Consider the following 56,624-nt stretch of genomic DNA (forward strand, 5'->3'; position numbering starts at 1 on the left):
GAAAAGGGTGAAGGTTTTAGCTGGGGTTTGGTCTTTGTTTGAGATTGCGTCAGACATTTTTTATTCCCTTTATCCATATGTGCTGAAATTCTGAGAAGAATTTTCCCTTTACGCGATTCCTAACCTTGGATCCGCGCTTTTATTCTTAGTAGGAGCGATTCGCTCTGTCAATGTTTGTGTTCGGGCTCTATGTGAACGGGAAAAGGGGACGGATTTAATTTTGAACGGGAAAAGGGGACGGATTTAATTTTGGAAAAGGGGGCGTATTTAATTTTAAGGAATTTAAGGGGAAAGTGGAAAGCGGGGACGGGGAAAACGGGGACGGGGAAAACGGGGACGAGGGAAAAAGGGGACGGGGAAAAAGGGGACGGATTTAATTTTTTTAGGAAAAGAGGGCAGATCCTTTTCGACTTGCTACGCTGGTATCTCCACGGAAGGAGGTTTCATGCCAAGAATGGGCCGTGTTGTCTTGCCAAACTACCCGCATCACATTGTTCAGCGAGGGCACAATCGTCAGGTTGTTTTTGCAGAAACTGGCGATTTTCAGCGTTACTTGTATGATTTACGTGAGCTGAAAGCCGTATTCGGGGTCAAGGTCTATGCGTACTGTCTTATGGATAATCATGTGCATCTGTTGCTCGCTCCCGGTGAGTCGGTTGCTGGTCTCGGGCATTTAATGAAGGCTTTGGCCGCACGAATGACTCGCTATCGGAATAAGCTTGAAGGTCGTTCCGGAACGTTGTGGGAGGGGCGTTATAAATCAAGTCTCGTTCAATCAGATAACTATTTACTCGCATGCAGTCGCTATATTGAGCTAAATCCAGTTCGAGCAAGAATGGTTTCTCGGCCAGAGGATTATATCTGGTCAAGTTATCTATTACGTTCTAGTGAGCAGGCCTACGATAATTGGCTTGATACGGATCCTTGCTTTGAGGCCCTGGGTCACACCCTGGAGGATCGAAGGGCTAAATATCGGGATTTTGTAAATCAGGAAATTTCATCTGAAGAATTGACATTTATTCGAGAGTCATTACAGCGCGGGCAGTTGACTGGAAATACTCGCTTTGTTGATGAGATTGAGGCGGTTAAGGGCTTGCGGATAGAGCGACGTGGGCAGGGAAGGCCAGCGAAGCGTATATGAAAATAAATCTGTCCCCTTAAAATTCGAATCCGTGCCAGTGCGGTTTCGGCAGCGGTCACCTGGGCGCGAATCTGCGCCAGTTGTTGTCGCACGTCTTCCAGGGTGTGGACCATGGCCAGTCTTCCTCATTGATTCAGTTCGCGGGTTGGAGTGTGCAGCAGTCCCTTATTTGCTCTTTCCGATTTCTTTAAATTTTTCTATGTATTGTTCGAGAATTCCTGCGTGATGTAGCATCCGGAATGAATTTCTATGGGCTGCATCTTTTTCATGAAACTCATTGATGCTGCACCATGAGCAAAGTTTCGAATCGGAATGTGTTTTTGGCTCTTTACATGAGTCGCATCGTTCGCTGTGCAAAACTATTTCTTTGTTGTTGAATATGTATGTATTATTTTGGCTATCTAAAAAGAATGGTGTTGTTGAGCTTTTGCCAATGCGTTTTTCATAATACTTGCATCCTATCAATTCTGATATTTCTTTAATCTTGTCCTTCAGCGGTTGAGGCGCTTTAGCACCGACCACCAAGGACGTAACGAATGTAGCTGGGAAGTAAAGTAGTAACAACGTTTCATTGATTTTTTCAATGTTTGCTTCGTCAATGATTAGTCGTCGTTCTTGCTCATAATTCCAGCAGGTTTGTTTGGTGAAGTAAGCGGTACTTCCAATTGCTTGCTGGAGCCATCCTACATGTCTAGGTTTGGATATCACATATGCGCGATCCAGCAGGCCTTGCATGCCCTCGTGTGGGGTATTCCGATAATCAATATCACCAAAGCTTGGGTCTGATTTTTTTGATGTTAGCCATTCATCAAGAGCAGGTTCATTTATTTCAGCGACAAACCCTTGGGAGTTTGACGCGTAATGTGCCCACATTGGGGTGATCAATGGTGACTTGGAAAAGCACGTTACCGGTTGTTGAGTAACCATCGAAATCATTTCATTGTAATAGGCAAGGATTTCAGGGCCTTGATTGTAGTCAATGGTTAAAAAAAATTCGAAGGGGTCATTATAATCTTTCAGGTAAGAAAGTTTTAGGCTGCAACTTCCATTCTGTAATAAGAATTTGTCTGCTATTTCCGGGCCCATGTATTTATAAAGATTTTTATTGTCTTCCATGATTGCGCTAACCTCGGCTAAGCCATGTGATCTGTTCGGGGTAGCGGCAGAATGCCATCTTGAATTGTTTTATGGAAGGGGGCTTGAAGGTCGCCGATTGAGTGGCAACGTTTGTTGGGGTGGGGAAGGGAGATAATTCGGTTGTTGCCTGGATTGGCGAGAGTCGCAATGGCGAGAATATTTTTGTTGGAACGTCCTGACCATTAGGCGCGATTCACGCATTCTGGTACAACCCGTCCAGTGAGCTTAAAGCTTTGGAGAAAGAATGGGGAAAACCAATCGCCAATCTATGCCTTTCAATGCCCGCTGAGCGCTTTCATCGAACTGTCAAATCTTTCCTACAGACAATGGTAGGGCCTTTTAAGCTTTTTAACCTAAATACTCCAGCAAAATTGGCGTATGTCGATTCCTTTCTTCATGATGAAGAACTCGATGGAGGCTCGCTGAACCCGACAATAGCACTGCCTATGTCCCCGTTGGGTAGCCGTAACATTTGTATGGTGATTTTGGTGAGAAAGCCACTTCGTTCTATAAGCCATTTCATAAGGGGGACTCTGTTTTCATTTATTTGGTCATTTTTCGTGTGATGTCCAGCCAGCAGATCCTGAATGACGCCAGCTGCCAAGTCGGTAATGCTAAGCAAGTCATCAAGGTGAGATTTCCCCTTAAAGGATTTTGCGAATCCAAGTATTTCGAACGAGTGCTTTATATATAATCCCAGCGTGCGATTTAGAATGTTTTTCGTGTCGTTGAAAAAGACCTCGTTGTCATTGACGGTGTCGTTATCGCAATACCATAGTAATCGCTGGTCATTATGGGTTGTCAATGACGCGAAAAATGATATGGCGTGGCAAATGCGGAGAGCCTTTTCCGCAGGATCAAACTTCCAATCACCTAAACCAGCTTCGACAAACTCCTGTTTTAATTGTGTGAGGACTGACTTTTTGTTTTCGCCGAAAAGGCTCTCTATGTTTTTGTCGACTGCGACAGTAATTAGTGCACCATGGAGTAAGCTATCGACAATTTTTAAGAACTCGGGTAGCGCCCGTTTGCGCGGGCCGTAGTTAAGGTCTTTGTATTCGAATTCACTGTAGGGGTCTAGGATGTTATGCGCGCGTCGTAGGTCAGCCACAGCTTCAATAAAAGGAGAGATTTTGTCATAGGAGATTATCAAGAATGAATATGTCAAAAAGCTCGCACCTTTATGCTCCCCACCGAAGTCTGAAAATACGGCTATTTTTTTGTCACGAGAGAAGTCTGGTAACTCAGTGATTTGACTGGCTACCTGTGCAAACAGGTGCGCAATTAGAGGGTGCTTTTCACCAATATATGAAACGTTAAAAGGTGGATGTTTCATGGTTATATGCTCGAATAATGTCGACATTCGTTATGGTCTTCCACCTTGATTATCCGGTCAGATCGGCCCTGAACGTTGGATGCGTACAACGTTTATGACATGTCGAGAAGCCCAGGTGCGCAGAGTTGGAAACATCATTTTCCAATGTTACCTGTAGAAAAAAGGCGAGAGTTTGTATATTACTTCATCGCGAACTATTTCTATGAGTTCGCTTAATAGTCCGCTAACTACAAATCTAGATGCGGGGCCATCTTCTTCGAATAATAAGTAAACGTCTAGTACTTCAACTTTTGCTCCTGGTGGAATACCATTTTCTGGAAGGGCGCCATATCCAAACTCTCTGCCGTGTTGAATATATAAGCCAGCACTCAAGCTGGCTGGCTGTTGAAGGTTGTAGCTCTGACTAACGCCGCCACCTGCACCCCCGACTATGTTGGGGGATCTATGTTTATCTGCATTCCACAAAGCGTGAAGTACAGATATTCGGTGGGCGGGCAAGGTCCCATTATAAGGCTGTAAGCTTTCTATCAGGTCTTGCGCAGACTGTGGAAATTGTTTTATGGCTATTAGATCGGGCGTATCGATTTTTCTTTTGTATTCCTCTTCGGTCTTGAACACTGGAAAATACAATCTGTCTGGCTTTGCTTTTTGATCAGTTGACAGATAAATTTTCCCAAGGCTCCATATGAGGTTATCTAAAATGGAGCGCAAGTTATGTATGCAGTCGCCAGCGATGACGCCAAGGGCCTTTGGTGGCTCTTGATAAACGTTGTAGGAAAATCTAATGCACTTTACGCCATTGTCTTCATAATTTTCTACGCGTACTCCAAAGGGGGTGGTTGCAAGAAAGGCGTCTGCTTCGTGTATGAACTCATTTAAGTGTTTTATAGCCCGATTAAGCTTGGCTGTTGAGTTTTCTAAGTAGTCCATATCTATGCCGTTCGCTCTATTGATTTTAAGACGCCTTGCCTCGCCGCCTTTTGGCACCTTCCTTTAGGTAAGATTTTACGCCTCCGAGGTTGAGTGGATAGGGAAAATTCTAGGCCGCCATAGGCCGTAGCGCACCTTTTGAAGATAGCAAATTGGCCAATTTTGCCTGCTTGGAGCCGTCCTCGGGTACGAAAAGGGGGGGGGGGGCGAATCCCTATACATTTTCCATGACGCGCATCAAAGCTCAGCCGCCTTAACTAAGCGGCGGAGCTTTTCATGTTTGAGTTTGAGAGTAAATGTCGTGTCGGATTGGAGCGACAGTCACTGCCCCCCAGATTTGCTAGCGGCGTCTGAAAATGTGTGGACGGTGGTACGAAAGTGGTACGTGGAAAATACAGGTTCTCTGAAAGCCTTAATCTATAAGGCTTTCAGGATTAGATAGTCCAATCCATCATCGGCGCAACGCTGAAACGTCGAGAGGGCTCGGAGCGGCAGGGGGTAACGTCGTTCAAAGGCATGAAAGGTCTGCCGCTGTGGACGCAGCCGGCACGGGGCGCGGGCTTGAGTGGCGTGAGGCTGGATGCGGTGGAGAGAATATGGGGTGGTTCAGATGATGACGGCTGCGTCGGATAACTACTGAGACCAGGCTCAGGACTGCCTAAGTCCGTTCAACGCCGCTTGGCATCACTGTAGACATCACCGCGCTCACGTTTACCCACGGCAATAACGGTCACCACAAGAACCTCATCCACAACCTTGTAAACCAGGCGATATCCTGCCGTGCGCAGCTTGATTTTGTACGCATTGGCAAAGCCGCTCAGGCGATCACCAGGTACATGGGGATTGCCAAGGTGCTCTTGCAGCTTTTTCTTGAACAGCTCGCGGACTGTTGCTCCGAGCTTCTGCCATTCCTTCCAGGCTTTTTCAGAGAACTCCAGCTCATAGGTCATCAAGGGAGACCTTTAAGGTGGGGGCGTTCTCCCGCTCACGGCAAATAGCCGCCAGCTCCATGTCTTCCAGGCGGTCCATCATTGCTTCGTATTCTTTGGCCGGAACGCAGTAGAACGCAGGTTCGTTGCGGTTAAGGATCGCCACAGAAAAGCCACCACCCGCCGCCACTGTACCCATCGGGTTTTTCTTCAGTTCGGAAATGCTCGCGACCACTTGTGACAACACGATGTGGGTCATGGAAAGACTCCTTAAAGGTGCTTTGAGGAGTGCTCAAAATAACTTTTTTCTCGGCAGTGAGCTTGCTTTGGTGATCTGGCACCTCAAGTGCATCGAGCTGCGTCAATGCAGGTTGAGATCACGTTGGACTCCGCCGTTGAGAGCCAGGATCAAATCCTGCTCACTCATTGGCGGGCTGTAAGAAGTCACTGATCAGGCTGATGAAAGATGTGCCCCCTGGCTTAGGCCGAAGGGGCGGGAAAGATCACACCAACTGAAACCGCTGACCTACACCTGAGCCATACCCCCATCCACGCAAAGATCGATACCCGCAACAAAACTGCTTTCATCGGACGCAAGGAACAACGCCGCCGAGGCAATTTCATCCGGGCGGCCCAGGCGGCCCAATGGCACCGCTTGGGCAAATGAGGCCTTCACTTGATCGACTTCCTCTTTCGTCGTCGCCTGGCTGTCCATGATCGGGGTATCGACCGGGCCGGGGCTGAGGGTGTTGACGCGGATACCGCGATCCTTGAGTTCGAGGGTCCAGGTCCGGGAGAACGAGCGGATGGCCGCCTTGGTGGCGCTGTAGGTGCTGTAGCCGGGAATGCCTTTGGTCGACGCGATAGAGGCGGTCAGGATGATCGAGCCGCCGTTGCGCATCAGCGGCAGGGCTTTCTGTACGCTGAACAACAGGCCCTTGACGTTGATGTCGAAGGTCTTGTCATAGTGCTCGGCGCTGATCTCGTCGATGGACTTGTTGTCGACGATGCCCGAGTTGGCGAAGAGCACGTCGATGCTGCCTTTCTCGCGCTGTACGACTGCGTAAAGCCGGTCCAGGTCTTGCTGGTTGGAGACGTCACCCTGAACGGCGGTGACATTCCGGCCGATAAGCGCGACGGCCTTGTCCAGTTCTGCCTGGCGTCGGCCAGTGATGAACACGTAAGCACCTTCGCTCACGAATCGCTGCGCGGTGGCCAGGCCAATGCCGCTGCTGCCGCCGGTGATGACTGCGATCTTGCCTTGTAATCTGCTCATGTCTATTACTCTCGGGAGGATGCGAACACGACTGGCGCTGCGTTGAGTCGCCAGCCTCGTGGTGGGCATCAGTTTCTCCTTCGAGGTAAATACCGAGAACGCCGGTTGTGTGAATAACACCTATGCCTGAGTTGAATGAGGTGACAGGGTACTTTTTGTGAGTCGCGACACCGGATTGGTCGCAGGATTGAAGCACCCGCACCAGTTCAATCCGTTCGCCCGTATCCAGCCCCAGGGAGGCTCGTACCGGGGTAGCAATAGTTAAACCTAACCCTGCGACCTCAACCCTTTCACCAGCCACGCCCCAACCAGCAGAACCAGCGCATTGATCGCAAAGGCAATCCTCACCGACAGCGCCCAGTCGCTGATTGCGTGCAGCACAATCCCCATCACCGCTACGCCTGCGAGTGCACCGATCTGGCGGTTGGCATTGAGCGAGGCGGCCGCGACGTTGGAGTAGGTGGCGCCGGCCACATGCATGACGCTGCTGATAGCTGCGGGCAGCGCCAGTCCCATGCCGGCATTGCACAAGGCAATGGCCGGCACGATCCAGAGGTAGGCCACGCCGCCGCCCACGCAGGCGGTGACAAGGCTGCCAAGTACGGCAATGCTCAGCCCGGTGAGCATCACCCTGCGTTCGCCGAAGCGCTGGGCGAAGCGGCCGGACGCATAGTTGCTGATCGGCACCGTGGCCATCACCGGCAGCATCCAGGCACCGGTCTGCAGCGCCGTGGTGTGGTGAAACTGTTGGAGCAGCAGGGCGACCAGGAAGATCTCGCCAAACAGGGCGAAGTTGATCAGAAAGCCCAGGCCGTTGAGGGCCCAGAAATTGGAGTTGTGGCGCAGCGGCGCGGGGATCACCGGCGAGGCCGAGCGCTTTTCCCGCACGATCACCGCGAGCGCGCCGAAGGCCGCTATGGCCATGGCGATCTGGTTGGCCGGGGCTGTCCAGCCCAGCGACGGTCCTTCGATCAGGACGAAGCTGAGCCCGGCCAGGGTCAGCATGATCAGCAGGTGCGTGGGAAGGTTGAAGACGATGGGTCTGCGTGGGGAAGGATGTATCGCCCACAGCGTCAGCAGGATACCCAGCAGGCCGATCGGCAGGTTGAGGTAGAAGATGCTTCTCCAGCCCAGGTCATTGACCAGCAATCCGCCGATAAAGGGGCCGGAGCCGGCGGCGGCCCCGACGATGGCGCCCCAGATGCCGACCATGCGTATGCGTGTGTTGCGGTCGGGAAAGGCCTCGGTCAGCAGGCTCAGGGAACTGGGCATGAACAGCGCGGCGCCGATGCCCTGCAGGAAACGGGCGCCGATCAGCATCGGTGCCGAGGTTGCCAGGCCACATAGCAAGGACGCCAGGATGAACCAGGCGAGACCGAGCATATAGGCGCGCTTGGCCCCCAGCACATTCGCCAGGGCTCCGCCGAGCAACAGGAACGAGGCGAACATCAGGGTGTAGGCGTCGATGACCCACACCAGCGATGACAGGGTCACGTCGAATTCCCGTTGCAGATCCGAGAGCGCCACGTTCACCACGGTCACATCGAGCATCGCCATGACAAAACCCAGTGCCACCGCCAAGAGCACCAGGGCAGTGGGGGCGCGGCTCGTGGGGACCACGACGCTTTGGCAAGGCACACTCATGCAGCAAACTCCTCAATCTTGGCGGGGGGAGTCCGGTCGGACTTCGTTAGTACGATAGTCGATGCTTGGTATCTAGAATGCCAACGCATAAAACTGATTTCATGCAGTTGAAAGTCGAATGGATTGCGCTTGAAAGACTTGGGAGGGGGGCGTGGTGCCGATCTCTATCCAGGCCGCCAGGGCGGGTAGGGGTTACCGCCGGATCATGCAGACCCCGCTTCTTTCTGGTGTCGAACAGTCAGGACCGTGACGGTATCGAGATCAATTCGATAGCGCGCTACATAGCCGCTGTCTCCAAAATCAATCAACACTTGCAGCGTCTCCTGTCGGAACGCTTAACGTTTCTCTTCGCGCTCAACGTACTGTGCGATAGCCTCACGCATGATCCAGTGCGAAGTGCGGTGGCGAGCATCGGCCAGATGCTGCACATGTCTTTTCAGCTCATCATGACCTCGATTTCGACCTGAATCTTTGCGAGGCAATCACCCCCGATCCGCACTACATTACTTTCAGACAGACCAACATTTGCAAAGCCCGACAGGAGCCCCTCATGACGATGATTGACTCGGATCTCTTGAAGCCCTACCTGGCGGCCCGGGACAGCGCTCGCGCGGCCTGGCGGCTGACGGTGGCGTCCTTGAGCAAGACGCCGAAGGAGGCGCTGGAGGAGGGGTTCAGGGCGGTCAGGATCGCCGAGCGGGCGTATTACCGCTGCTGCGAGGATCTGTGCAATGTGGTGCGCAGCGAGATGGAGCGGGCGGAGGATGAGGTGGCCGTGCGGGGGCGTTTTGTCGACGGTAGCCTCTAGGAGGCAGGCCACGGGGGCGTGGCCTGTTGATTCCGGCGATGGGTCTTAAATCGTCAGCCGCCGGGGTCGTTCCAGCAGGGCATCCACCATCGCCCTGGCCATTTCCACCGAGTGCGTCACGGTCCAGATCTGATCGCTGGCGATGCCATTGGCGCCTGTGCTGATGTCGTCGGCAACGTATTCGGCCGTTTTCAGAAGTTGTGAAACGCTGGTCAGTGCGTCCTGGAGATTGATGTCTTCGCGTACGGAGAAGAGCGACTTTTTCTGAGAGAGAAGTACTTCGGACTTTTCAATAATGAGTGCAGGCGAAGTGCAGGGTGGATCAGGAACAATTTTCTTGTGCATGTTCATGGGGGCAACTCCAATGGTTCGTTGGACCGCCACCTCCTGCTGTCAAACAAGTTTGGGTGGCAGCTGTACGCAGGTTGACAGACCGGGAACCAAAGAAACCGGCGCATCCGAAGATGCCCTGCGCACAGCCGCCGCAACACGTAATCACAGGCGTAAAAAAAACGCCAGCAAATGGAGTTTGGGCGCTTATGCGCAGTGGTTCATTTCGGTCTGTCAAAACCGGTCGCCGATTTGGCGGCGACCCTGAAAAACTATCGGGATAGACAGGCTGCGGCAAGGCTGCGAATCCTGCAAAACCGTAGGCCTTATCGACGTTTCGAGTGGGCTATCTCCTACTCGTTGTGCCGAGTGTGAGCGACCCGACGCGTTCGGGATCTTCGGCGTCTGAAAATAAAAATTTACAAAGTTGAAATGAACTTTTTCTGTTTTAAATGATGTCCTGCGTATTTATCTGCTTTGTAATCTTTGTGCGTAGTCCATTGCCTACATGGTGCGTAGGAGTATCGGATAACTGGCTGTGGAAAACTCAAGATTACTCAATGAAATATGAACCCGATCCGGAAAGTCCCTGTTTCACCGCCCATGAACAAAGCTCACATCTGCGTTAGGTTGACAGCGCTCCCCATGAGGGAGTCTGTTCAATCAATGGAGTGAGAAAATGAACAAGCCTTTACCCAATCCAGTGCTCCGGCACGGTCGTGTCATTTCCCCCGCCAGTCGCGGTTCGGTCGCCGTCGAAGTCGGTCTGCTCGGCAACTGGCAGGTCAATGAAATGGAAGGCGGCAAGAACTTTCCGGCGCTGACCGCCGGGCCTTTCCCCGCGCCCTTCGAGACGGATGATCCCAGCGTCGTGCCCCCGGCTGACGGCCATATCCTCAGCGGTGGCAAGACCGATGACCGCGATTGCCTCAACTTCACCAACGAAGAGATGAGCCAGAAGCTCAATCGCCCCTTCACCTGGCCGCTGCTGAATGTCGATCCGGGCCAGGTCTTCCAGGTGAAATGGGAATACACCGCGCCCCATGTCACCCGTGGCTATCGCTGGTTGATCACCAGGGATGGCTGGGACCCGAAGCAGCGCATCAGTCGTGCGCAGCTGGAGGCCAAGCCGTTCTTCGAGGACTTCTACCCGCAGGTGCCGTACTACCAGCATACCGACGAGCTCAAGGCCCGGGTCGATCATTCGGTGAAGCTGCCCTCCGGCAAGAAAGGCCATCACGTCATCGTCCTGCTGTGGATCGTCGCCAATACCGGCAATGCCTTCTACCAGGCTTTCGATGTGGACTTCAAATAACGCCGTGAACCGGCGGACAACCCTGTGCAATTTCTGAAGGATCAGAATGTGACCACTATCAATTTTTCACTGCAAAAATCCCAGGCCAATGATTCGGCATCGCTGATGCCGAGCCTGGATGGCAAGAAAATCCTCATGGGTTTCTGGCACAACTGGGCCGCGGGCCCAGGCGATGGCTATCAGGGCGGCAAGTTCGCCAATATTCCCCTGGTGGATATCCCCAAGGAATACAACGTCGTGGCCGTGGCCTTCATGAAGGGCAACGGCATCCCGACCTTCAAGCCCTACAATTTCTCCGACGAGGAGTTTCGCCGCCAGGTCGGTGTGCTGAACAGCCAGGGCCGGGCGGTGCTGATTTCCCTCGGCGGCGCCGATGCGCATATCGAGTTGCGCAAGGGCAGCGAGCAGCCGCTGGCCAATGAAATCATCCGCCTGGTGGAGACCTATGGTTTCGACGGGTTGGATATCGACCTGGAACAGAGCGCCATCGACTACGCCGACAACAAGGTCGTGCTGCCCGCTGCCCTGAAGCTGGTCAAGGATCACTACAAGGGCGAGGGCAAGCATTTCATCATCAGCATGGCGCCGGAGTTTCCCTATCTGAGCAGCAACGGCAAGTACGTCGACTACATCAAGGCCCTCGAAGGCTATTACGACTTTATCGCGCCGCAGTACTACAACCAGGGCGGCGACGGCGTCTGGGTGCCTGAAGCCAATGGCGGGCAGGGCGCCTGGATCGCGCAGAACAACGACGCGATGAAGGAGGACTTCCTCTACTACCTGACCGACAGCCTGGTGACGGGGACTCGCGGTTTCACCCGGATCGCCGCGGACAAGTTCGTCATCGGCCTGCCGGCCAACGTCGATGCGGCGGCGACGGGCTATGTGATCGACCCGACGGCGGTGAGCAATGCCTTCAAGCGACTTGATGCGGCAGGGCATTCGATCAAGGGGCTGATGACCTGGTCGATCAACTGGGACCAGGGCCTGAGCAAGAGTCAGGTGCCTTACAACTGGGAGTTCCGTAATCGTTATGCACCACTGATCCACGGCGCACGAGCGACGACGGCGGACAAGCGCCAGGCGTGAGACGCCAGCAAGACAAAACCCGGCATTTTCGCCGGGTTTTGTCTTGCTGGTCGGCGCCGTGCCCGGCGCTTGTCGGGGGGATCAATATCGCCAACGGCCCGCTTCAGTCCTTCCTTGCAATCTTGGCCTTGGCCTGTCCGCGCGGGTACAACGATTTCCCCAGTTTCTGGCGTTCATCCAGGGGCAGGGTGCCGGCGAAGTCGGCCACTGTGTTGTCCACCAGTATCCTCAAGGCATCGTCCGCCTCCCGGGCCCGGCCCAGGTCGGCCATCAGCGCGCTGCGATCCAGCGTCGGTGCCTCCAGTTGCTTGACTACATCCATGCGTGCTTCACGCCCGGCGATGATCAGCGGCTGGCTGTCCGCCTGGTTGCGTCGGAGCAACTGGTGCAACTGTTTGCGGCGTGCCTCGGGCAGTTGCAGCATCGCCTGGCGCAAGCCATGGGGGTTCACCACGGTCTCGGCGGGCTTGGCGTTGACCAGCCAGTGGTACAGGCCGCCCCCGACACCACCGATCAGGAACACATTGAACAGCAACGACACAACCAGAAGCGGTTTCAGGTACTTGGGCGGCGGGGTCATTGCTCGTTTTCCTCGGCATTGACGGTAAAGACGACATCGGCATCGCCATGATCGAAGACGCTGGGCAGTACTTCGGCTGACAGCATCGGCAGCGGCAGGCTCAGGGACGCCACCAGGATGCCGGCCGCGACACCGGCCACACCCACCCCGACAAAACCCGCGGGGGAGAGCCAGCCGGCATAGCGGCTCCAGAACGATGGCGGTCGCGCGGGATTGGCGGACAAGCGGATCTGGCGGATCAGCGCCGGCTCCGCTGCCGCCAGTTGATGGCTGTCGAGCAGGCCGTCGAGCCAGCGGGCCTGTTGCACCGCATCGAGGGCGGCGCTGTCGCCGCGATCGAGCAGTGCCTGGGCGCCGGCCTGTTCGCTGGCCGGCCAGCGTCGCAGGTCGGCGCCATAGGCCTCGGCCAATTGACCAAATCGTTCGGGCGTCATCGTTTTTCCCTCCCTAGGCTGGCTTCGCCGGATGTCTCGGCAAGGTAGCTGCGCAGGTTGCGCCTGGCCCGCGACAGCAGGCTCTCCAGTGCCTCGACGCTGATATTCATCAGCGCCGCGGCTTCGATGTTCGACAGCTCCTGGTAATACTGCAGCACGATGGCCTCGCGCTGCCGATCGGGCAACGTCGCCAACGCCGCTGCCATCTGTTCGCTGCGGGCGGTCGCTTCCAGTTGTTCATCGGGCGACGGCGTGCTGTCGACCACCTCGATCATTTCCTCGTCATCGGCCAGCGGGCGCTCCTTGCGCCGGCGCAGGCGATCATGACAGAGGTTGAGGGCGACCCGGTGCAGCCAGGTGTCGAAACGTGCCTCGCCGCTGCGCCAGTTCGCCGCTTGTCTCCAGATACGCAGGAAACTTTCCTGCGCGACATCCTTGGCCTCGTCGGCATCACCGAGGATCCGACCGGCGAGCGCCAGCAGACGGGGCAGCTTGCGCGACACCATCTCGTTGACGGCCGCCGGTTCGTTGTTGCCGATGCGGGCCAGCAACTCAACGTCCGGATCAGTTTCTTTCAATATGGCAAATCCCGGTCCGGTGGCTGAGTATCAGGTTGAGCGGACCTCCAGGCAGCGAGCCGTGCCGCCTGGGGCCGTGTACTTAGCGAATCCAGTGGCCTTCGACCCAGAACCAGCGTGGCCCGTGGGCTTCCCAGTGACCCGGTTCCCAGCGTGCATTGCGCATCACCGGCTGCCAGTGACCCGGTTCCCAGACGTAACCACGACCTTCCCAGCGCCAGTGCCCGCGGTCCCAGGCATAACCGGGGCGTTCGACGGGAATGGCTTCGACGCGCACGGGTGGTGGGGCTTCGCGGATGATGACTTCGGTCTGGGCAAAGGTCGGCGTGCTGGTCAGGGCTGTGAATGCCAGCGGGATAAGCAGGGCGTAGCGTAATTTGGCCAGAGGTCGTGCAGGTCTCATGACAACTCCTTCATGCGGCGGACGAAAGTGAACGCTGCTGATGGGTTGAACGCGGGACGTCCGGAAATCCGTCGCGGGAAAAGCAGTTTTTTTCGCGAATGGTTTGCGGCGTTGTTCGGGGGAAGTATTGCCCAGGGTTGGCGGGGCGTTCATGAAATTATTGAAAGGTAGCGACGGATTCCGGCGGGTGGTGACGTTCAACCGGTAACAGTCGGTAATCGACAGGCACCCAGGCCCTGTCAGTTACCGGTCATAGCCACCGCAACGCCCCCCATCTACTGAATCATTGAGGAAAATCACCATGTCTCGTCGTCTCTCGTTGCTTGCTGCCGCCGTCCTGCTCCTGAGCCTCAGCGGCTGTGTGATCCTGCCGGGGCACCGGGATCATTGCTGCTGGCGCTACTACGGGGCTGTCTCCACCTCGACGGGGGTAGCGGTTTCCTGATTGGCGATCCCGGCCCCTTCCCGTGTTTGGCGGGATATGACGGGAGCAGGACTGCCGACCGACAATAAAAAACCCGCATCATTGATGCGGGTTTTTTCAGGCCAATCGGGTCAGGCCGGTTACGGCTCGCGTCAGAACTTGTACGTCACCGAACCACCAAAACCGCTGGCGCTGTTCTCGTACTTGGCGTCGTAGGTCAGGCCCAACGTGGGCTGGATGTCATGCACCTTGATCGGTTCTTCCTTGAGGTAGGAATACGCCACGTCGAAGGTCAGGTCATCCGTAGGACTCCAGCCTGCGCCCAGGCTGAATATCGTGCGGTCGCCCGTGGGAATACGCACCGAACGATCGGTGTTATTGGTCGGCGTCTGGTCGATCGTGAAGCCGGTGCGCAACACCCACTGCTTGTTCAACTGATAGGACGCACCGATGGCGTGGGACCAGGTGTCATGCCAGTGCTGCTCTTCGGTAATCGAGTCCAGGCCGGCGAGCTGACCGACAGTGTCCGTCACACCGCTGTTGTTGACGGTGATCTTCTTCAACTGGCTCCAGCGGGTCCAGGTGCTGCCGACGTAGAGCGTCCAGTCGTCGGTGAGCTTGTGGGTGACGGAGAAATCCACCGACGAAGGCGTGGTCACGTCCAGCTTGGCGTCATAACGCTGCGTGCCCTCACCGAACAGATCGGAAAGCGCGCCTGACGAGCTGGTCTTGCCGCTGAGGTGGTAGACCACCTGGGAGTGATAGGTCAGGCCCACGCGGGTGCTGTCGAGGGGTTGCACCAGGATACCGGCGTTGAAGCCGGTGGCGGTGTCGTCACCCTTGATCTTCACGTTCTGGGTGCCGAGCCCGAACGCCGGGACGCTGGAGTCCAGCTCGCCGCTGATCTTGTTGAAGGTCGGGCCGAAACCCACCGACACCACATCGTTGAAGGCATAGCTGACGGTCGGCTGGATCGTGACGACCTGGACCTTGCTCTTGTTGCCGAAACCGTTGCCCTGGAAACTGTGTTCATAGTCGGTCACCAGGCCGAACGGGGCGTAGATGCCCAGGCCGAAGGCCCAATGTTCGTCGATGGGTGTGACCAGATAGCCCATGGGGATGGCAATGCCCGGGACCATGTCGCCTTTGTTGGTGCCTGGGTTATCGGCGCCAAGGGACGTGGAACTGGCGTTCTTGATATCACTCTTGGCGTCGATGTAGGTGACGCCGAGGCTGACTTCGTTGCGCTTGAGTCGCGACATGCCGGCAGGGTTGCCATAGACGGTGCTGGCGTCGTCGGCGGAGGAGGATCGTCCGGCATCACCGGTGCCCATGGCGCTGACGCTTTCTTCGTCGAGGGCGAAACCACCCGCAAAAAGCTGGGTGGAGGCAAGGGTTACAGCAAGGCTGAGCGTGGTCTTGAGCAGTATTTTTTTCATTATTAGAACTCCGGTTTTGATCACCGGGGCGCAAGCTAGCAACAAAATTTTCACATGATTATGAAACTAATTTCATCTTTATCGCGGATTTTGTCCGACAATTTTACCGTTTTTTCCGGGGTTTGACGAAGTTGTCCAGTGGCGTCCAAAACAGACCCATGGGTTCTGTATCGACCCATGATCCGCCTTTTTCCCAACGCTGCGGGTTGGGCTCGGGAACGTGTCGGCAAGGTCGTGTCGATACCGATCCGGGCATCATGATGTTCAGGGTCAAAAGAGTCTGCGGGATGATCGTTGGTGGTGGGGTGAGAAACTCGGACTAGAGCCTTTCCAGTGTCTTGGAGGGTCAGCTGTCGAGAGGTGTTGTCACAAATGGAATCAGTTTACAGCTTGCATTTTCGAGTTTGTTTTAACTGGAAATTCGTAAAAAACAGGCCCATCATTCGCCGCGCTGTCTACGCTCCAGGGGACCGCTGCGCGTCTGTGCGAAGACCGTGAACCACTCGCCTTTTTTCAGGAACTCATCTTGTCTAACGTCTGCTCCAGCGGCCTCGATATTGGCTTCGCTTCTCTGAATTATTTACAAATCGGCATTCTGGGTGTCATTCAAGGCATCACCGAATTGCTGCCGATTTCCTCCACCGCCCATATGCGTATCGTGCCGGCCGTGCTCGGTTGGCAGGATCCGGGCTCGGCGTTTTCCGCGGCCATGCAACTGGCGGCCCTGGCGGCCGTGGTCAGTTATTTCTGGCGTGATGTCCGGGACGTGGTCGGTGGCAGTATCGGTGCGATACGTCAGCGCGACTTTGATAGCCAGTGGTTCAAGCTGGCCGTGGCGATCATCCTCGCGACCATTCCCATCGGGATTGCCGGACTGGCTTTGTCGTCGACGCTCAATGCCTGCGACTCACCCTTGCGCGGCCTGTCGGTGATCGGCATTTCCTGCCTGGTGATGGCGGTATTGATGGCGGTGTCGGAGTTCAGTTGTCGGCATCAGCGGGTGGTTGGCCAGATGCGTCTGCGTGACGCCCTGATTGTCGGCATTGCCCAGATCGGCGCATTGATTCCGGGGGTGTCGCGTTCCGGCTCGACCCTGACCGCGGCCCTGTTCCTCAACTTCAAGCGTGAAGAGGCGGCGCGTTTCTCGTTCCTGCTCGGCCTGCCGGCGATTGCCCTGGCAGGATTGAAGGAGCTATGGGTGTTGCACCACGCGCAAATCCCGGTGGACGCCTGGACTCATCTGCTGTTCGGCCTGGTAGTGGCTAGCGTCTCGGCCTTCGCGGCGATCTGGGGTCTGATGCGTTTCCTCGAACGTTTCTCGACCTGGCCGTTCGTGGCCTACCGCGCCATCCTGGGGATCTTCCTGCTCGTCTCGGTGCATACCGGTTTCCTGTCCTGATCCCAGTGTTGAGGACGCCACTTTCGGATCGCGCTTCGGCACGTGCTTCCCGTTTTGCACGACCTGTTTTGCGGGCAAAAAAAAGCCCGCATGCGGGCGGGCTTAAATGGGAGGTTCACCAAAGGAGCAGGAACAAATATAAACAGCCGGCTGCCTTGGCACAGTGAAAGAAGTTTTATCTGAGCGGGCCTGAAAGCCACGTCTCACAAGGGCTCAGAGCGGTTTTTCAATGCGCTCGTAACGCGCTTTCAACTGCATCAGGCGCTTCTCGTATTCACGCGTGAGGCAGTCGTTGTCGCTGCCGCAGGCGTTGCGATCCTTGAGCCAGGCAACCTGCTCATCCTGCATGGTACCCCGGTTTCCCATGGCGAACAGGCCGCGCAGCAAGCGGTAGGTGGTGGCCATTTCGACGTCGAGGTCGTTCAGTTGGCGGTCGGTGCAAATGGCCATTTCCGCGGGTTGCTTGGCCTTGCCGCAATCGAAGCTGGCGGCCTGGGCGGTGCCCAGGAACAGGGGCAGCGCAGCCAGTACCCATAAAGATTTTTTCATGCTCGTCTTCAGCGCTCGGTTTTGCCTTGATTCCAGTCAGACCGGCCTGGGCGCAATTGGTTTTACCGCCGCTCTCTGTTGATGATCGTTCCCACGCGGAGCGTGGGAACGATCAGATACCTGTGGGAGCCGGCTTGCCGGCGATAGCGTCCGCAAGATCGATGCAAGATTCACTGCCCTCATCGCCGGCAAGCCGGCTCCCACGGTGCTGCGTCAGTCACATATTTTGCGTTCATGATCGTTCCCACGCTCCAGCGTGGGAATGCAGCCGGTGATGCTCTGCGTCACAGAAGCGGACGCGGAGCGTCCCTAGCGGCGTTGCCACGCGGAGCGTGGGAACGATCAGATACCTGTGGGAGCCGGCTTGCCGGCGATAGCGTCCGCAAGATCGATGCAAGATTCACTGCCCTCATCGCCGGCAAGCCGGCTCCCACGGTGCTGCGTCAGTCACATATTTTGCGTTCATGATCGTTCCCACGTTCCAGCGTGGGAATGCAGCCGGTGACGCTCTGCGTCACAGAAGCGGACGCGGAGCGTCCATAGAGGCATTCCCACGCAGAGCGTGGGAACGATCAGCCAGGGCGGTTTCAGTTGCGCAGTAGTCGTGCTTGCAGGTGCTGGCGCACCTCAGGCCATTCATCGTCGATGATACTGAAGCGTACCGAGTTGCGTTTGCGTCCGTCGGGCATGATCCGTTCGTTGCGCACAATCCCTTCCTGCCTGGCGCCCAGGCGCAGGATCGCCGCCCGTGAACGGGCGTTGATCTCATCGGTGGTGAACTGTACGCGCACGCACTCCAGGTCCTCGAAGGCATGGCGCAGCATCAGGTACTTGGTTTCGGTATTGACGAAGCTTTTCTGCCAGCCGGCCGAGATCCAGGTGCTGCCGATTTCCAGCTTGCGATAGGTGCGATCGATCTTCCAGAAACGGGTCGAGCCGATGACGTCGCCAGAGGCCTTGAGCACGATGACAAACGGCATCACCGTGCCGGCTTCGCGGCCGTTGAGGGCGGCGCGGATGTACTGTTCGACGGTGGCGTGCGAAGGCACCACGGTGAAGGGTAAATTCCACAGCTCGCCGTCCTGGGCGGCCCGGACCAGGGCATCGGCATCATCGAACTGGAGCGGGCGCAGCAGCAGGCGCTGCCCTTCGAGGGCGCGGGTAAGCAGGAGATTTTTCAAGGCGTGGGCTCGCGGGGGGCGGTTCTCCCTCGTATTACAGTGAGCGTGGCGCGGCTTGGCAAGGACCACTTGTGTTGAAAATGCAGGTGCCAATGTCGGCGGCACCTGCGTGCTAAACGAATGCGATGTCGAAGTGGGGTGAGCCAGGTCAGTCGCCCCATTCTTGCTGGATAAAGGCGAGAATTTCCTTGCTCCTTTTTTCGATAGCTTTTTTGTCCCACTTTGGCTGGTTGGTCAATTGTGAGCCGACCAGTGCAGTGCCCTTCAGGCCGCAACTCAAATAGGTCGCTGCTTTTTCCTGAGGGGGAATGTCCTTCAAGGAGGAGTTAACGTTTGGAGGAAGCATGCAGAGGTTGCCCAGATGGTGGGTATGAGATGATCCACTGCTTTGAGGTAATATATGTTCGATAGAGTTTGAAGGGTCTTGTGTCCAGATTTTGTTCCACTGCCCTGTATTGAGTCGTTCGCCCGCTTCCTTGGATAGATGCTCGTCGTAGCGGAAGAGTACATACCTTAGCTGCTCGGTCCAACCGTTATAGCAGTTTGTGTGGTCGAAATTTTTCAACGCACTTTTGATGCTGTAATCTGAGGATAGATATTGCAAGTTATGATTGATATCTTCAGCTGAGAGCTTTTCGTTGATAATGTCGTAGCCTAGGCGTACATATTCTCCGACCTTGTGGCGAGTGTCTGCGCCGCCAAGCTCAAAAATCCGGAATGTCGATTTTTCCCAGCTATTGAGAAGCAGTTGTGTAGTCTTTTTGTCAAATGCTCTCAGAATGATGGAGACTGCAACAAATCGAGCGTGGGAGATTCGAGTTACCGCCTTTATTCTTACGTTCTGATGGAGGTGCTGGACAGCTTGAACCACATTCTCCAAATGCTTACCAACGGCCATTATGTTCTTCAGGTCCGTACCGGCCGCTTGGGTCAATTGGTTCGTTGCATCTTCTTCACTGACGATTCGATTGGGTTGTATGTCCATGAGAAGTGTACCGGCGAACCTGAGTGCCTCATCGCCCAAATTTGCACCTTGGCCGAGTACGCGGTAAATGGTTTGCCACTTTACCTGCATCTCATGTGCGGCATCTTTTCTTGTTCCGTCTTCAACATGTTCAAAAATCAACGCCATTAATTGGCTTTTCAGCTTGTCGATCCATTTTACATCAAGTCCTCTGCTGTTGAGAACTTCAAAAACTCGATAGACCGTCGCTTCATCTGCAATTTCATGATAAATGAGGGAGAGCTTGTTTTTTAATGTGCTGATGAGGTCGGGCAGGCCATGCTTGCTTTCCCAGGATTTAACAAAACTCTCGCACTCGTCGGCTGCAGATATCAGATTGTTGTCAAATATGGTTTTTGAGTTTTTTCGATCTGTTTCTCCCGTTCTGATGTAGTTCGAGAATATATTGCTGCTGTCATGGTTGGTCTGCAAAAGAACAAGTGAGTGTTCATCCGACTTTATCAAAAGCTCGTTTATTTCGCGCTTTGCTTTCGAGTCAATTTTGCTGTCGACCTTGAGGTTCTTTTCTATCGCTTTTAGCAGAATTATTATGGTTGTAATGCGTTGTTGACCATCTACAAGTTCGACGTCGCGGAACTCATCCGTTCCAATGGTACGGGTTTCCCGCGCCAGTGCCACTACGGTCGCCATGAAGTGCTCGCGTTGGGACTGAAATGCTTCCTTGATATCGTGAAACAGGTCGGCTCGTTGTTTTTTGGTCCATGAATAGGCTCGTTGATATTCAGGAATTCTAAAAATGCGGCTGTCGAGTAGTGCCGAGACCTTAAGGTGCATGGGATTCAGTTGCATTTATACTTCCCTGTGTTCGAGGAGATGTCGAAAGGCCATTATTTGGGCCTGGCACTTTACCACTGCCGATATTCGGCCTCCACCTCGATAACAGGTGGTGTGTGGCCCTCTTGCTCACAATGGGTCAGGCCTGGCTGATATCCAGCAATTGCGGCTTGGCAATCGCCAGGTAGTCGCGGGTGGCGAGGACCATGGAGGCGTCCAGGCGACCGGCATTGAAGGCGATTTCGTCATAACGGCGGGTCAGGGCCGGGTCGACGATCAGTTGGATCCGCTCATCGAAGACGAACGGCGCAATCGCCCCGATCCGGCAACCGGTGAGTTCCATGGCGGTTTCGGCCTTGACCAGTTCGGCCTTTTTCCCACCGAGGGCGGCACCGAGCTTTTTCATGTCGAGCTTCTGGTCACCCGGCAGGATGGCCAGGGCATAAGGTCCGGCCTGGCCCTTGAGGGTGCAGAGCATGGCCTTGGCGCCCTGGCCCGGTTCGGTGCCGCGGATCTCCGCAACCCGCGCCGACTGGCCTTCGGCATCGTGCATCAGCACGCGGTAGGTGGCGGCATGGGCGTCCAGCAGGCTGACCAGTTGATCGAAGACCGGGTGCATGGGGTATTCCTCAGATTGGCGTGATCAGGTCGTAGGAGAGTTTGCTGATCAGGATGACCAGCAGCACCAGGAACAGCGCGCGGACAAAGGGCACGCCCTTGTGCACCGCCAGCCAGGTGCCGGTCAGGGCGCCGAGGATATTGAACAGCGCCATGGGAATCGCCACCAGGTACAGCACGTTGCCGGTGGGGATGAAGAACACCAGTGCGGCGATGTTGGTCGCGATGTTCACCAGTTTCGCCGAGGCCGAGGCATGCAGGAAGTCGAAGGCGAAACAGCGGATGAACAGGAAGATCAGGAAGCTGCCGGTGCCGGGGCCGAACAGACCGTCATAGAAGCCGATGGCGCCACCGATCAGGACCGCCAGCAGCTTCTCCCGGGTGCCGATACGCATCGGCTTGTGCAGTGCGCCGAAGTCCTTTTTCCAGAAGGTGTAGAGCGCCATCAGGACGATCAGCACCAGCACCGCCGGACGGATCACCGACTGCGGTACCGCCGAGACCGTCGCCGCGCCGCAGAATGCCATGACAAAGGCCGCGCAGGCCGCGGGAACCACCAGGCCCCAGTCGATCACCACCTTGCGTACGAATGAGCGCGCCGCGAAGGTCGTGCCACAAGCCGCGGCGACCTTGTTGGTCCCCAGCAGCGCGGCCGGCGAGGCCGTGGGCAGCACGTTGAACAACGCGGGGATCTGGATCAGTCCGCCACCGCCGACCGCCGCATCGATAAGACCGGCGCAGAAGGCGAAGACGCAAAGAATGACGATATCGACCATGAAATCAGGCTCTGACAATAAAGGGTTGGCTCGGGTCCAGTGGCACCACGCGGGCCGGATCGTCGACCCCGAACACCCGGATCATCCAGCGGTCGCGACCGTCATAGCGCGGGGCGAAACCGTCCCGGGCGTGCAAGGTCTGCTGATTCTTGAAGATCAGCATGTCGCCGGGCTGGAGCAGGATGTGGCGGGTGACATCGGGGTGATTGGCGGCCGCCTCGAACAGTTGCAGGGCAACATCCGCATTGGCGGTGGTAGCGGTGACGCTGGCTTTGTTGTAGCGGCAGTGCAGGCCGCCGGATTCGCTTTTGTACAGTAGCGGGACGCTGTCCAGCACATTGCCCTGCTTGCCGAACGAGTCCGGCCGGCGAATGGCAAAGTTCGGTTGCCGCAGTTCCTGCTCGACAAAGTCGGGCAGGCTGTCCAGTACGTCGTGGATGGCGACGATGCGCGTGGGCACATCCAGCTCGCAACGCAGGCCGGTCAGGCTCAGGTACTCGGGACAGGCCGACAGCCCGGTGACCGGTTCGCAGGTCAGCGGCAGGTGCGGATTGTCGACATGCATGCCCAGGCCCAGGCGCGAGCCGAAGGAACTGGTGGTGGTTTCGTGTTCCTGCTTGGGCGAGACATGCCGGAAGACCGTGGTATCACTTTCGCCCTCGTAACCCACCGGGCGGGTTTCCAGCGTCGCCAGCACCGACAGGATCGCGCCGGCCAGCACCGGCACCTGTTCGATACCGGGTTCGGCGTCGTAGGGCGTGGCCGGCAATCCCGGATCGACCGGCAGGCCACGGACAATCAGAGCTACATCGGCGGACTGCGGGAACGCGTGCAGTACCTGGCGTTTTTCCGCCCCCAGCACACGCTCCAGCAGCCGGGCAAGGGCCGGCATCTGTGCTATACCCGAAGCACTGTCAGTGATCGCGAAATGCGTAAGTGCGTCATTCAACTGCTGATGCTCGGCAAACGAAATGTGAATTTCGGGCAGGGCCGACAACGCCGGTGCCGACGGTTTCGGGGCCAGCCATTGCGGGTTTTCTTCACTGATCCGCGAGGCTGATTTCCTGACTGTTTCATCCAGCTTTGACACGTCCTATGCTCCTGTATGCCTACGTCCCTGTGGGTTAAGCGCGCAGGCTAACGGAAGGGGCGTTTTTGTGTTGCAATGCCACGTTGTGAAAAGTGCAACGGGGTGGGGCATGGCGCTGGATATGTTGGGTGAGCTCGAAGCGTTCGCGACCGTGGCGCGCAAACGCAGTTTTATTGCCGCGGCGCGTACCCTGGGGCGCTCGCCAAGCTCGCTGACCCGTGCCATTCAGGCCCTTGAGGAAAGCGCCGGGGTCAAGCTGTTCAATCGCTCGGCCAATGCGGTGAGCCTGACCGAGGCCGGCGAACGCCTGTTGCCCCATGCCCACAAAATGCTGGATCTGCAACGTGAGGCCGACGAAGACCTGGCCGGCATCAGTGGCCTGGCTACCGGCTGGGTGCGTTTCTCAGCGCCCGAGTTTCTTGGCCATGGGGTAATGCCCAGGCTGATCGCGCAGTACTGCGAACGTTATCCCGAGGTGAATATCGACGTGATCTTCACCGACGAAACCATCGACCCGGCCAAGAGCAAGCTGGACTTCTCGATCCGCGGTGCCTTTCCGCAATCCAGCGACCTGATCGGTTTTCCCCTCTGGAGCTATGCCCGCCATCTTTATGCCAGTCCCGCCTATCTGGAGCGCCGTGGGACGCCAGACTCGATAGAGGCATTGGAAACCCATTCGCTGATCCTGCACACCGCCCCAAGGATTCTTAAAGAGTGGAATTTTCGCAGTGAGCAGCAGGCAATCAGCTTCAGGGTGCATCCGAAGTTTCGCTTCAGTTCCGGCGCGGCGGTGTTTCAGGCAGCGTTGGCGGGCGTGGGGATCGCCCGACTGGCGGACTGGCTGGCGGAGCCCGAAGTGGAACTCGGGCGGCTGGTGCGGGTTTGCCCCGACTACCGGCTGACCTCCAGCCATGGCGAGAACCCGCAAATGCACGCGGTGTACCCCGCCGGCAACCTGCCGTTGCGGGTGAAGATGCTGCTGGACCTGATCCGCGCCTTCGGTGATAACGTCGGCCGGTTGTGATCAGGTCTGTGGTGTTTCGCCGAAACGGCTGCGCACCATTTCGACGAAGCGTGCCGCCGCCGGCCCCAGGCTCTGGCCGCTACGGGTGATCAGGCCGATCTCGCGGCTGACACCGGGGTGTTCCACCGGCAGTCGCTTGAGGCCATGCAGCCCGTCATCCGCCGACTCCGGCAGCAGCGTCATGCCCAGGCCCTGGCGTACCAGGGCCAGTACCGTGGACATGTAGTTGGCTTCCAGCCCCGGCACCAGGGCCAGGCCTTGTTCGTCGAACAGTTGCTCGACCCGTTCGCGCACGCTGCTGTCGCGCCCGGTGAGGATCATCGGCTGGCCGCTCAGGTCCGACAGGCGCACACGCTTTTTCCGCGCCAGCGGATGTTGCTCCGGAACAAACAGGCAGAGCCGGTCGACCATCACCACTTCGAAATCCAGGCCATGATTGAGTCGAGCTCGCACGCCCAGGCCGAAATCCACCTCGTTCTCCCGCACCAGCGCGTCGATGCGTTGGGCGACCACATCGCGCAAGCGCACTTCGACGCCGGGAAAGGCCTCGCGAAACACCCGCAGTACCGGCGGCAGGGCGCCGGAGCAGATCGACGGCAAGGCGGCGATGGTCACCACGCCGCGTTGCAGGCTGGCGAGGTCGCGGGAGCCGCTGACGATATTGTCCAGGTCCAGCAGCAGCTTCTCCATCGGCCCGCGGGCCTGCTGTCCGGCGCTGGTCAGGCTGACCTGGCGCGGGCTGCGCTCGAGCAGGGCGACGCCGAGCCAGTCTTCCAGTTGCTGGACCTGCACGGTCAGTGCCGAGGGCGACAGGTGCAACTCGTCCGCCGCCCGGGTGAAGCTGCCGGTACGGGCCACGGTGAGAAAGGCGCGGATATGCTGGATGGAGTTCTTCATTCTGTTTTTCCGAACATAGGGCGGTGAACATTCCAATTTACAAAGCTTAACCGCGTTCCAATACTCCAGGGAAAACAATAACTGTCCGCTCCCGGTCTTCTGCGGGGTGGCTCACTGGAGTCTTCCCATGCTTGCCACGCTGGGTGTCATCACTATTCTCTGTCTGCTTGCGGCTGTCATGAGCAAGCGCCTCTCGCCCCTGGTTGCCCTGATCGCCCTGCCGATCATCGCCGCGCTGCTCGGCGGCTTCGGCCTGCAGACCAGTGCGTTCATCGTCACCGGTATCAAGAACGTCGCCCCGGTGGTCGGGATGTTCGTCTTTGCCATCCTGTTCTTCGGGGTGATGACCGACGCCGGCATGCTCGACCCGATCATCGACCGCATCCTGCGTACCGTCGGCACACGGCCGACCCGCATCGTCATGGGCACCGCGCTGCTGGCATTGCTGGTGCACCTCGACGGTTCGGGGGCGGTGACCTTCCTGGTGACGGTGCCGGCGATGCTGCCGCTGTACACGCGCCTGGGTATCGATCGACGGATTCTCGCCTGTGTCGCGGCAATGGCGGCCGGGGTCAATTTCCTGCCCTGGACCGGCCCGGTGCTGCGTTCTTCGGCGGCCCTGCACGTGCCGGTGGCGGACCTGTTCCAGCCGTTGATCCCGGTGCAGATCGTCGGCCTGCTGTTTGTCTTCGCCAGTGCCTGGTGGCTGGGGCGTCGTGAAGAGCGTCGTCTCGGACTGGGCGCGGGCGCTGCGGTGGACAGCGTGCCCAGCCGGGTGATCGGTGTGGAGGAAGAGCGCCTGCGCCGGCCGCGGCTGTTCTGGGCCAACCTGCTGCTGACGGTACTGGTGATGGTGGTGATGATCGCCGGCTGGGTCGATCCGGTGGTGATGTTCATGCTCGGCACGGTGGTCGCGCTCTGCCTCAACTATCCCAATGTCGACGCCCAGCGCGCGCGTATCGATGCCCATGCCAAGACCGCGCTGACCATGGCCAGCATTCTCCTGGCGGCCGGGGTGTTCACCGGGATCATGCAGGGCACCGGCATGCTCAAGGCCATGGCCGAAGTGGCGGTGGCGCAGATTCCCGCCGGGCACGGCAAGCTGATTCCGACGGTGGTGGGTTTCCTGTCGATGCCGCTCAGCCTGCTGTTCGATCCGGACTCCTTCTATTTCGGCGTGATGCCGGTGATCGCCGAAGTCGGTAAGGCCCTTGGTGTGGAGCCGTTGCAGGTGGCCCAGGCGTCCCTGCTCGGGGTGCACACCACCGGCTTCCCGGTCAGCCCGCTGACCCCGGCGACCTTCTTGCTGGTGGGGCTGTGCAAGATCGAACTGGCCGATCACCAGCGTTTCACCATTCCGTTCCTGTTCGCCGCCTCGGTGCTGATGACCCTGACGGCGTTGCTTCTGGGCGTCTTCTGACATGAAGGACTTTGTGATGAAAACCTTGCGTATCGGTTCCGGCGCCGGTTACTCCGGCGACCGTATCGAACCGGCCGTGGAACTGGCGGCCAAGGGCGAGTTGGATTACCTGGTATTCGAATGCCTGGCCGAGCGCACCATCGCCCTGGCACAGCAGACACGGCTGAGCGATCCCGCGGCCGGTTACGATCCTCTGCTGCGCGAACGCATGCAGCGGGTCTTGCCCTTTGTCGCCGGCAATGAGCGACGGCTGCGGATCATCACCAATATGGGCGCGGCCAATCCGTTGGCGGCGGCGCGAGAGGTGCGGCGGATTGCCCTTGAACTGGGGCTGACGAAGCTGAAGGTGGCCGCCGTCATCGGCGACGATGTGCTGGCGACCTTGCAGGCCGAGCCTGACCGGCTGCTGGACAACGGCCTGCGGGTCGAGCAGTTGGGCGAGCGGCTGATTTCCGCCAATGCCTATATGGGCGCCGACGGTATCGTCGAGGCCCTGGCGGCGGATGCCGATGTGGTGATTACCGGGCGGGTCGCCGACCCGTCGCTGTTTCTCGCCCCGCAGGTGTTCGAGTTCGGCTGGGCGGTGGATGACTGGCAACGCCTGGGGCGCGGCACCCTGGTCGGTCACTTGCTTGAATGTGCCGGACAGATCACCGGCGGCTATTTTGCCGATCCGGGGGTGAAGGATGTGCCGGGCCTGGCACGCCTGGGCTTTCCCCTGGCCGAGGTCAATGAACAGGGACAGGCGACGATCACCAAGGTCGACGGTAGCGGTGGCCGGGTGGACCGGGCGACGTGCGCCGAGCAACTGATTTACGAAGTGCATGATCCGGCGGCGTACCTGACCCCGGATGTCACTGCGGATTTCTCGCAGGTGAGTTTTCTCGACCTGGGTCCGGACCGGGTCGCGGTACAGGGCGCAACCGGGCAACCGCGGCCGGGGTCGCTGAAGGTTTCGGTCGGTTATCTGGATGGCTGGATCGGTGAAGGGCAGATGTCCTACGGCGGTCCCGGGGCGTTGGCTCGGGCGCGCTTGGCGCGGGAGATCGTGCTGGAGCGCTTGCAGATCATCGGCGTCGAGATGGATGAGGTGCGGGCGGAATTAATGGGCGTCGATTCGCTGCATGGCGAGCGCCTGGGCAGCCGGGTCGAAAGCGAGCCCTGGGAGGTTCGCCTGCGGGTGGCTGCCCGTTGCGTCCGACGGGCCGATGCCGTGCGTATCGGCAATGAGGTGGAAACCCTCTACACCAACGGCCCCTCGGGCGGCGGCGGTGCCAGCAAGAGTGTCCGTCAGGTGGTGGCGGTGGCATCGCTGCTGTTGCCGCGGGAAAACCTTGGCGCCCGGATTCATCTGGAGGATCTGCAATGAGTACGGTGACACTGCGGGCCCTGGCCCATTCACGGACCGGCGACAAAGGCGATACCTCGAATATCTCGGTGATCGCCTATCGCGCCGAAGACTATCCGCGCTTGCGCCAATGGTTGACGGCGGAGCGGGTCGCGGTCTGGTTCGCCGAATTGCGCGACCCGGCCGCCGGGCCGGTGCGACGTTATGAACTGCCGGGCGTGCAGGCGTTGAACTTTGTCCTGCCGGGCATCCTCCGTGGCGGCGTGACCCGCTCCCTGGCGCTGGATGCCCACGGCAAGAGCCTGGGGTCGGCGCTGCTCGATATGCCGCTGGGCGACTAGTCCTGCTTACTTCGGCGCAAGAATCCGCTCGGCGATCATCTCGCCGATGGGCATGGCCGAGGTGGCGGCCGGTGACGGCGCGTTGCAGACATGGACCATGCGCGCCGTTTCGGCGAACAGGAAGTCATGCACCAGACTGCCATCGCGCATCACCGCCTGGGCGCGGATACCGGCCTCGTAAGGCTGCAGGTCCTCGACGGTCAGCGACGGACAGTATTTGCGGCACTGTTCCAGATAGCCGCGCTTGAACAGCGAGTTCTTCATTTCCACGCTGCCGGAACCGAGGTTCTGCCAGATGGTTTTCCAGAAGCCGGGGAAGCTGGCGTATTGCGCGACATCGCGCCAGTTCACCGAGAACTTGCGGTAGTTCTCCCGGCCCAGCCCCAGCACTGCATTCGGGCCGACCGTCACGCTGCCGTCGATCATGCGGGTCAGGTGCACCCCGAGAAACGGCAGTTCGGGGTCGGGAATCGGGTAGATCAGGTGGTTGACGATATCGTTTTTCGAGGCGGGCAGCCGAAAGTATTCGCCACGGAACGGGATGATCTGATGCTCGATGGGGATCCCGGCCAGGGTCGCCAGGCGGTCGGACTGCAGGCCGGCACAGGCCACCAGTTTGCGCGCCTGCCAGACGTCATCCTCGGTACTGACGGTAACGCTATCGGTATTTTCCTTTATCGCGGTGACGGTTTTTTCCATGCGGATTTCCCCGCCGTTGACGGTGATCACCCGCGCCATCGCCTCGCAGACCTGTCGGTAGTCGACGATCCCCGTGGCATCGAGGAACAAGCCGCCGAGGCCGACGATATTCGGTTCGCGGCGGCGCAGTTCATCGGCGTCGAGACGTTCGACCTTCAGGCCGTTGAGTTGCGAGCGTTCGTACAGGGCGTCCATGCGCTGCACTTCCAGGGGTGTGGAGGCCACCAGCACTTTGCCGCAGACCTCGAAGCGGATGCCGTGTTCCCGGCAGAAATCCTGGGTGGCCTGGGCGCCGCGTTTGCACAGGTCGGCCTTGAGACTGCCGGGGGCATAGTAGATACCGGCGTGGATGACCCCGCTGTTGTGCCCGGTCTGGTGGCGGGCGAGGGTGGCTTCCTTTTCCAGGATCACCAGCGAGGCGCCGGGCTGGCGCTTGAGCAGTTCCATGGCCGTGGCCAGGCCGACGATGCCGCCGCCGATGATGCAAAAGTCGTAGATCATGGTTGGGTCACCCTTTCAGTGCAGGTCTTGTTATCAGGTTGTCAGACTAAGTCGATTGTAAAAAAGCTGCATAATGATCGTTCCCGCGCGTAGCAAAGGAATGCCTTTCTGGACGCTCTGCGTCCGCTTCTATGACGCGGAGCGTCATGGGCTGCATTCCCACGCTGGAGCGTGGGAACGATCAATTCCTTTACTCCGCGTGGGAACGATCGACGATCAAACGCGGTGTCATCTGTAGGAGCCGGCTTGCCGGCGATGAGGCCCTTGAGCCCTGCGGCGATGATTCGGCCGCCATCGCCGGCAAGCCGGCTCCTACCGTTCAATTCATGTTCGGCAATTCCAGTTGCAGGCGCTTGGCCGCTGCTCGCAGGTGAGCTTCGGCACAGGCCGCCGCGGATTGGCGGTCGCCGTCGACGATGGCCTGGAACAGCGCCTGGTGTTCACGGCCGGCGTCGGCCGAGCCGCCCACCGAGCGCGTCGCCGAGTTTTCCCAGGCGGTGCGCCGGGATTCGGCCAGTTGCCCGCGGAGAAAATCGTGGAAGGCGACGAAGTAGTCGTTCTTGCTGGCTTCGGCGATGGCCCGGTGAAAGGCCACATCGGCACTGGCGGCCGCAGCGAAGTCGGTGCGTTTGTCGTGCATGTCCTGCAAGGCGTCGCGCATGCGTTGCAGGTCGGCGGCATCACGGCGCTGGGCGGCGATGGCGGCGGCCTGGGTCTCGATCCACAGGCGCATTTCGAACATCTGCGCCAGATCGGTGTTGCGCCCTGGGCTTTTCGGGAAACGGAACACCGTGCCGGCAGGGGTCTGCGAGATATACGAGCCGAGACCGCGACGGGCAACGAGGATGCCGTCGGCCTTGAGCTGGGCAATCGCCTCGCGCACCACGGAACGGCTGACATTCAGCTGTTCGGCCAGTTGCTGTTCGGTGGGCAGGCGCGATTCGGCCGCCAGGCGACCGGATTCGATTTCGGTGCGGAGGGCGCTGACGACCCGTTCAACCAGGGAGTCGGGGCGCTGGAGTTCAAGCATGGAGGATTCGGCTCGCAAGTCAGGTTGTCAGACAATGACCGAGACGGTTTTGCCTGTCAACACCCGAGCCCCTACAGGTAATGCTGTTCAGTCAAGGAAACAGGACATCGAAAACGCCGCATAACCTGTAGGAGCCGGCTTGCCGGCGATGGCGACCTTGAGGCTTGCATCGATCTTCAAGGCCTCATCGCCGGCAAGCCAGCTCCCACAGGAATCGCGATCATTCCCCTTTGGCGCCGACCTCAGAGCAATCCCAACCGCCCAGCCGCCCGTTCGGTGATCAGGCCACGCTGGCGGCGCGATTCCACCACCCGCTGCCGGGCCTGGTCGAGAATCGCCGAGGGCGCGGTTTCCGGGCTGCCGGAATCGAACGGTGGCGCCGGTGCGTATTCCAGTTGCAACTGGATCACTTGGGCCTCCTCGGCGCCCACCAGCTCGCTGACCAGGGTCAGGGCGAAGTCGATCCCGGCGGTGATGCCGCCGCCGGTCAGCAGGTTGCCGTCACGCACCACGCGATCCTTCACGGCAATCGCGCCGAGGGTCGTCAGCATGTCGTGATAGGCCCAGTGGGTGGTGGCCCTGCGTCCGCGCAGCAGGCCGGCGGCGCCGAGCACCAACGAACCGGTGCAGACCGACGTGACATAGCGCGCCTGCTCGGCCTGCCCGGTGATGAACGCCAGGGTCTCGGGGTCTTCCATCAACGGTCCGACACCGGCACCGCCGGGAATGCAGATCACGTCCAGCGCCGGGCAGTCGGCAAAGGTGGTGGTCGGGGCCAGGACCAGGCCGGTGCTGGATTTCACCGGTTCGAGGTCTTTCCAGATCAGGTGCAGCTTGGCGCCGGGCACCGAGGCGAGGACGTCGTAAGGGCCGGTCAGGTCCAGTTGTTGCACGTTGGGAAATAGCAGAAAGCCGATGTGCAGCGTCATGTCGAAAGCTCCTCGTGAATGGGGCGGCAGGTCTGGCGTGTGTAGACGGCTTCACTTTAGTCCCGTAGGATTTGGCGAATACGCCATACAGCCCACTTTTTACGCCAATCGCCATGAACACACCCCGCATCATCCAGGTACTGGCTTTCCCCAATGTGCAGGTGCTCGATGTCACCGGGCCGTTGCAGGTATTTGCCTCGGCCAACGATCTGGCCCGTTCCCAGGGCTTGCCGTTGCCCTATGCACCGCGGGTGATTGCCGCCGAGGCCGGGCCGGTGATGAGTTCGGCGGGCCTGGCGCTGGTGGCCGAGCCGCTGCCGGCGGCAACCACGCCCTGCGACAGTTTGATCATCGCCGGCGGCTGGGGGACTTACGCCGCTGCCGAAGACCCGGCGCTGGTGGAATGGGTGCGCCAGCAAGCCGCCTGCGCGCGACGGGTCGCCTCGGTGTGCACCGGGGCGTTCCTGCTGGCGGCCAGCGGCTGGCTGGATGGACGGCGAGTCGCCACGCATTGGACCCGCTGTGAGCAACTGGCCGAGCAATACCCGAAGTTGCAGGTCGAGCCCAACCCGATCTTTATCAATGACGGACCGGTCTGGACGTCCGCCGGGGTCACCGCCGGTATCGATTTGTCCCTGGCACTGGTGGAGCAGGACCTGGGGCGGCCGATGGCGCTGGAAGTCGCCCGGCACCTGGTGGTGTTTCTCAAGCGTCCGGGGGGGCAGTCGCAGTTCAGCGCGACCTTGTCCCTGCAGAAGTCCGGTAGTCGGTTTGGCGACCTGCATGCATGGATCGCCGAACACCTGGCGATGGACCTGTCGATCCCGATCCTGGCGCAGCAGGTGGGCATGAGCGAGCGCAGTTTTGTCCGTCATTACCGCACGGAGACCGGCCAGACGCCGGCCCGTGCCATCGAGAATCTCCGTGTGGAAAGCGCTCGTCGCCTGCTCAGCGACACCGCCACGCCGATCAAGCGGATAGCCGCCCGCTGCGGCTTTGGCAGCGAGGAGACCTTGCGTCGCAGTTTCCTGCGGGCCCTGGGTGTGACACCCCAGGCCTATCGCGAGCGCTTCAGTGGCAGCGGGCTAACGAGAGCGGACGCCTGAACGATCGTTCCCGCGCTCCTGCGTGGGAATGCTTCCCGGGGCGCTCCGCGTCCGCGTTTGCGGCAAGAGTCACACCTTGATGCGCTGCCCCTGCAACACTTCCTGTTCGCGCCCGGCACTGTTGACGTTGACGGTGCGGGCGAAGCTCAGCCGATCGCCGTCGAACACACACAGCACCCGGTCGCGAAACGCGGTCTGCGGGTAGATCCAGGTCATTTCCAGGGTCTTGCCATCCAGCCAGCGGGCACCGGCGACGATCTGCGCGCTCTTGAATTCGTAACCGTGGTGCAGGGCCCGTCCCGGCATATCGGTGACGCCGCGCAGCCACTGCCCGATGCCTACCTCCAGGGCATGGCTGGCATGGGTATCGGTTAGCTGGAACCGCAGCAGATTATCTTCAAAGGCAAAGGACAGCTGGCGGACGCCGAGGTTGTTGGCCTGCACCTCGAAGACCCCCGAAGGGGCCGCTGACGGCGCGCCGCTGGAAACCAGTGCAGGGGTTTCGCCCATGCGCGCCAGGCGCTGTTGCAGTCGTGCATCCGCCTCCGGACGCGGTTGCGTGTCGTTGCCGAAGGCAGCCGGGAAGTGGCGTTCGATAAAGGGAATCACCTCGGCGGAATTCTTCATGCCGCCGACGATGGCGAGGGTGGCGCCGTATTCGGGAAACACCATGGCCATCTGCACGAACACGCCGACGGCGGTATAGGCGTGGTGTGGCTTGATCGCCCAGTGGTAACCGTAGCGGCTGTCCGGGCCACCTTGTGGGCGGGTGGCGGCCTCGACCCAGTCCTCCGGCAGGATCCGCCGGCCTTCCCACATCCCGCCCTGGGCATGCAGGATCGCCAGCTTGAGCATCGCCCAGACCGGCGCGGTCAGGCCGTTGCCGCCGGGATTGACGCCATCGGGACCGATGGCCCAGCGCTCGTTATCGATGCCCAGCGGGACGAACAGGCGGGGCTTGAGGTATTCGTGCAGGGTCTGTCCGGTCACCCGGTTGATCAGGGCCGAGAGCATGTAGCTGGCGGCACTGGTATAGACGTAATGGCTGCCGGGGGCATAGGCCAGGGGGATCTTGAAGTACTCGGTGATCCAGCTGGTGTCGATGGCGCGCCATACCGACCCCGAGGTGTTCGAGGCATGGCCGGTACGCATGGTCAGCAGGTGCTCGACGGTCAGGTCCGCCAGCCGCGGGTCGGCATCGGCCGGCAGGTGCTCGGGAAAGAATGCCGCCACCCGGTCATCCAGCTTCAGCAGGCCTTCTTCCACGGCCAGGCCGATGGCGCAGGCGGTGAAGCTCTTGGCCACCGAATGCAGGACGCGGGGTTCGTTCGGGTCGCAGGGCCAGCTCCAGCCTTCGGCGACCACATGGCCGTGGCGGTGCAGCATCAGGCCATGCAGGTCGAGGCCGGCAGCCTGGACTTCGTCGAGGAAGGCGCGCACATGGTCGGCATCGATGCCGACACTGCCGGGGGTGGCGCGGGGCAGGCCATCGTGGGAGGTGCGGGGCAGGGTGGGTGTTGCGCAATCGCTAGGCATGGACAGGCTCGGCGTCTTCGGGGGAGGAGTGGATCAGCGGGTACGGTGCACCAGCCGTGAATAGGAAATCAGCATGCTGGTCAGCTCCTGGCTGACGCTGGTCAGCGGCGAGGCGCGACGGCTGATCAGGCAGACATCGCGCGACGCCAGGGGCTCTTCGATGGCGATGGTGGTCAGGGCGCTGGAAAACAGTTTCATCCCCGGCAGCATGCGCGGCTCGATGGTCAGGTAGTCGGTTTCCGAGACGATGTGCAGGGTTTCCAGCAGAGAGTCGGTGGTGATGGCGATCTTCGGCGGCGCCAGGCCCTGGGCGCGAAACAGTTCGGTCAGGCGGTTTTCCGCGCCGCCCACCACGCCTGCCGGGCGCACGCTGATCCACTGGCAGTCGGTGAGGGCCTGTACCGAGCGGGCCTGGGCCTGGGGGTGACCCTTGCGCGCGATGATGCCGGCGTTGGAGCTGTAGAGGCGGTCGATGGACAGGTCGATATCGCTGACATTCGGGGCCAGCGGGCAGAGCACGAAATCCAGGCGGCCGTCGCGGACCTTTTCGATCAGGCCCTTGGTCGAACCGCTCGCCACGTGCACCTGCATGCGCGGGAAGCGCTGGGTGAAGCTGCTCAGCACCGGCAGGAGCAGTTCGGCCAGGGGCTCGGAGGTCACGCCCAGGGCGATATGGCCTTCGGGTTCGCCTTTCCAGGGTTGCAGGTCGAGCAGGGCACGTTCGCAATCGAGGGTGATGGAGCGGGCGCGGATCAGGAACACCTCACCGGCCGGAGTCAGGTTGATGCCCTGGTTCGAGCGCTGCAGCAAGACCACGCCGAGTTCTTTTTCCAGGGTCTGGATCGATTGCGTCAGGGTACTTTGGGCGACATCCAGTTGACGTGCGGCAGAACGGAAACTGCCCTTTTCAACCACGGAACAGAACGCGCGAAGATGGGTGAGAGTCATGACGGTCGGCCTCGTTTCGTTCGTTATTGATCAAGCTGTTCCAGTTGTTGTGTGCACGACGTTAATTATCGAATGAGAATTGTTTGTAGGGCGAAAACCGGGTCGTCCAATAATGCACCGGCCGCAGCTTATCGGATGCCAATTGGCCTTGAAAGATCGGTATTGACGATCAGGTTCAGTATTTCTGATCACTGAAATCGCAATTTTTTCCGCTCCAGGGCCCGATTTCTCGGTAGGGTTGAGCCATGACCACAACGGACCAGGGGTTGATCGCCTGGACCGATCCCGATCACTCCGAGCGTTCTTCTCAAGTTCCTCGGGTTGCTTCTAAGATCGGTTCCGGAACATGAACACGGTGTCGGGGCATTGATTGGAAATACCCGCTTCAGTGAGTCTGACCAAATATTATCAATACCCGGTTATTGATAAACGAAAGGTTATAAGCGATTCGATAGTGCTGCGGCCTATGGGATAAGCGCGATTAAAACAACAACAAATCATGAGGTGTTCGGCCGTGCCTGTTCTTGGGTCCTGCCAGCGTCCGAACCCGAGCTTAAGGATCATTTAGGGTGCATTTATCATGAATAAGACTTTAATCCTGGCTGGCGCCTTGTCAGCTGCGCTGATGGGCACCGCTCACGCCGAGAATCTGTTGAAGGTGGCGTTGAACGCCGACATTCGCAGCACCGAGCCAGGGGTCAACCGTGACACCAACTCCGACGCGATCATCCTGCACATTACCGAAGGACTGGTGGCCTTCCGTGAAGATGCGACCGTCGGCCCGCTGCTGGCCAAGGATGTGCAGATGTCCGACGACGGTCTGCGCTATACCTTCCATCTGCGTGACGGGGTGAAATTTCAGAACGGCGCGCCGTTGACCTCGGCCGAAGTGCTGTGGACCTGGAAGCATTACCTGGACCCGAAGACCCAATGGCGCTGCGCCCCCGAGTTCGACGGCCATGGCGGCGCGAAAATCGTCGATATCAGCGCGCCGGATGCACTGACCGTGGTGTTCACCCTCGACAAGCCCAACGGCCTGTTCCTCACCAGCACCGCGCTGCCCGAATGTGGCGGCAGCGGCATCCTGCATCCGGACTCGGTGGTGGACGGCCAGTGGAAAGCACCGATCGGCACCGGTCCGTTCCGCCTGGGTGAGTGGAAGCCCGGCCAGTATGTCGAACTGCTGCGCAACGCCAACTACACCCCGCGCGATGAGAAGTCCCCGGACGGTTACACCGGCAACAAGAGCACCAGCCTGGACCGCGTCCGCCTGCTGGTGATTCCGGACCCGGCGGCAGCCAAGGCGGCATTGCTGTCGAAGAACGTCGACCTGCTGATCGACGTCACCCCGCTGGACGCCACCGAACTGGCGGCCAGCCCCGGTATCAAGGTTACGTCCAGCGGCACCATGTCGGTCAATGCCTTGCTGTTCCAGACCCGTGACCCGTTGCTCAAGGACGTGCGCCTGCGCCAGGCCATCGCCCATGCCCTGGATTCCGCGCAGATCGTTGCTGCGCTCACCGGCGGGCGCTCCCAGGCCAACAACTCGATGGTCGCCAGCGGCAGCCATTATCACAAGGCGGCGCAGGACCTGGGTTTCAATTTCGACCCGGCGAAAACCGCGCAACTGCTGCGCGAGGCCGGCTACAAGGGCGAACCGATCAAGCTGATCGTCAACAAGCGCTACGCCGCGATCTTCGACATGGGCGTGTTCGTCCAGGCCATGGCCAAGGCCAGCGGCATCAACCTGGAACTGGAAACCCTGGAGTGGGGCACCCAGCTCGAACGCTACCAGACCGGCAACTACCAGATGATGGCTTTCCCCTATTCCGAGCGCCTGGACCCGGCCCTGAGCTTCGACTCGGTGACCGGCGACAAGGACAAGGAACCGCGCAAGGTCTGGGACAACCCCGACGCTCGCCAATGGCTGCGCGAAGCCCAGCGTGAATCCGACATCGACAAGCGCCAGGCGCTGTTCGACCAGTTGCATCGACAGATGCTCAAGGATGTACCGATGATCCCGATGTACAACGGCAATGCGATTGCCGCCTCCCGCGATTATGTGCAGGGCCTGCGCACCTGGCCGGTTTCCAAGCCACGCCTGTGGACCGTCAGCGTGCCTGCGTCCGGGAGTAACTGAGGATGTTGCGTTTCATCGTTCAACGGCTGGCAATGGCGATCCCGACCTTGCTGCTGATCTCGCTGATGGTCTTCGCGATCATCCGCCTGGTGCCGGGTGATCCGGCGCTGTTGATGCTCGGCGACATGGCCGACGCCCACAGCCTGGAAGTCACCCGTGCCGCCCTGGGCCTCGACCAGCCGCTGCCGTTGCAGTTCGTGATCTGGCTCAAGGCCGTGTTCAGCGGCGACCTGGGCCACTCGATCACCACCAGCGAGGCGGTGCTGCCGCTGATCCTCGAACGTTTCCAGGTCAGCGCCGGGATCGTCCTGGTGTCGGTGCTGCTGGCGGCCCTGATCGCGGTACCGGCCGGCCTGCTGTCGGCCTGGAAACAGAACAGCACGCTGGATTTCGGCGTGGTGTCGACGGCCACGCTGCTGCTGTCGATCCCCAGCTTCTGGCTCGGCTTGCTGTTGCTCTACGCCTTCGGTATCAAGCTGGGCTGGTTGCCGGTGGTGGGGTATGTGTCGTTCGGCACGGCGCCGTGGCAGGCCCTGAGCTATATCGTCCTGCCGATCGTCACGCTGACTCTGGTGGAACTCGGGGCGATCACGCGGATGGCCCGGGCCAGTGCCATTGAAGTGCTGCGCCTGGAGTACATCACCCATGCCCGGGCCAAGGGCCTGTCGGAGCGGGCGGTGTTGTGGCGTCACGCGCTGCGCAACTCCTTTGCGCCGACGTTGACCCTGATCGGCCTGATCCTGGGCAACCTGCTCAGCGGCATCGCCGTGCTGGAAACCGTGTTCACCCTGCCGGGCATCGGCCGCCTGATGGTCGACGCCATCTACGCCCGGGACTACCCGGTGCTGCAAGGCTGCCTGCTGCTGGTGACCTTTGTCTATGTGCTGGTCAACCTGTTGGTGGACCTGCTGTACCCGCTCTTCGACCCCAGGGTTAAGTTATGAATAAGCCTCTTCCTGCCGCGCCCGAGGTGCTGTTGCCGGCGCCGGTGCGTGCCTCCAGGTCCTGGCGTGTGCCGCCGTTGAACGCGCTGATCGGCGCGCTCCTGCTGGCCCTGCTGTTGATCATGGCCTTGCTCGGCCTGGTCTGGACGCCCCACGATCCCTTGAGCCTGAACCTGCTGGCGCGCTTGCAGGCACCGACGGCCGCCCACTGGCTGGGGACCGACGAGTATGGCCGCGATGTGCTGAGCCGCTTGATGATCGGCGCGCACACCAGCCTGTGGGTCAGCATCCTCACCGTGACCCTGGCGATCAGCGCCGGGACGTTGCTGGGCCTGCTGGCCGGTTTCCTGCGTGGCTGGGTCGACCGTGGCCTGATGATGGTCAACGACGCCTTGCTGGCATTTCCCGGCATCCTGCTGGCCCTGGGCCTGATGGCGATCATCGGTCCGAGCCTGTACGGCATCGTCTTCGCCCTGAGCCTGGCCTACACCCCTTCGGTGGTGCGGGTGGTGCGCGGCACGGTGCTGTCGCTGCGGGAGAAAGAGTTCGTCGAAGCCTCGCGGGTCATCGGCAACTCCGAGCTGTACACCATGCTGCGGCATATCGCGCCGAACTGCGTGGCACCGGTCTGCGTGCTGGCCACCAGCATGTTCGGCTGGGCGATCCTCGCCGAAAGCTCCCTGAGCTTCCTCGGCCTGGGCGTGCCGCCACCGGCGGCGACCTGGGGCAACATGCTGGCGGCCAGCCGTCCGTATATCGCCACGGCCAGCTGGCTGGGACTGTTTCCCGGTGTCTGCATCGCCATGGCGCTGCTGGCGTTCAACCTCTGTGGCGACGCCTTGCGCGATCGTCTCGACCCGCGGATGAGCAAGTGACCATGACCACTACCGATGTATTGCTGGCGGTTGATCAGCTGAAAATCCGCGTGGGCGCCCACGGCCCGTTGGCGGTCAATGACCTGAGCTTCACCATTGCGCCCGGCGAGATCGTCGCGCTGGTGGGCGAATCCGGCAGCGGCAAGACCATGGCCGCCCGCGCCGCCATCGGCCTGCTGCCGCCGCCCCTGGAGCACTGCGGTGGCCAGGTGCGTTTCCAGGGACATGACCTCGGCCAGCTCAAACCCGAGCAACTGCGGGCCTTGCGTGGGGCGAAGATCGGCATGGTGTTCCAGGAACCCATGGTCTCCCTCAACCCGTCGATGAGCATTGGCGAGCAGATGGCCGAGGGCCTGCGCCTGCACACCCTGCTGAGCGACGCGCAGATCCGCCAGCGCAGCCTGGAGATGCTCGGCCATATCGGCATCAAGGATGCCGAGCGCTGCCTGGCGGCCTATCCCCATGAGTTTTCCGGCGGCATGCGCCAACGGATCATGCTCGCCTCGGTGATGCTGCTGCGCCCGGCGCTGCTGATCGCCGACGAACCGACCACCGCCCTGGACTGCCTGGCGCAACTGGACGTGTTGAAGCTGATGCTTGAGCTGACCCGCGAGCAGGGTACGGCGATTCTGTTTATCAGCCATGACCTGTCCCTGGTGGCGCGTTATGCCGACAAGGTGGTGGTGATGCGCGAAGGCCGAGCGGTGGAGCAGGGCAGCATCCAGCAGATCCTGCTGGCGCCCAAGGCCGAGTACACCCGCCAGTTGCTGGAAGCGCTGCCACGACGCGGCGAGCTGGCCGCGTTGCCGAAGGCGGATCGACCGTTGCTGACGGTCAAGGACGTCTGTATCGAACATCCCGGCCCACGCAGCCTGTGGGGGCGCAGCCAGTCCAAGCGTGTGGTGCACTCGGCCAACCTGACCATCGCACCGGGGGAAACCCTGGCCCTGGTGGGCGGCAGCGGGTCCGGGAAAACCACCCTTGGCCGGGCGATCGTCGGCTTGAACCGCGCGTGTGCCGGTGCCATCGAGTTCGAAGGCGTGGACATTCTCAAGGCCGGCAACCGCGAGCATCGCCTGCAGTGCCAGATGATCTTCCAGGACCCGTATTCGTCGCTCGATCCGCGCATGAAGATCGGCGATATCCTCGCCGAACCGCTGCGCCATGTACCCGGCATGACGACCGAGCAAAAGCGCGAACGGGTCACCAGGACCCTGGCGGATATCGGCCTGGCCGAGCAGTTTGTCGACCGCTTCCCGCACCAGTTGTCCGGCGGGCAGCGCCAGCGCGTGGCGATCGGCCGGGCCCTGGTCCGTCACCCGCGGCTGGTGATCGCCGATGAACCTATCTCGGCCCTGGACATGACCATCCAGAAGCAGATTCTCGAACTGTTCGAACGCCTGCAGGCGCAGTACGGCTTCGCCTGCCTGTTTATCTCCCACGACCTGGCGGCGGTGGAGCGCATCGCCCATCGGGTCGCGGTGATGAGCGAGGGCAAGGTGGTGGAAATGGGCAGTCGCGACGAGATATTCGACCGCCCGCAACATCCCTACACCCGTAGATTGCTGGCCGCCGCCAGCCCCCTGGAGAAACTGGACAACGGTGGCTACCGCATCCGCCCGGCCCCCGTCCCGCTAGCGCTGTAACCCAGGACTGACTTCACCCGCCGCGCAAATCGCCGATTTGCGCGAACGGCGAAGCCATGTCCGAAGAACAACAAAAACACCCTACCTCTCGACACTGCCAGGAGCTAAAAAAATGAAAAAATCCCTGACTCATCTCATCACCGGCGTTGGCGTCGTCAGCAGCGGGATTCTCCCGTCGCTGGCCCATGCCGAGTTCATCAAGGACAGCAGCGGTGCGCTGGAGTTGAAGAACTACTACTTCAACCGCGATTACCGCGAAGAAGCCTCGCAGTCCATGCGTAACGAATGGGCGCAAGGCTTTATTCTCGGCATCAAGTCCGGCTTCACCGAAGGCACCGTGGGTTTCGGCCTGGACCTGACCGGCATGCTCGGTGTCAAGCTCGACTCCAGTCCCGACCGTTCCGGCACAGGGTTGCTGCAGCGCGACAGTGACAAGCGTGCGTCCGACGAGTATTCCAAGCTGGGGGTGACCGCCAAGGCGCGTTTCGCCAAGAGCGAGTTGCGCGTGGGCTACCTGGTACCGGACCTGCCGACCCTGCAACCCAACACCAGTCGCCTGTTCCCGCAGTCGTTCAGCGGCACCCAGCTGATTTCCAACGACATCAGCAACCTCAAGCTGAGCCTCGGCCAACTGGACCAGGCCAAGGATCGCGACTCCACCAACTACGAAGACATGAAGCTGACCACCGTCAGCAAGGTCTACAAGAGCACGGCCCTGAGCGACAAGTTTCGCTTCGCCGGCGGCGACTACTCGCTGACGCCCAATACCCTGGTCAGCTACCACTACGCCGAACTCGACAGCATCTACCACCAGCAATACGTGGGCTTCAAGAACAGCTTCGGCCTGGGGCCGGGCGCGCTGAAAACCGATATACGCTATTTCAAGGCCGACAAGGACGGCGCCGGCCTGGCCGGCGATGTCGATAACCGCGCCTTGAGTACGCGCCTGACCTACCAGTACAAGGGCCACAGCATCGGCGGCGGCTTCCAGCGGCAGTACGGCACCACGCCGTTCACCTACCTGGATGGTTCCATCAGCTACCTGTTCACCGAATACCAGTTCAGCAACTTCACCCAGACCAAAGAGCAGGCCTGGCATGCCCGCTACGACTACAACTTCGCCGACATCGGCCTGCCAGGCCTGACGTTCGGTGCCAAGTACGCCAAGGGCGATTCGGCCGAGGTGCTCGGTTTCAACGGCGAAGGCCGCGAATGGGAGCGTGACCTGGACATCGCCTACGTGGTGCAGACCGGTCCGTTCAAGGGAGTGTCGATGCGCTGGCGCAACGCCCTGGCCAAGGGCAACTACTTCAACGACGTCAACGAGAACCGCGTGCTGCTGGGTTACACCATCGCCCTCTGGTAACAGGGCCCGCCGATCACTCCCATGCGCATCGTGGGAGTGATCCCGGCGGGGCGGGCGTGATCGGATCAACAGATCGAGATAGCCCTGGCCGCCCTTACTGGTGATCACCACGGCTCGCTACTATTTCCACGGCATCCGTCACTCGAATATCGAGACTTCTGGTTTATGAAACTTAATCAACACCCCTTGCTGCAAGCGACACAGGGTACCCACAGGCACGTGGAGAGTGAGCATTACGGTGCGCTGGGGGCCGCTCGGAAAATCTACATCCAGGCGGCACTGCACGCCGACGAAACCCCGGCGCTGCTGGTGGCCGCCCGTTTGCGCCGGCACCTGGCGGAGCTCGAAGACGCCAACCGCCTGAATGCCGAAATCGTCCTGGTGGCGGTGGCCAACCCGGCAGGCCTGAGCCAGTACATCATGGGCGCCCCGAGCGGGCGTTTCGAACTGGGCAGCGGGCGCAATTACAACCGTGGTTTCCCGGTGCCTTACCAGGAGATCGCCGGCAAGATCGAATCCCAGCTGGGTCAGGACATCGACGCCAACCGGCAACTGATTCGCCAGGCCTGGGGCGAGTGCCTGCGGGCCGCCGAGCCGATGGATGAGTTCCAGTCGTTGCAGCGCACCCTGATGCTGCTGGCCCACGATGCCGACATCGTGCTCGACCTGCATTGTTCCCGCGAAGCGGCCATGCACGTCTACACCGGGGAAACGGTGTGGCCGACGGTCGAGCCCCTGGCCCGCTACATCGGTGCCGAGGTTTCCCTGCTGGCCACCGATTCCCAGGCCAACTCGTTCGACGAGGCGTTGTACCTGCTGTGGCTGAACCTGCGCGAGCGCTTCGGCACGCGTTTCCCGATTCCCGACAGCAGCGTCGCGGTGACCATCGAACACCGCGGTCAGCGCGACGTGTCTTATGCCTTGGCCGACCACGATGCCACGGCGATCATCGATTACCTGACTCACCTGGGGGCCATCGAAGGCACTCCGCGACCGCTGCCGGAACTGCGCAACCCGGCCACGCCCCTGGCGGGCAGCGAGCAGTTCTATTCGCCCTGCGCCGGCGTGCTGGTCCACCGCGCCGCGGTCGGCAGTCGCATCGAGGCGGGCGAGCCGCTGTTCGATATCGTCGACCCGCACACCGGCAAGGTCACCACCCTGAACAGCCACAACACCGGCGTGTTGTACATGCGTCGCGACGTTCGCTTCGTCAAGCCGGGCGATCCCCTGGGCCGGGTTTCCGGTGCCACGCCGATTCGCAGCGGCAAGTTGCTCAGCGCTTGATCCTCGAATAGCTGATCGTTCCCACGCTCCGCGTGGGAGTGCATCCCGTGACGCTCCGCGTCAACTCCAGGCGCACTTGAAGCGGGACGCGGAGCGTCCCGGGCGGCGCTCCCACGCAGAGCGTGGGAACGATCCTTGAAACCATCCATTTTTTGTTATCTGGCAGGACTTTCCCATGCACCCGAATCCGGCGATCACCCTGGAACAGCGCTTTTGCGCCCACAATTACTCACCCCTGGAAGTGGTCATCGTCCAGGGTGAAGGCGTCTGGGCCATCGGCGATGACGGCCGGCGCTACCTGGACATGATGTCGGCCTATTCCGCCGTGAGCCACGGCCATGCCCACCCGCGTATCCGTGCGGCGGCGATGGCGCAGATCGACAAGGTCAGCGTGGTCTCGCGGGCGTTCTACAGCGAGCCGCTGGGCAACTTCCTGCAGACCCTGTGCCGCATCAGCGGCTTCGATTCGGCCCTGCCGATGAACAGCGGTGCCGAAGCGGTGGAAACCGCGATCAAGGCGGCGCGCCGCTGGGGCTACCGGGTCAAGGGCATCGCGGCCAACCAGGCGAAGATCGTCGTCGCCGACAACAACTTCCACGGTCGCACCTCGACCATCGTCGGTTTCTCCTCGGAGCCGGCGTACAAGGCCGATTTCGGTCCGTTCTGCAACGGCTTCAGCGAGGCCCGCTTCGGTGATATCGAGAGTTTCCGCCAGGCTATCACCGCCGACACCTGCGCCGTGCTGATCGAGCCGATCCAGGGCGAGGCCGGGATTCGCCTGCCGCCCGCCGGTTTCCTGCGTGAGTTGCGCCAGCTGTGCGATGAAACCAACACCTTGCTGATCCTCGATGAAATCCAGTCGGGCCTGGGCCGCACCGGCAAATGGTTCGCCTTCGAACACGAAGGCATCCGCCCGGACGCACTGATCCTCGGCAAGGCCCTGGGCGGTGGGATCATGCCGGTGTCGGCGTTCGTTGCCGATCACCCGATCATGGACCTGTTCGATGCCGGCAGCCACGGCTCCACGTTCGGCGGCAACCCGCTGGCGGCGGCCATCGGCCTGGAGGCGTTGAAGGTGCTGGAGGACGAGGGGCTGATCGACAACAGTGCGCAACTGGGCCAGTACCTGGTGGAGCGCCTGACCGCCCTCGGTTCGCCGGCCATTCGCGAGATCCGCGGACGCGGCCTGTGGGTCGGCGTGGAACTGGACCGCGATGCCCGGCCGATCTGCGAAGCGCTGCTGGCCGAGGGGCTGCTGACCAAGGAAACCCACGAAAACGTGCTGCGTATCGCGCCGCCGCTGTCCATTACTCGTGAAGAGCTGGACTGGGGCCTGGAGCGCATCGCGCGCGTGTTCAAACAACTGGTCTGACTTGAGCCCCCGTATGAGCGAATTTCTCAGCCATCTCGATATCGATCAGCAACGCTTCGCCTACCTCGACCTGCACAAGCTGTTGAGCCCCGGACAGTTGGCGCGGCTGCCGTATTCGCTGCGTATCCTCCTGGAAAACATCGCCCGCTGCGCGCCGGCGGCGCTGCCCGGGGTGCTGGCGCGGGCCACGGGGAACGGTGCCGATTGCGAGGTGCCGTTCCAGCCCAATCGGCTGATGTTCCATGACACCACCTGCCTGCCGGCCCTGGCGGATTTTGCCGGCATGCGCGACGTGGTGGCCGAGTTGGGTGGCGATCCGCGGGCGGTGAACCCGTCGATTCCGGCGGTGCTGACCATCGACCATTCGGTGATCGTCGAACACTACGCCGAAGCCGGCGCGGTGGAGGCCAACCTGGCGATCGATTTCCGTCGCAACAGCGAGCGCTATCGGTTTATCAAGTGGGCGCAGGCCAGCCTGGACAATTTCAAGGTGATCCCGCCGGGCACCGGGATCATTCACCAGATGAACATGGAGTCGATCGCCCAGGTGGTCTGGGAATCGACCACGGCGGACGGCCAGGTGTTGCTGCACCCGGACTGCATGGTCGCCACCGACAGCCACACACCGATGATCAACGCCATCGGTGTGCTGGGCTGGGGCGTCGGCGGCCTGGAAGGGCAGGCGGCGATGCTTGGCGAGCCGGTGCCGATTCCCTATCCACAGGTGGTGGGGATCCGGGTCAGCAATGCCTTGCGCCCCGGCGTCAGCGCCACCGATCTGGCATTGACCGTGACCGAGTTGCTGCGCCGGCGCAGCATGGTGGGCAAGTTCGTCGAGTTCACCGGGCCGGGACTGGCGTCCCTGAGTTGGGCGGCACGGGGCACGGTGGCGAATATGGCGCCGGAGTACGGTGCCACCGTGGTGTTTTTCCCGTTCGATGACGAGACCCTGTCCTATCTCACCCTCAGTGCGCGCCCGACCGCCCTGGTCAGCAAGGTCTCGGCCTATATGGCGGCGCAGTCCCTGTGGCGCAGGGAAAGCGATGCCGAGCCGCAGTTCGACGAGTTGATCGAGCTGGACCTGGCCACGGTCGAGCCCAGCGTCGCCGGCCCTCACCAGCCGCATCAGCGCCAGTCCCTGGCGACGGCGGCGGCTTCGTTTCATCAGCAGATCCCCACCGATACCGAACAGCGCTTTTTCGAAGCCTCGTTCGACGTGCCCATCGGCCATGGCGCGGTGGTGATGTCGGCCATCACCAGTTGCACCAACACCGCCAACCCGGCGCAGATGATCCAGGCCGGCCTGCTGGCCCGCAATGCCCGGGCCCGTGGGGTGGGGCGCAAGCCCTGGGTCAAGACATCGCTGTCCCCCGGCTCGCGGGTCGTCGCCGATTACCTGGAGGACGCCGACCTGCTGCGGGATTTCGCCGCGCTCGGTTTTGAACTGGCGGGCTTTGGCTGCATGACCTGCATCGGCAACTCCGGCAGCCTGGAAAGTCATGTGGAGACGTTTGCCGACCAGGGCCTGAAAGGCGTGGTGGTGCTTTCGGGCAACCGCAACTTCGAAGGCCGGGTCAACCCGAAGGTCCCCGCCGGCTACCTGGCGTCGCCGGCGCTTTGCGTGGCCTATGCGATTGCCGGCAGCATCGATATCGACATGTCGAGCCAGCCGCTGGCAGTGGATGGCGAGGGGCGACCGGTGTACCTGCATGAGCTGATGCCGAGCGAGATCGAAGTCGAGGCGCTGGTGAGCAAGGTGGTCCGGCCGTCGCTGTTCCGCCAGCGCCAGGAATTGCTCTGGCAGGGCACGCATCACTGGCAGGCCCTGGAAGCCGACGGCAGTGTGCAGTTCGCCTGGCAGCCGCAGTCCACCTACCTGCGTCGCCCGCAGTACCTGGCGGGAATCGGCGCCGAGCCCGCGGCCTCGCTGTCCATCGCCAATGCCCGCGCCCTGGTGGTACTGGGCGACAATGTCACCACCGACCATATCTCGCCGGCCGGGACAATTCCCGCCGAGAGTCTGGCCGGCCACTGGTTGCGCGAGCGCGGCGAAGCCCTGGCGGACCTCAACCAGTATTCGACCCGGCGCAGCAACCACGAGGTGATGGTGCGGGGAGCTTTCACCAATCCGCGCCTGAACAACCTGTTGGATGCCGACCAGCCGGCGCGCCAGGGCGTGTGGGCATGGAACGCCGACCGCAGCGAATACCTGCCGCTGTACCAGGCGGCGCAGAATTACATCGCCCGTGGCACGCCAACGGTACTGCTGGCCGGGATCAACTATGGCGCCGGTTCCAGCCGTGACTGGGCGGCCAAGGTGCTCAGTCTGCTGGGTATCAAGGTCGTCGTGGCGCGCAGTATCGAGCGTATTCACCGCAGCAACCTGATCGGCATGGGCGTGCTGCCGCTGGTGTTCAAGAGCGGCGCCGGAGCCATGGACCTGCGCCTGGACGGCAGCGAAGCCCTGACCTTCGAGGGCCTCGATCAACTGAGTGTGGGCGAGAACCCGATCACCCTGGTGATCCGGCGGGTGGACGGTAAGCTTTCATCCGCTGATCTGCTGTTGCGCCTCGACTCGTTGCAGGAGCTTGGGTACCTTGAGCACGGCGGTGTATTGCCGTTTGTCGTGCGTAAAACCGTGAAGCGGACTCGTCAAGGAGAGTGATGTGCAACCGATCGATCCCCAGGTACTGCAACAACTGGCCCCCGAGGGTGTTCTGCGGGCCGCGATCAACTACGGCAACCCGGTGCTCGCGCAGCGTGGTGACGATGGCCGGCCCCGTGGCGTTTCGGTGCGGCTGGCCGAGGCCCTGGCACAGGAACTCGGTGTGCCCCTGGAGACGGTCTGCTTCGAGGCGGCGGGCAAGGTCTTCGCCGCGTTGGCGCAAAACACCTGGAGCCTGGCTTTCCTTGCCATCGAACCGGTGCGCGAGCGTGAGATCGCTTTCAGCGCACCTTATGTGATCATCAAGGGCACCTACCTGGTGGCGGCGGATGCGCCGTTCACCGAGGTGGCGCAACTGGATGCACCGGGGCGGCGGATCGCGGTCGGCCAGGGCGCGGCCTATGATCTCTACCTGAGCCGCACCGTGCAGCACGCCGAACTGGTGCGTGCGCCGACCTCGGCGGGTGCGGTGGATCTTTTCATCGAGCAGGGGCTGGATGCGGCGGCGGGCGTGCGTGACTACCTGCGTAGCGTGGTCGGTGAGCGTTGGCGGCTGCTGGAAGACGACTTCATGACGATCCGCCAGGCGGTGGCCGTACCGGTGGCCCATCAGGCCGCGGCGGCGTTCGTCAGGTCCTTTGTCGAGCGGCAGAAGGCGAGCGGGGCGGTGGCAGAGGCGCTACTGGCCAGCGGACAGAGTGCCGAGCTGGTAGCGCCGCGGTAATCGCTGCCCCCACCTTCGGCAAGTGCAGGTCGTGCACTTGCCGATGCAGCCGCTGGATATTCGTTGCATCAGGGAAAGTGTGGGAAGTTATTAAGGATTGAGTGCCAACTGTTAAAAACTTTAAAGAATGTAAAAGTTTGTATAGTTGTATTTTTTAATAGCCGATTTGTTTGCGCTGACACTGGAGTTTATCGACCCTAGCGCGTCTATAATGCGCGCACTCTATATATCTGCAGATTGTCACTTATGGAAAGTTCGGCATTGAGCAAAGTATTGCTCGTTGAAGATGACCTCAAGCTTGCGGCCCTGGTGGCGCAGTTCCTGTCCCAGCACGGTTTCGACGTGCGCACGGTACATCGCGGCGACGTGGCATTGGCGGCTTTCCAGGAGTTCAAGCCGCGGATCGTGGTGCTCGACCTGATGCTGCCAGGGCAGAGCGGCCTGCAAGTGTGCCGCGATATCCGCGCCATCGCGGACACACCGATCGTGATCCTCACGGCCAAGGAAGATGACCTCGACCATATCCTCGGCCTGGAATCCGGTGCCGACGATTATGTGATCAAGCCGATCAAGCCCCCGGTGCTGCTGGCCCGACTGCGTGCCTTGCAGCGTCGCCAGACACCGGATGCCTGCGCGCGGGGCACTCTCGAATTCGGCCGCCTGAGCATCGACCGCAGTTGCCGCGAAGTACGCCTGGCCGGCGAGCTGATCGAACTGACCACCATGGAGTTCGAACTGCTCTGGCTGCTGGCCAATGCCGCCGGGGAAATCCTTTCCCGCGATGACATTCTCAACCGGATTCGGGGCATTGCCTTCGATGGCCTGAACCGCAGCGTCGATGTCTATGTCAGCAAACTGCGCAACAAGTTGCATGACAATCCCCGCGAACCGGTGTGCATCAAGACCATCTGGGGTAAGGGCTACCTGTTCAATCCGTTCGGCTGGGAGTTGTAGATGCTGCGCCTGTTCCTGCGTCTGTACATTTTCCTGGCGCTGGGCTTCGGTGGCGCTATCTATACGGTCAACTACGTGTTCACCGAGTTGCTCAACGGCCCGACCGAGGCCCTCAACCGTGAGTCGGTGCGGGGCCAGGCCTATGCCCTGGTCAAGGACCTGCGACCGCTCGACAAGGCCGGGCGCGAGCAGCAATTGCTGGAATGGAAGCCGCATTACGGGTTGAGCCTGAGCCTGGTGGAGACCGATACCCTGGATCTCACCGACCGCGAGAAGAAACTGCTGGCCAGCAACCAACTGGTGGTCCGCGAGCAGTTCACCGAGTACATCACGCGGATCGACGACGGCTCGCAACTGCTGAGTATCAAGCTGCCGCCCGAGCCGAGCATGACCGTGCCGTACACCATCGCGGCCTACCTGATGCTTGGCCTCCTGGTGGGGATCGTGCTGTTCTTCTGGGTGCGTCCGCACTGGCGCGACCTGGAACGGCTGCGCCTGGCAGCTCAGCGTTTCGGCAACAATGACCTGAGCGCGCGGCTGCATCTGCCCCGGCGTTCGAACATCTACGAACTGGCCGAGCATTTCAACCAGATGGCCGCGCGTATCGAAGGCCTGATCGACAACCAGCGCGAGCTGACCAACGCGGTGTCCCATGAGCTGCGCACGCCCATCGCGCGGTTGTCGTTCGAGCTGGACCAACTGCGCCAGCATATCGATCCGCAGGTCAGTGGCGAACTGATCAGCGACATGCACGCCGACCTGGGCGAGCTGGAGGACATGGTTTCCGAACTGCTGACCTACGCCAGCCTGGAACACGGTGCCGGGGAGAACCGCCGCGAGATCATCGAGGCCCACAGCTGGCTCGACAGCGTGGTGGGCAGCGTGGCCCTGGAAGCGGAGGCCGCCGGCGTGCAACTGACCATTGCCGCCTGCGAAGTCGAGAGCGTGTGCATCGAGCCGCGTTTCATGGCCCGGGCGGTGATCAACCTGCTGCGCAATGCCATTCGTTATGCCGAAGGGCGGGTGCAGGTATCGTTGACGCGTCATGAAGACCATTACCAGGTGCTGGTCTGTGACGACGGCCCCGGTGTGCCGGCGGAGGGCCGGCTGAAGATCTTCGAGCCGTTCCTGCGCCTGGATGCCAGTCGCGACCGTCGCACCGGCGGCTTCGGCCTCGGGCTGGCGTTGGTGCGGCGGGTTTCGCAATGGCATGGCGGCCACGTCGAGGTGCGGGATTCGCAGTGGGGTGGAGCCTCGTTCCGCCTGACCTGGATGCATGTGGAACAGGCTCGCTGACGGTCGCTTCGACAACATCGCAACCCCGTAGGAGCCGGCTTGCCGGCGATGAGGCCAGTAAGTCTTGCATCGTCTGATCGGCCGCTATCGCCAGCAAGCCGGCTCCTACGGTGAGCGCGTCCGGAAGGTAGGGGCCAGCGGACCCATCAATCGCGCCACCGATATCAGAAAATCAGGCTGGGAGAGGATTCGGCAGCACGTTTGAAGCGGTAGCCCAGGGCGCTGATACCCAGCACCTGGCGGCTGACGGTGTCGCCCAGGCCCAGGCCGTTGCCGGCGAGCACCGCGTGGGCGTTGTCGATGGGGGTGAGGATGAACTCCGTCAGTTCCTGCTCGTTGATCCGCCCGCGCATCAGCAGGAAGCCATCTTCGACACGGATACTCACGCCGCTCAGGGCCGCCTCGGGCTCGTCGGAATTGATCACCTGGTACTCGCCCACGGTGTTCAGCCAGCCCCTGGGCAGGGGCACCGGCTCGATGCGCTCGCCGAGGTGCATCAATTGCCCGTGGCTGCGGGCGGTGAGGATCTGCCGGCCCTGGACCGTGGTGACGTCCATCTGCAGGCGGCCGAGTTCACCGAGGTCCACCGGCCAGAAGCCCAGCAGTTTTTTCTCGGCGCGCAGCCAGCCCTGTTCATCGCGCAGCAGCTCGAAGCGGTTGCCGGCCAGGTCGGCGTAAAGCCGCTGGCGCTCTTGCCGAATCCGCAGGACACCGGAGGGCGTGGCATAGAATCCCTCCACTCGCTGCCGGTCGATATCGCTGGGGATCGTGCGCGTGCCGGCGGCCACCGTCGATTTCTCTTCGCAGGCTTCGGTGCAGGCGCTTTGCCCGGCATGGGCCTGGAGCATCATGCGCAGCGAACGGGTGGTCAGGGAGGCGACCAGTTCGGCACTGGTGTCGGAGTTGGCCATGACGATCACCGCCAGTTGCTGGTCGGGCAGCAGGCTGACCTGGGCGACGAAATCGCCACTGGCGCCGCTGTGCTGGAACGTCCGCACGCCGGGAGCGACGACCTCGTCGCCGCAGGGCGCGAGGAACCAGCCCAGCCCCATCTGGCAGTCGAAGTCCAGGGCGTTGCCACGGTTCTGCTGGCGGAACATTTCCTGCACCGATTGCGCCTCCAGGATCCGCCGGCCCTTGTAGGTCCCCTCGGCGAACAGCATCTGCACGTAGTGGCTCAGATCACGGGGACTGGCCCACAGGCCGCCGGCGGAGAGGTCGCGGATCTCCGTGTCGGGGCGTGGCGAGCCGCCCTGGTAGCCCTGGGCCCGGAACGGTTGGCGGTCGCCGTCGCCGATAAAACTCGACTGGGTCATTTCCAACGGCTTGAGCAGGGTTTTCTGCAGCTGGTTCTCGAAGGTTTCGCCGCTGCTGCGTTCGATAGCGGCGCCCGCCAGGGCATAACCCAGGTTCGAGTAGGCCACTTGCCGGCCGGGCGGGTTGCTCAGCCAGAGGCCCGAGACCCGTTGTGGCAACTGGTCGAGGGCCGACGGCGTGCGCAGGTCGCGCAGGTATTCCCCGGGCAGGCCGGACTGATGGCTGAGCAGGCGGCGCAGGGTCACGGCTTTGTCCGCGTCCTGCTGGTGTTCGTGGAAGCGCGAGCGGACGTAGAACTCCTTGAGCGTGTCCTGCAGCGGCGCATCCAGGGCCAGCCGCCGTTGCTCGACCAGTTGCAGGGCGGCGGTGGCGGTCAGCAACTTGGAAATGGAGCCGGCGCGAAACGCCGTATGATCGGTGACCCGCACGCCGTCTTCCTTGTCGGCATAACCGAAGCCTCGGGCCCAGATCGTTTCCTGGCCGGCGACCAGGGCAATGGACAGCCCCGGGACCTTGCGCTCGGCCATTTCCTCGGGGATCTGCGCCTGCAGGTAACGGATGATGCTGCTGTAGTCACCCTTTTCCAGGGGCGGTGTCGGTGCCGGTGGCTGGCCGTTGCACCCCATGCTGCCCAACAGGAAGCTGATCAGGGGAAGCGTGCGGAGCGAGCGGAACATGGGGCACCCGGAAGGAATGAGAATAATCCCATCCTAGGGCCGGTTGCGGTGACGGTCTTTGAGTGGTTTGTCGGGAAACTGTCAAAGAGTGTTAAGCAGCCGGCGGCGCGTCGGTTGTCCCGTCAGGCCCACGATAGGTGCGCTATGCGTTGATCTAAGCCATACCCTTAGGCCCGGTTGCGTATAGGCTGGCGGATTATCGGACGTAGTTCTCAATAAAACCTTGGCCATACACGTCTTTTGTGAAAGTTATGGCATCATGCCACTAATCTTTTCCCTGATACCCAATACGATGAGCACCGGTCTGTGTCAGTGATTCCCCTACTTGTCTGTGACGACTCGAGCATGGCGCGCAAGCAGGTGCTGCGTGCGCTGCCGGCGGACTGGCCGGTGTCGATCACCGAGGCGAGCGATGGGCGCCAGGGGTTGGAGGCGATACGCCGGGGGTTGGGGCAGGTGGTGTTGCTCGACCTGACCATGCCGGAAATGGACGGCTACCAGGTGCTGGCGGCGATGCGCGCCGAAGGGCTGACGGCCAAGGTCATCGTGATTTCCGGGGACGTCCAGGAGGAAGCGGTGCGCCGGGTGCGGGCACTGGGCGCCCTGGCCTTCCTGAAGAAACCGTTCGATGAAAGCGAACTGCGCCATACCCTGGGCGAGTTGGGCCTGTTGGGCGCGCCGGGCCTGTCCCTGGCCGCGCCGCGCCAGGCGCCCAGTATGGAAATCAGCTTTCGCGATGCCTTTCGCGAAACCGTCAACGTCGCCATCGGCCGCGCGGCGGCGCTGATTGCCAAGGTCCTGGGCGTGTTCGTCCAGTTGCCGGTGCCCAATGTGAACATCCTCGAAGTCGGCGAGCTGCACATGGCCTTGATGGACGCCGGCAGTTGCCAGCAGCTCACCGCCATCTGCCAGGGCTTTATCGGCAGCGGCATCGCCGGTGAAGCGCTGTTGATGTTCCATGACTCGGAAATCGCCGATATGGCCGAGTTGATGAAACGCCAGGGCCCCGAGTATTCGGACCTGGAGATGCTGCTGGACCTGTCGAGCGTGTTGATCGGCGCGTGCCTGAGCAGTATCGCCGAGCAGATCGACGTGGTGTTCTCCCAGGGCCATCCACAGATCCTCGGGCAGCACGCGGCCATCGACGACCTGATCCGGGTCAACCAGCAACGCTGGAAAAAGACTCTGGCGGTGGAGATCAGCTACAGCCTGGAAGGGCACGATATACACTTCGACCTGCTGTTGCTGTTCACGGAAGATTCGATCGAGCGGTTGACCCATAAACTCGCCTACCTGATGAACTGAGCCATGAACGATCACATCGATCTGAACGAGTTCCACTGGTTGCTGGCGATCGTCCAGAGCATCGATGTCGGTGTGGTGGTACTCGATCGCGACTACTGCGTGCAGGTCTGGAACACCTTCATGGAGAACCGCTCCGGGGTGCAGCCCAAGGACGCGAACAACCAGTCGTTCTTCGATCTGTTTCCCGATGTCGACCGCGAGTGGTTCAGCCGCAAGGTGGAAAGCGTCGCGACCCTGGGCACCCCGGCGTTCACCATCTGGGAGCAGCGGCCTTACCTGGTGCGGTTCAAGAGCTACCAGCCGATCACCGGCCAGGAAGACTTCATGTACCAGAACACCACGTTGTTGCCGCTGCGCTCCACCGACAGCGAGATCCGCCATATCTGCCTGGTGATCTACGACGTGACCGACGTGGCGACCAACCGCCACCAGCTCCAGGCCGCCAATGCGCAGTTGCAGACCCTGTCGAGCACCGACCGCCTGACCGGCCTGTACAACCGCGGGCACTGGGAAGAGAGCCTGAAAGTCGCCCATGCCCGGCATCAGCGACATGGCAATCCCACCAGCCTGGTGATGTTCGATATCGACCACTTCAAGCGGGTCAACGACACCTACGGGCACCAGGCCGGCGACAAGGTGATCGAGCGGGTCGCGCAACTGGTGCGTGAGCATGTCCGCGACAGCGACGTGGCCGGGCGTTATGGCGGTGAAGAGTTCGGCGTGGTGCTGTCGGACACCGACAAGGCCGGTGCGCGTTTTTTTGCCGAACGCTTGCGCAAGGCGGTCGAAGCGCTGGAAGTGCTGCATGAAGGGCAGGCTATCCGCTTCACCATCAGCCTGGGCGTGGCCGACCTGAGTCGCCCGTCGGTCACCCACGCCGACCTGATCGCCTGGGCGGACCAGGCGCTGTACACGTCGAAGAAATCCGGGCGCAATTGCGTGACGGTGTACGAGTAGCCAGGATCCGGGGCAAGCCCAGGATTATCAGACCCGGAAACGCTTGACCAGCAGCCCCAACTCCCGTGACAACTGATCCAGCTCGACACACATCTCGTTGTTTCGTGTGGTGATGGCTTGGGTGTCGTTGATGTGCTGGCTGATCTGCGAGAGGCTCTGATTCACCTCCGCGCCGATACTCGACTGCTCTTCCGCGGCGGTCGCGATCTGGTTGTTCATGCCGTTGATCTCGGACACCGCGCTGCTCACCTGGGCGAGGATCTGGCCGGTGCCGTTGACCTTGGTCACCGCCACTTCACTGCCGCCGAGGCTGCTCTGCATGGTGCTGACCGCCGCCCGTGCGCCCTGTTGCAACTGGCTGATCTTGCTCTGGATTTCCTGGGTGCTTTGCTGGGTACGCTGGGCCAGCGAGCGGACTTCGTCGGCCACCACGGCGAAACCACGACCCTGTTCCCCCGCTCGGGCGGCTTCGATGGCGGCATTGAGGGCCAGGAGATTGGTCTGCTCGGCAATGCCGCGGATCACATCGAGGATGGAGCCGATGGATTCCACGTCGCTACCCAGGGTCTGGATATCCTGGGCGGCCTTCTCGATATCCCGCGCCAGGCCGCCGATGGCATTGACGGTGTCGTTCACGTTGGCCTGCATGGCCTGGGCCTGCTCATCGGTATTGCGGGTCGCCTGGGCGGCGCTCTGTGCCGATTCCGCGACGTTATGGGTGGCCAGGGCCATCTGCTCCATGGCGTGGGTGACCTGCTCGGCATCGCGGGTCTGGCGTGTCAACGCGTCGGAGGCATGCTGGGCGCTCTGCTTGAGCTGCTCGTTGCGCTCCTGCAATTGCTGGGCGCAGCGGGCCAGGTCGAGCACCATATGGCGGATCTTGCCCGCGAACTGGTTGAAGGCAGCGGCCAGTTCGGCGGTTTCCTGATTGCCATCCACCGGCAGTTGGCGGGTGAGGTCGCCGTCTTCGCTGGCCAGGTCCTGCAGGCTACGCGTCAGCAAGCCGAGGGGTTTGACGATGGAGCGGGCGACATAGGCGGCAACGATGCTCAGCACGATCAGCAAGACCAGCATGATGCCCCATTGCTTCCAGCGCAGTGCGTCCATGGTCTGCTGCTGGTGTTGCGTCTGTTCGGCGATCAGGGCGTCAAGGCCATCGACATAAAAGCCGGCGCCGACGGTCCAGTTCCATTTCTCCAGGTAGATGCTGTAGGACAGCTTGGGGTAGGCGGTAGTGTCATTGCCGGGCTTGGGATAGTAATAGGTGACGAAATCGCCGCCTCGTTTGGCGGCGCCGATCAGTTCGCGGATCAGGTAGGTGCCGTGGCTGTCCTTCAGGTCCCAGAAGTTTTTCCCCTCGTCCTTGCCGGCCAGGAAAATCCGGTCGCCCTTGTCGCTGTAGCCGAAGAAATAACCGTCCTGTCCGTAGTGCAACTCGCGCAACCGGCGCTTGGCTTCCTCCTGGGTGGCGGGGGTCATGGCGTCGGCACTGTCATAGAGCGGCTTGACGGTGCTGTAGGCCAGATCGAGGTAGTGCACCAACTCGTCCTTACGGGTCTTGAGCAGGGTCTGGCGCGTCTCCTCGATGCTTCGTTCGCCCATGGCCTGCTGCTCGGAAAAAGCCAGCAACTGAATGATCAAGGCCAGCAAAAGGGCAGGAATGACGGCCAGCAGCAGAACCTTGTTGCGTATTTTCCACTTCATGGGAAGTCCTGGGTCGGGGAGGAATCTTGTTATGTTTTCTTTATCGACCTGCCGGCGCAATTGTTCAGGCCGGTCAGTAGGATTTCTCAAGAGACGCCGGTATCCGCCGGGTGAAATCCGTCCGCGCGGGCACGGGTGCCGATCCCTTTTATCAAGTGCTGGATATGCTCTCTGTATTGAACCGAAGAAGCGATATGACCATCGACTGACTTGACTTCGGGGGCTGGTCGGTGCCGGTCATGGGGTTGCCGGATTGCGAGCGGCTCCACATCCATTCATCGATCATTCCCGTGAAGGCGCAGGCTGTTCACGTAGATAACGCCCGGGCGGCAGGCCCACATGCCGGCTGAAGGCGGTGCTGAAGGTACTGGCCGAGCTGTAGCCGACCCGTTCGGCGATTTGCGCCATGCCGAGA

52 protein-coding genes and 3 pseudogenes (2 of these 55 only partly in view) are annotated in these 56,624 nt (G+C 60.7%); 24 read left to right on the forward strand and 31 right to left on the reverse strand.

Going from position 1 to position 56,624, the window contains the following annotated elements; all coding sequences use genetic code 11:
* Positions 1-57: the start of a hypothetical protein gene (locus HX851_RS12700; protein ID WP_017127933.1), read on the reverse strand. The gene continues 441 nt to the left of window position 1, outside the view; only the first 57 of its 498 coding nucleotides appear in the window; the start codon lies at positions 55-57; its stop codon lies beyond the left edge, outside the window.
* Positions 58-445: 388 nt separating this feature from the next.
* On the opposite strand from HX851_RS12700, the gene HX851_RS12705 reads away from it, so the two are divergent.
* On the forward strand, positions 446-1,141 hold the full coding sequence (locus HX851_RS12705) for a transposase (RefSeq protein WP_177065571.1): 696 nt from the start codon (positions 446-448) through the stop codon (positions 1,139-1,141).
* A gap of 165 nt (positions 1,142-1,306) precedes the next feature.
* On the opposite strand, the gene HX851_RS12710 is transcribed toward HX851_RS12705, so the two are convergent.
* From HX851_RS12710 to HX851_RS45435, 8 genes are all read right to left on the reverse strand, one after another.
* Positions 1,307-2,257 carry a DUF2971 domain-containing protein gene (locus HX851_RS12710; protein ID WP_177065572.1) on the reverse strand — a complete coding sequence of 317 codons (951 nt, stop codon included), beginning with the start codon at positions 2,255-2,257 and terminating at the stop codon, positions 1,307-1,309.
* Between the two features lie 415 nt (positions 2,258-2,672).
* Positions 2,673-3,614 (reverse strand): hypothetical protein, encoded by a 942-nt coding sequence (locus tag HX851_RS12715; RefSeq protein WP_256262770.1) that lies wholly within the window; start codon positions 3,612-3,614, stop codon positions 2,673-2,675.
* A 147-nt stretch (positions 3,615-3,761) separates the two neighbouring features.
* The gene (locus HX851_RS12720; protein ID WP_177065577.1) at positions 3,762-4,544 is read right to left on the reverse strand and encodes a hypothetical protein; all 783 of its coding nucleotides are present in this window, start codon (positions 4,542-4,544) and stop codon (positions 3,762-3,764) included.
* Between the two features lie 668 nt (positions 4,545-5,212).
* Entirely contained in the window at positions 5,213-5,494 is a 282-nt protein-coding gene (locus HX851_RS12725; protein ID WP_177065579.1) for a type II toxin-antitoxin system RelE family toxin, read from the reverse strand.
* Complete coding sequence (locus tag HX851_RS12730; protein WP_177065581.1) at positions 5,484-5,732, reverse strand: type II toxin-antitoxin system Phd/YefM family antitoxin; 249 nt, start codon at positions 5,730-5,732, stop codon at positions 5,484-5,486. The genes HX851_RS12725 and HX851_RS12730 overlap by 11 nt, the downstream gene beginning before the upstream one ends.
* 267 nt (positions 5,733-5,999) lie before the next feature.
* Entirely contained in the window at positions 6,000-6,749 is a 750-nt protein-coding gene (locus HX851_RS12735; RefSeq protein WP_177065583.1) for an SDR family NAD(P)-dependent oxidoreductase, read from the reverse strand.
* Positions 6,750-7,016: 267 nt separating this feature from the next.
* On the reverse strand, positions 7,017-8,393 hold the full coding sequence (locus HX851_RS12740) for an MFS transporter (protein WP_177065585.1): 1,377 nt from the start codon (positions 8,391-8,393) through the stop codon (positions 7,017-7,019).
* Positions 8,394-8,728: 335 nt separating this feature from the next.
* Positions 8,729-8,821: a CopG family ribbon-helix-helix protein gene (locus HX851_RS45435; protein ID WP_439899219.1), complete on the reverse strand. Its 93-nt coding sequence runs from the start codon at positions 8,819-8,821 to the stop codon at positions 8,729-8,731.
* Positions 8,822-8,943: 122 nt separating this feature from the next.
* Between HX851_RS45435 and HX851_RS12755 the strand changes: the two genes are divergently transcribed.
* A complete protein-coding gene (locus HX851_RS12755; RefSeq protein WP_017127943.1) occupies positions 8,944-9,201 on the forward strand; it encodes a hypothetical protein in 258 nt (85 codons plus the stop codon).
* A gap of 45 nt (positions 9,202-9,246) precedes the next feature.
* Here the strand turns inward: HX851_RS12755 and HX851_RS12760 are convergent, their stop codons facing one another.
* The gene (locus HX851_RS12760; RefSeq protein WP_256262769.1) at positions 9,247-9,552 is read right to left on the reverse strand and encodes a DUF3077 domain-containing protein; all 306 of its coding nucleotides are present in this window, start codon (positions 9,550-9,552) and stop codon (positions 9,247-9,249) included.
* Positions 9,553-10,210: 658 nt separating this feature from the next.
* Between HX851_RS12760 and HX851_RS12765 the strand changes: the two genes are divergently transcribed.
* The gene (locus HX851_RS12765) at positions 10,211-10,846 is read left to right on the forward strand and encodes a lytic polysaccharide monooxygenase auxiliary activity family 9 protein (RefSeq protein WP_177063762.1); all 636 of its coding nucleotides are present in this window, start codon (positions 10,211-10,213) and stop codon (positions 10,844-10,846) included.
* 48 nt (positions 10,847-10,894) lie between these two features.
* A pseudogene (locus tag HX851_RS12770) lies at positions 10,895-11,932 on the forward strand (chitinase); the annotation flags it as partial.
* 106 nt (positions 11,933-12,038) lie between these two features.
* On the opposite strand, the gene HX851_RS12775 reads toward HX851_RS12770, so the two are convergent.
* From HX851_RS12775 to HX851_RS12790, 4 genes are all read right to left on the reverse strand, one after another.
* Positions 12,039-12,515: a periplasmic heavy metal sensor gene (locus tag HX851_RS12775; RefSeq protein ID WP_177063761.1), complete on the reverse strand. Its 477-nt coding sequence runs from the start codon at positions 12,513-12,515 to the stop codon at positions 12,039-12,041.
* On the reverse strand, positions 12,512-12,949 hold the full coding sequence (locus tag HX851_RS12780; RefSeq protein ID WP_177063760.1) for a hypothetical protein: 438 nt from the start codon (positions 12,947-12,949) through the stop codon (positions 12,512-12,514). Before HX851_RS12780 ends, HX851_RS12775 begins: the two co-directional genes overlap by 4 nt.
* Complete coding sequence (locus tag HX851_RS12785) at positions 12,946-13,527, reverse strand: RNA polymerase sigma factor (RefSeq protein ID WP_177063759.1); 582 nt, start codon at positions 13,525-13,527, stop codon at positions 12,946-12,948. Before HX851_RS12785 ends, HX851_RS12780 begins: the two co-directional genes overlap by 4 nt.
* A gap of 82 nt (positions 13,528-13,609) precedes the next feature.
* A complete protein-coding gene (locus tag HX851_RS12790; protein WP_177063758.1) occupies positions 13,610-13,930 on the reverse strand; it encodes a YXWGXW repeat-containing protein in 321 nt (106 codons plus the stop codon).
* 301 nt (positions 13,931-14,231) lie between these two features.
* Here HX851_RS12790 and HX851_RS12795 point away from each other — a divergent pair, with 301 nt between their 5' ends.
* Complete coding sequence (locus tag HX851_RS12795) at positions 14,232-14,375, forward strand: hypothetical protein (RefSeq protein WP_177063757.1); 144 nt, start codon at positions 14,232-14,234, stop codon at positions 14,373-14,375.
* 131 nt (positions 14,376-14,506) lie between these two features.
* Here HX851_RS12795 and HX851_RS12800 read toward each other — a convergent pair whose 3' ends face one another.
* The gene (locus tag HX851_RS12800; protein ID WP_177063756.1) at positions 14,507-15,793 is read right to left on the reverse strand and encodes an OmpP1/FadL family transporter; all 1,287 of its coding nucleotides are present in this window, start codon (positions 15,791-15,793) and stop codon (positions 14,507-14,509) included.
* Between the two features lie 526 nt (positions 15,794-16,319).
* Between HX851_RS12800 and uppP the strand changes: the two genes are divergently transcribed.
* Complete coding sequence (gene uppP, locus HX851_RS12805; RefSeq protein ID WP_177063755.1) at positions 16,320-17,192, forward strand: undecaprenyl-diphosphatase UppP; 873 nt, start codon at positions 16,320-16,322, stop codon at positions 17,190-17,192.
* A 213-nt stretch (positions 17,193-17,405) separates the two neighbouring features.
* Here the strand turns inward: uppP and HX851_RS12810 are convergent, their stop codons facing one another.
* The 6 genes from HX851_RS12810 to HX851_RS12835 form a co-directional block, all read right to left on the reverse strand.
* Positions 17,406-17,741 carry a lysozyme inhibitor LprI family protein gene (locus HX851_RS12810; RefSeq protein ID WP_177065589.1) on the reverse strand — a complete coding sequence of 112 codons (336 nt, stop codon included), beginning with the start codon at positions 17,739-17,741 and terminating at the stop codon, positions 17,406-17,408.
* Positions 17,742-18,328: 587 nt separating this feature from the next.
* Positions 18,329-18,922 carry a GNAT family N-acetyltransferase gene (locus tag HX851_RS12815; protein WP_256262453.1) on the reverse strand — a complete coding sequence of 198 codons (594 nt, stop codon included), beginning with the start codon at positions 18,920-18,922 and terminating at the stop codon, positions 18,329-18,331.
* Positions 18,923-19,070: 148 nt separating this feature from the next.
* Positions 19,071-20,735: a DUF262 domain-containing protein gene (locus HX851_RS12820; RefSeq protein ID WP_177065591.1), complete on the reverse strand. Its 1,665-nt coding sequence runs from the start codon at positions 20,733-20,735 to the stop codon at positions 19,071-19,073.
* A gap of 124 nt (positions 20,736-20,859) precedes the next feature.
* Positions 20,860-21,339, reverse strand: coding sequence for a YbaK/prolyl-tRNA synthetase associated domain-containing protein (locus tag HX851_RS12825; protein ID WP_177058914.1), 480 nt, complete (start codon positions 21,337-21,339; stop codon positions 20,860-20,862).
* A 10-nt stretch (positions 21,340-21,349) separates the two neighbouring features.
* Positions 21,350-22,114 (reverse strand): sulfite exporter TauE/SafE family protein, encoded by a 765-nt coding sequence (locus tag HX851_RS12830; protein ID WP_177058913.1) that lies wholly within the window; start codon positions 22,112-22,114, stop codon positions 21,350-21,352.
* Positions 22,115-22,118: 4 nt separating this feature from the next.
* Complete coding sequence (locus HX851_RS12835) at positions 22,119-23,204, reverse strand: TauD/TfdA family dioxygenase (protein ID WP_177058911.1); 1,086 nt, start codon at positions 23,202-23,204, stop codon at positions 22,119-22,121.
* A 109-nt stretch (positions 23,205-23,313) separates the two neighbouring features.
* On the opposite strand from HX851_RS12835, the gene HX851_RS12840 reads away from it, so the two are divergent.
* Entirely contained in the window at positions 23,314-24,228 is a 915-nt protein-coding gene (locus tag HX851_RS12840) for a LysR family transcriptional regulator (RefSeq protein WP_177058909.1), read from the forward strand.
* Here the strand turns inward: HX851_RS12840 and HX851_RS12845 are convergent, their stop codons facing one another.
* Positions 24,229-25,125, reverse strand: coding sequence for a LysR family transcriptional regulator (locus HX851_RS12845; protein ID WP_177058907.1), 897 nt, complete (start codon positions 25,123-25,125; stop codon positions 24,229-24,231).
* A gap of 94 nt (positions 25,126-25,219) precedes the next feature.
* Between HX851_RS12845 and HX851_RS12850 the strand changes: the two are divergent.
* The 3 genes and pseudogenes from HX851_RS12850 to HX851_RS12860 all read left to right on the forward strand — a co-directional run.
* Positions 25,220-26,545 (forward strand): annotated as a pseudogene (locus HX851_RS12850) (CitMHS family transporter); the annotation flags it as partial.
* Positions 26,546-26,561: 16 nt separating this feature from the next.
* Positions 26,562-27,914, forward strand: coding sequence for an acyclic terpene utilization AtuA family protein (locus tag HX851_RS12855; protein ID WP_177065593.1), 1,353 nt, complete (start codon positions 26,562-26,564; stop codon positions 27,912-27,914).
* Entirely contained in the window at positions 27,911-28,234 is a 324-nt protein-coding gene (locus HX851_RS12860; RefSeq protein WP_177058901.1) for an AtuA-related protein, read from the forward strand. Before HX851_RS12855 ends, HX851_RS12860 begins: the two co-directional genes overlap by 4 nt.
* A gap of 6 nt (positions 28,235-28,240) precedes the next feature.
* Here HX851_RS12860 and lhgD read toward each other — a convergent pair whose 3' ends face one another.
* The 3 genes from lhgD to inhA form a co-directional block, all read right to left on the reverse strand.
* Positions 28,241-29,434 (reverse strand): L-2-hydroxyglutarate dehydrogenase, encoded by a 1,194-nt coding sequence (lhgD, locus tag HX851_RS12865; RefSeq protein WP_177065595.1) that lies wholly within the window; start codon positions 29,432-29,434, stop codon positions 28,241-28,243.
* Positions 29,435-29,753: 319 nt separating this feature from the next.
* Positions 29,754-30,464 carry a FadR/GntR family transcriptional regulator gene (locus HX851_RS12870; RefSeq protein ID WP_177065597.1) on the reverse strand — a complete coding sequence of 237 codons (711 nt, stop codon included), beginning with the start codon at positions 30,462-30,464 and terminating at the stop codon, positions 29,754-29,756.
* 242 nt (positions 30,465-30,706) lie between these two features.
* On the reverse strand, positions 30,707-31,393 hold the full coding sequence (gene inhA / locus HX851_RS12875) for an isonitrile hydratase (protein WP_177058895.1): 687 nt from the start codon (positions 31,391-31,393) through the stop codon (positions 30,707-30,709).
* A gap of 113 nt (positions 31,394-31,506) precedes the next feature.
* On the opposite strand from inhA, the gene HX851_RS12880 reads away from it, so the two are divergent.
* Positions 31,507-32,499, forward strand: coding sequence for a GlxA family transcriptional regulator (locus tag HX851_RS12880; protein ID WP_177065598.1), 993 nt, complete (start codon positions 31,507-31,509; stop codon positions 32,497-32,499).
* A gap of 69 nt (positions 32,500-32,568) precedes the next feature.
* Here HX851_RS12880 and HX851_RS12885 read toward each other — a convergent pair whose 3' ends face one another.
* Both HX851_RS12885 and HX851_RS12890 read right to left on the reverse strand, forming a co-directional pair.
* On the reverse strand, positions 32,569-34,035 hold the full coding sequence (locus HX851_RS12885) for a serine hydrolase domain-containing protein (RefSeq protein ID WP_256262768.1): 1,467 nt from the start codon (positions 34,033-34,035) through the stop codon (positions 32,569-32,571).
* Between the two features lie 33 nt (positions 34,036-34,068).
* Positions 34,069-34,983 (reverse strand): LysR substrate-binding domain-containing protein, encoded by a 915-nt coding sequence (locus HX851_RS12890; RefSeq protein ID WP_017124714.1) that lies wholly within the window; start codon positions 34,981-34,983, stop codon positions 34,069-34,071.
* Between the two features lie 580 nt (positions 34,984-35,563).
* On the opposite strand from HX851_RS12890, the gene HX851_RS12895 reads away from it, so the two are divergent.
* The 11 genes from HX851_RS12895 (at position 35,564) to HX851_RS12945 (ending at position 50,249) form a co-directional block, all read left to right on the forward strand.
* Positions 35,564-37,123, forward strand: coding sequence for an ABC transporter substrate-binding protein (locus tag HX851_RS12895; protein ID WP_177058889.1), 1,560 nt, complete (start codon positions 35,564-35,566; stop codon positions 37,121-37,123).
* 2 nt (positions 37,124-37,125) lie between these two features.
* Complete coding sequence (locus HX851_RS12900; RefSeq protein WP_017124712.1) at positions 37,126-38,067, forward strand: ABC transporter permease; 942 nt, start codon at positions 37,126-37,128, stop codon at positions 38,065-38,067.
* Positions 38,064-38,942, forward strand: coding sequence for an ABC transporter permease (locus tag HX851_RS12905; protein WP_177058887.1), 879 nt, complete (start codon positions 38,064-38,066; stop codon positions 38,940-38,942). Before HX851_RS12900 ends, HX851_RS12905 begins: the two co-directional genes overlap by 4 nt.
* Positions 38,943-38,944: 2 nt before the next feature.
* Positions 38,945-40,588 carry a dipeptide ABC transporter ATP-binding protein gene (locus tag HX851_RS12910; RefSeq protein WP_177058885.1) on the forward strand — a complete coding sequence of 548 codons (1,644 nt, stop codon included), beginning with the start codon at positions 38,945-38,947 and terminating at the stop codon, positions 40,586-40,588.
* A 112-nt stretch (positions 40,589-40,700) separates the two neighbouring features.
* Positions 40,701-41,954, forward strand: a complete 1,254-nt coding sequence (locus HX851_RS12915) for an OprD family porin (protein ID WP_177065599.1) — start codon at positions 40,701-40,703, stop codon at positions 41,952-41,954.
* A 165-nt stretch (positions 41,955-42,119) separates the two neighbouring features.
* Positions 42,120-43,238, forward strand: coding sequence for a succinylglutamate desuccinylase/aspartoacylase family protein (locus HX851_RS12920; protein ID WP_177058881.1), 1,119 nt, complete (start codon positions 42,120-42,122; stop codon positions 43,236-43,238).
* Between the two features lie 175 nt (positions 43,239-43,413).
* Complete coding sequence (gene rocD / locus HX851_RS12925) at positions 43,414-44,610, forward strand: ornithine--oxo-acid transaminase (protein WP_177058879.1); 1,197 nt, start codon at positions 43,414-43,416, stop codon at positions 44,608-44,610.
* A 13-nt stretch (positions 44,611-44,623) separates the two neighbouring features.
* Entirely contained in the window at positions 44,624-47,275 is a 2,652-nt protein-coding gene (gene acnA, locus HX851_RS12930; RefSeq protein WP_177065600.1) for an aconitate hydratase AcnA, read from the forward strand.
* Position 47,276: 1 nt separating this feature from the next.
* Entirely contained in the window at positions 47,277-47,999 is a 723-nt protein-coding gene (locus tag HX851_RS12935; RefSeq protein ID WP_177065601.1) for a transporter substrate-binding domain-containing protein, read from the forward strand.
* A gap of 246 nt (positions 48,000-48,245) precedes the next feature.
* Positions 48,246-48,953 (forward strand): response regulator, encoded by a 708-nt coding sequence (locus tag HX851_RS12940; RefSeq protein ID WP_177058873.1) that lies wholly within the window; start codon positions 48,246-48,248, stop codon positions 48,951-48,953.
* Complete coding sequence (locus tag HX851_RS12945; protein WP_177065602.1) at positions 48,954-50,249, forward strand: ATP-binding protein; 1,296 nt, start codon at positions 48,954-48,956, stop codon at positions 50,247-50,249.
* A 164-nt stretch (positions 50,250-50,413) separates the two neighbouring features.
* Here the strand turns inward: HX851_RS12945 and HX851_RS12950 are convergent, their stop codons facing one another.
* Positions 50,414-52,243 (reverse strand): serine hydrolase domain-containing protein, encoded by a 1,830-nt coding sequence (locus HX851_RS12950; protein WP_177065603.1) that lies wholly within the window; start codon positions 52,241-52,243, stop codon positions 50,414-50,416.
* A gap of 306 nt (positions 52,244-52,549) precedes the next feature.
* Here HX851_RS12950 and HX851_RS12955 point away from each other — a divergent pair, with 306 nt between their 5' ends.
* Complete coding sequence (locus HX851_RS12955) at positions 52,550-53,548, forward strand: response regulator (RefSeq protein WP_177058867.1); 999 nt, start codon at positions 52,550-52,552, stop codon at positions 53,546-53,548.
* 3 nt (positions 53,549-53,551) lie between these two features.
* The gene (locus HX851_RS12960) at positions 53,552-54,505 is read left to right on the forward strand and encodes a sensor domain-containing diguanylate cyclase (RefSeq protein WP_177058865.1); all 954 of its coding nucleotides are present in this window, start codon (positions 53,552-53,554) and stop codon (positions 54,503-54,505) included.
* A gap of 27 nt (positions 54,506-54,532) precedes the next feature.
* On the opposite strand, the gene HX851_RS45440 is transcribed toward HX851_RS12960, so the two are convergent.
* The 3 genes and pseudogenes from HX851_RS45440 to HX851_RS12970 all read right to left on the reverse strand — a co-directional run.
* The gene (locus HX851_RS45440; RefSeq protein WP_370590660.1) at positions 54,533-55,375 is read right to left on the reverse strand and encodes a methyl-accepting chemotaxis protein; all 843 of its coding nucleotides are present in this window, start codon (positions 55,373-55,375) and stop codon (positions 54,533-54,535) included.
* A gap of 15 nt (positions 55,376-55,390) precedes the next feature.
* Positions 55,391-56,209: pseudogene (locus HX851_RS45445) on the reverse strand (cache domain-containing protein); the annotation flags it as partial.
* 282 nt (positions 56,210-56,491) lie between these two features.
* On the reverse strand, positions 56,492-56,624 hold the final stretch of the coding sequence (locus HX851_RS12970) for an AraC family transcriptional regulator (RefSeq protein ID WP_177065604.1). The gene runs 782 nt beyond the window's last position; only the last 133 of its 915 coding nucleotides appear in the window; the start codon falls outside the window, past its right edge; the stop codon is at positions 56,492-56,494.

Origin of the sequence: Pseudomonas gingeri (assembly GCF_013385635.1) — a bacterium.
Lineage (GTDB): Bacteria > Pseudomonadota > Gammaproteobacteria > Pseudomonadales > Pseudomonadaceae > Aquipseudomonas > Aquipseudomonas gingeri_A.

What these genes read in the sequence shown, in the direction of transcription:
- HX851_RS12705 (WP_177065571.1), top strand. Translation starts at nt 446, where the DNA reads ATGCCAAGAATGGGCCGTGTTGTCTTGCCAAACTACCCGCATCACATT.
- HX851_RS12710 (WP_177065572.1), bottom strand. Translation starts at nt 2,257, where the DNA reads ATGGAAGACAATAAAAATCTTTATAAATACATGGGCCCGGAAATAGCA.
- HX851_RS12715 (WP_256262770.1), bottom strand. Translation starts at nt 3,614, where the DNA reads ATGAAACATCCACCTTTTAACGTTTCATATATTGGTGAAAAGCACCCT.
- HX851_RS12720 (WP_177065577.1), bottom strand. Translation starts at nt 4,544, where the DNA reads ATGGACTACTTAGAAAACTCAACAGCCAAGCTTAATCGGGCTATAAAA.
- HX851_RS12725 (WP_177065579.1), bottom strand. Translation starts at nt 5,494, where the DNA reads ATGACCTATGAGCTGGAGTTCTCTGAAAAAGCCTGGAAGGAATGGCAG.
- HX851_RS12730 (WP_177065581.1), bottom strand. Translation starts at nt 5,732, where the DNA reads ATGACCCACATCGTGTTGTCACAAGTGGTCGCGAGCATTTCCGAACTG.
- HX851_RS12735 (WP_177065583.1), bottom strand. Translation starts at nt 6,749, where the DNA reads ATGAGCAGATTACAAGGCAAGATCGCAGTCATCACCGGCGGCAGCAGC.
- HX851_RS12740 (WP_177065585.1), bottom strand. Translation starts at nt 8,393, where the DNA reads ATGAGTGTGCCTTGCCAAAGCGTCGTGGTCCCCACGAGCCGCGCCCCC.
- HX851_RS12755 (WP_017127943.1), top strand. Translation starts at nt 8,944, where the DNA reads ATGACGATGATTGACTCGGATCTCTTGAAGCCCTACCTGGCGGCCCGG.
- HX851_RS12760 (WP_256262769.1), bottom strand. Translation starts at nt 9,552, where the DNA reads ATGAACATGCACAAGAAAATTGTTCCTGATCCACCCTGCACTTCGCCT.
- HX851_RS12765 (WP_177063762.1), top strand. Translation starts at nt 10,211, where the DNA reads ATGAACAAGCCTTTACCCAATCCAGTGCTCCGGCACGGTCGTGTCATT.
- HX851_RS12775 (WP_177063761.1), bottom strand. Translation starts at nt 12,515, where the DNA reads ATGACCCCGCCGCCCAAGTACCTGAAACCGCTTCTGGTTGTGTCGTTG.
- HX851_RS12780 (WP_177063760.1), bottom strand. Translation starts at nt 12,949, where the DNA reads ATGACGCCCGAACGATTTGGTCAATTGGCCGAGGCCTATGGCGCCGAC.
- HX851_RS12790 (WP_177063758.1), bottom strand. Translation starts at nt 13,930, where the DNA reads ATGAGACCTGCACGACCTCTGGCCAAATTACGCTACGCCCTGCTTATC.
- HX851_RS12795 (WP_177063757.1), top strand. Translation starts at nt 14,232, where the DNA reads ATGTCTCGTCGTCTCTCGTTGCTTGCTGCCGCCGTCCTGCTCCTGAGC.
- HX851_RS12800 (WP_177063756.1), bottom strand. Translation starts at nt 15,793, where the DNA reads ATGAAAAAAATACTGCTCAAGACCACGCTCAGCCTTGCTGTAACCCTT.
- HX851_RS12810 (WP_177065589.1), bottom strand. Translation starts at nt 17,741, where the DNA reads ATGAAAAAATCTTTATGGGTACTGGCTGCGCTGCCCCTGTTCCTGGGC.
- HX851_RS12820 (WP_177065591.1), bottom strand. Translation starts at nt 20,735, where the DNA reads ATGCAACTGAATCCCATGCACCTTAAGGTCTCGGCACTACTCGACAGC.
- HX851_RS12825 (WP_177058914.1), bottom strand. Translation starts at nt 21,339, where the DNA reads ATGCACCCGGTCTTCGATCAACTGGTCAGCCTGCTGGACGCCCATGCC.
- HX851_RS12830 (WP_177058913.1), bottom strand. Translation starts at nt 22,114, where the DNA reads ATGGTCGATATCGTCATTCTTTGCGTCTTCGCCTTCTGCGCCGGTCTT.
- HX851_RS12840 (WP_177058909.1), top strand. Translation starts at nt 23,314, where the DNA reads ATGGCGCTGGATATGTTGGGTGAGCTCGAAGCGTTCGCGACCGTGGCG.
- HX851_RS12845 (WP_177058907.1), bottom strand. Translation starts at nt 25,125, where the DNA reads ATGAAGAACTCCATCCAGCATATCCGCGCCTTTCTCACCGTGGCCCGT.
- HX851_RS12855 (WP_177065593.1), top strand. Translation starts at nt 26,562, where the DNA reads ATGAAAACCTTGCGTATCGGTTCCGGCGCCGGTTACTCCGGCGACCGT.
- HX851_RS12860 (WP_177058901.1), top strand. Translation starts at nt 27,911, where the DNA reads ATGAGTACGGTGACACTGCGGGCCCTGGCCCATTCACGGACCGGCGAC.
- lhgD (WP_177065595.1), bottom strand. Translation starts at nt 29,434, where the DNA reads ATGATCTACGACTTTTGCATCATCGGCGGCGGCATCGTCGGCCTGGCC.
- HX851_RS12870 (WP_177065597.1), bottom strand. Translation starts at nt 30,464, where the DNA reads ATGCTTGAACTCCAGCGCCCCGACTCCCTGGTTGAACGGGTCGTCAGC.
- inhA (WP_177058895.1), bottom strand. Translation starts at nt 31,393, where the DNA reads ATGACGCTGCACATCGGCTTTCTGCTATTTCCCAACGTGCAACAACTG.
- HX851_RS12880 (WP_177065598.1), top strand. Translation starts at nt 31,507, where the DNA reads ATGAACACACCCCGCATCATCCAGGTACTGGCTTTCCCCAATGTGCAG.
- HX851_RS12885 (WP_256262768.1), bottom strand. Translation starts at nt 34,035, where the DNA reads ATGCCTAGCGATTGCGCAACACCCACCCTGCCCCGCACCTCCCACGAT.
- HX851_RS12890 (WP_017124714.1), bottom strand. Translation starts at nt 34,983, where the DNA reads ATGACTCTCACCCATCTTCGCGCGTTCTGTTCCGTGGTTGAAAAGGGC.
- HX851_RS12895 (WP_177058889.1), top strand. Translation starts at nt 35,564, where the DNA reads ATGAATAAGACTTTAATCCTGGCTGGCGCCTTGTCAGCTGCGCTGATG.
- HX851_RS12900 (WP_017124712.1), top strand. Translation starts at nt 37,126, where the DNA reads ATGTTGCGTTTCATCGTTCAACGGCTGGCAATGGCGATCCCGACCTTG.
- HX851_RS12905 (WP_177058887.1), top strand. Translation starts at nt 38,064, where the DNA reads ATGAATAAGCCTCTTCCTGCCGCGCCCGAGGTGCTGTTGCCGGCGCCG.
- HX851_RS12910 (WP_177058885.1), top strand. Translation starts at nt 38,945, where the DNA reads ATGACCACTACCGATGTATTGCTGGCGGTTGATCAGCTGAAAATCCGC.
- HX851_RS12915 (WP_177065599.1), top strand. Translation starts at nt 40,701, where the DNA reads ATGAAAAAATCCCTGACTCATCTCATCACCGGCGTTGGCGTCGTCAGC.
- HX851_RS12920 (WP_177058881.1), top strand. Translation starts at nt 42,120, where the DNA reads ATGAAACTTAATCAACACCCCTTGCTGCAAGCGACACAGGGTACCCAC.
- rocD (WP_177058879.1), top strand. Translation starts at nt 43,414, where the DNA reads ATGCACCCGAATCCGGCGATCACCCTGGAACAGCGCTTTTGCGCCCAC.
- acnA (WP_177065600.1), top strand. Translation starts at nt 44,624, where the DNA reads ATGAGCGAATTTCTCAGCCATCTCGATATCGATCAGCAACGCTTCGCC.
- HX851_RS12940 (WP_177058873.1), top strand. Translation starts at nt 48,246, where the DNA reads ATGGAAAGTTCGGCATTGAGCAAAGTATTGCTCGTTGAAGATGACCTC.
- HX851_RS12945 (WP_177065602.1), top strand. Translation starts at nt 48,954, where the DNA reads ATGCTGCGCCTGTTCCTGCGTCTGTACATTTTCCTGGCGCTGGGCTTC.
- HX851_RS12950 (WP_177065603.1), bottom strand. Translation starts at nt 52,243, where the DNA reads ATGTTCCGCTCGCTCCGCACGCTTCCCCTGATCAGCTTCCTGTTGGGC.
- HX851_RS12960 (WP_177058865.1), top strand. Translation starts at nt 53,552, where the DNA reads ATGAACGATCACATCGATCTGAACGAGTTCCACTGGTTGCTGGCGATC.
- HX851_RS45440 (WP_370590660.1), bottom strand. Translation starts at nt 55,375, where the DNA reads ATGGTGCTCGACCTGGCCCGCTGCGCCCAGCAATTGCAGGAGCGCAAC.